54 protein-coding genes and 1 tRNA gene (1 of these 55 running past the window's edge) are annotated in these 57,671 nt (G+C 56.4%); 18 read left to right on the top strand and 37 right to left on the bottom strand.

The features are described from left to right. From ASE07_RS16745 to ASE07_RS16735, 3 genes are all read right to left on the bottom strand, one after another. On the bottom strand, positions 1 to 622 hold the 5' portion of the coding sequence (locus tag ASE07_RS16745; RefSeq protein ID WP_057291975.1) for a TerC family protein. 74 nt of this gene lie to the left of the window's left edge; the window shows 622 of its 696 coding nt (coding positions 1-622); its start codon is at positions 620 to 622; the stop codon falls past the left edge of the window. 176 nt (positions 623 to 798) lie between these two features. Beyond that, positions 799 to 2,184: a sensor histidine kinase gene (locus tag ASE07_RS16740; RefSeq protein ID WP_235548498.1), complete on the bottom strand. Its 1,386-nt coding sequence runs from the start codon at positions 2,182 to 2,184 to the stop codon at positions 799 to 801. Positions 2,185 to 2,191: 7 nt separating this feature from the next. Next, positions 2,192 to 2,869, bottom strand: a complete 678-nt coding sequence (locus tag ASE07_RS16735; RefSeq protein ID WP_057291973.1) for a response regulator transcription factor — start codon at positions 2,867 to 2,869, stop codon at positions 2,192 to 2,194. Positions 2,870 to 3,144: 275 nt separating this feature from the next. Between ASE07_RS16735 and ASE07_RS16730 the strand changes: the two genes are divergently transcribed. Then, the gene (locus tag ASE07_RS16730) at positions 3,145 to 3,513 is read left to right on the top strand and encodes a glutaredoxin domain-containing protein (RefSeq protein WP_057291972.1); all 369 of its coding nucleotides are present in this window, start codon (positions 3,145 to 3,147) and stop codon (positions 3,511 to 3,513) included. A gap of 57 nt (positions 3,514 to 3,570) precedes the next feature. Then, positions 3,571 to 4,458 carry a DMT family transporter gene (locus ASE07_RS16725; protein ID WP_057291971.1) on the top strand — a complete coding sequence of 296 codons (888 nt, stop codon included), beginning with the start codon at positions 3,571 to 3,573 and terminating at the stop codon, positions 4,456 to 4,458. Between the two features lie 24 nt (positions 4,459 to 4,482). Here the strand turns inward: ASE07_RS16725 and ASE07_RS16720 are convergent, their stop codons facing one another. From ASE07_RS16720 to ASE07_RS16690, 7 genes are all read right to left on the bottom strand, one after another. Continuing rightward, the gene (locus ASE07_RS16720) at positions 4,483 to 4,866 is read right to left on the bottom strand and encodes a hypothetical protein (protein WP_057291970.1); all 384 of its coding nucleotides are present in this window, start codon (positions 4,864 to 4,866) and stop codon (positions 4,483 to 4,485) included. Positions 4,867 to 4,975: 109 nt separating this feature from the next. Continuing rightward, positions 4,976 to 5,314: a cytochrome C oxidase subunit IV family protein gene (locus ASE07_RS16715; protein WP_057291969.1), complete on the bottom strand. Its 339-nt coding sequence runs from the start codon at positions 5,312 to 5,314 to the stop codon at positions 4,976 to 4,978. Positions 5,315 to 5,322: 8 nt separating this feature from the next. Next, positions 5,323 to 6,018 (bottom strand): heme-copper oxidase subunit III family protein, encoded by a 696-nt coding sequence (locus ASE07_RS16710; protein ID WP_057291968.1) that lies wholly within the window; start codon positions 6,016 to 6,018, stop codon positions 5,323 to 5,325. A 15-nt stretch (positions 6,019 to 6,033) separates the two neighbouring features. Next, positions 6,034 to 6,696 (bottom strand): bb3-type cytochrome oxidase subunit III, encoded by a 663-nt coding sequence (locus tag ASE07_RS16705; RefSeq protein ID WP_057291967.1) that lies wholly within the window; start codon positions 6,694 to 6,696, stop codon positions 6,034 to 6,036. Next, positions 6,693 to 8,450 (bottom strand): cytochrome c oxidase subunit I, encoded by a 1,758-nt coding sequence (ctaD, locus tag ASE07_RS16700; RefSeq protein WP_057291966.1) that lies wholly within the window; start codon positions 8,448 to 8,450, stop codon positions 6,693 to 6,695. Before ctaD ends, ASE07_RS16705 begins: the two co-directional genes overlap by 4 nt. Before the next feature lie 12 nt (positions 8,451 to 8,462). After that, on the bottom strand, positions 8,463 to 9,608 hold the full coding sequence (locus tag ASE07_RS16695; protein WP_057291965.1) for a c-type cytochrome: 1,146 nt from the start codon (positions 9,606 to 9,608) through the stop codon (positions 8,463 to 8,465). Between the two features lie 92 nt (positions 9,609 to 9,700). Then, on the bottom strand, positions 9,701 to 10,204 hold the full coding sequence (locus tag ASE07_RS16690; protein WP_057291985.1) for a hypothetical protein: 504 nt from the start codon (positions 10,202 to 10,204) through the stop codon (positions 9,701 to 9,703). Positions 10,205 to 10,572: 368 nt separating this feature from the next. On the opposite strand from ASE07_RS16690, the gene ASE07_RS16685 reads away from it, so the two are divergent. The 4 genes from ASE07_RS16685 to ASE07_RS16670 all read left to right on the top strand — a co-directional run bounded on the left by ASE07_RS16685 (position 10,573) and on the right by ASE07_RS16670 (position 13,777). After that, on the top strand, positions 10,573 to 11,064 hold the full coding sequence (locus tag ASE07_RS16685) for a BON domain-containing protein (protein ID WP_057291964.1): 492 nt from the start codon (positions 10,573 to 10,575) through the stop codon (positions 11,062 to 11,064). A gap of 480 nt (positions 11,065 to 11,544) precedes the next feature. After that, positions 11,545 to 12,405, top strand: a complete 861-nt coding sequence (locus ASE07_RS16680) for a hypothetical protein (RefSeq protein WP_057291963.1) — start codon at positions 11,545 to 11,547, stop codon at positions 12,403 to 12,405. Further along, positions 12,402 to 12,806, top strand: a complete 405-nt coding sequence (locus ASE07_RS16675) for a phage holin family protein (RefSeq protein WP_200960956.1) — start codon at positions 12,402 to 12,404, stop codon at positions 12,804 to 12,806. The genes ASE07_RS16680 and ASE07_RS16675 overlap by 4 nt, the downstream gene beginning before the upstream one ends. Further along, positions 12,803 to 13,777 (top strand): DUF3618 domain-containing protein, encoded by a 975-nt coding sequence (locus tag ASE07_RS16670; protein ID WP_057291962.1) that lies wholly within the window; start codon positions 12,803 to 12,805, stop codon positions 13,775 to 13,777. The genes ASE07_RS16675 and ASE07_RS16670 overlap by 4 nt, the downstream gene beginning before the upstream one ends. Positions 13,778 to 13,902: 125 nt before the next feature. On the opposite strand, the gene ASE07_RS16665 is transcribed toward ASE07_RS16670, so the two are convergent. The 3 genes from ASE07_RS16665 to ASE07_RS16655 form a co-directional block, all read right to left on the bottom strand. Continuing rightward, the gene (locus ASE07_RS16665; RefSeq protein ID WP_156396698.1) at positions 13,903 to 15,138 is read right to left on the bottom strand and encodes a sialidase family protein; all 1,236 of its coding nucleotides are present in this window, start codon (positions 15,136 to 15,138) and stop codon (positions 13,903 to 13,905) included. A gap of 57 nt (positions 15,139 to 15,195) precedes the next feature. Then, a complete protein-coding gene (locus ASE07_RS16660) occupies positions 15,196 to 17,544 on the bottom strand; it encodes a TonB-dependent receptor (RefSeq protein ID WP_057291960.1) in 2,349 nt (782 codons plus the stop codon). Between the two features lie 348 nt (positions 17,545 to 17,892). Further along, positions 17,893 to 18,315, bottom strand: a complete 423-nt coding sequence (locus ASE07_RS16655; RefSeq protein ID WP_057291959.1) for a DUF2946 domain-containing protein — start codon at positions 18,313 to 18,315, stop codon at positions 17,893 to 17,895. A gap of 199 nt (positions 18,316 to 18,514) precedes the next feature. On the opposite strand from ASE07_RS16655, the gene ASE07_RS16650 reads away from it, so the two are divergent. Then, positions 18,515 to 18,793, top strand: coding sequence for a hypothetical protein (locus ASE07_RS16650; RefSeq protein ID WP_057291958.1), 279 nt, complete (start codon positions 18,515 to 18,517; stop codon positions 18,791 to 18,793). 69 nt (positions 18,794 to 18,862) lie between these two features. On the opposite strand, the gene ASE07_RS16645 is transcribed toward ASE07_RS16650, so the two are convergent. Both ASE07_RS16645 and ASE07_RS16640 read right to left on the bottom strand, forming a co-directional pair. Then, the gene (locus tag ASE07_RS16645) at positions 18,863 to 19,693 is read right to left on the bottom strand and encodes an acyl-CoA thioesterase (RefSeq protein ID WP_200960955.1); all 831 of its coding nucleotides are present in this window, start codon (positions 19,691 to 19,693) and stop codon (positions 18,863 to 18,865) included. A 97-nt stretch (positions 19,694 to 19,790) separates the two neighbouring features. After that, entirely contained in the window at positions 19,791 to 20,012 is a 222-nt protein-coding gene (locus tag ASE07_RS16640; RefSeq protein WP_057291957.1) for a hypothetical protein, read from the bottom strand. A gap of 94 nt (positions 20,013 to 20,106) precedes the next feature. Between ASE07_RS16640 and ASE07_RS16635 the strand changes: the two genes are divergently transcribed. Beyond that, a complete protein-coding gene (locus ASE07_RS16635) occupies positions 20,107 to 20,844 on the top strand; it encodes an SDR family oxidoreductase (RefSeq protein WP_057291956.1) in 738 nt (245 codons plus the stop codon). A gap of 55 nt (positions 20,845 to 20,899) precedes the next feature. Next, positions 20,900 to 21,487 (top strand): 2-hydroxychromene-2-carboxylate isomerase, encoded by a 588-nt coding sequence (locus ASE07_RS16630; RefSeq protein WP_057291955.1) that lies wholly within the window; start codon positions 20,900 to 20,902, stop codon positions 21,485 to 21,487. A gap of 136 nt (positions 21,488 to 21,623) precedes the next feature. Here ASE07_RS16630 and ASE07_RS16625 read toward each other — a convergent pair whose 3' ends face one another. After that, positions 21,624 to 21,929: a hypothetical protein gene (locus ASE07_RS16625; RefSeq protein ID WP_057291954.1), complete on the bottom strand. Its 306-nt coding sequence runs from the start codon at positions 21,927 to 21,929 to the stop codon at positions 21,624 to 21,626. A 670-nt stretch (positions 21,930 to 22,599) separates the two neighbouring features. Between ASE07_RS16625 and ASE07_RS16620 the strand changes: the two genes are divergently transcribed. The 3 genes from ASE07_RS16620 to ASE07_RS16610 are packed head-to-tail and all read left to right on the top strand — an operon-like array spanning position 22,600 to position 25,914. After that, the gene (locus ASE07_RS16620) at positions 22,600 to 24,108 is read left to right on the top strand and encodes an ATPase domain-containing protein (protein ID WP_057291953.1); all 1,509 of its coding nucleotides are present in this window, start codon (positions 22,600 to 22,602) and stop codon (positions 24,106 to 24,108) included. Next, the gene (locus ASE07_RS16615) at positions 24,101 to 25,660 is read left to right on the top strand and encodes a hybrid sensor histidine kinase/response regulator (protein ID WP_057291952.1); all 1,560 of its coding nucleotides are present in this window, start codon (positions 24,101 to 24,103) and stop codon (positions 25,658 to 25,660) included. The genes ASE07_RS16620 and ASE07_RS16615 overlap by 8 nt, the downstream gene beginning before the upstream one ends. After that, positions 25,657 to 25,914, top strand: coding sequence for a hypothetical protein (locus ASE07_RS16610; protein ID WP_057291951.1), 258 nt, complete (start codon positions 25,657 to 25,659; stop codon positions 25,912 to 25,914). The genes ASE07_RS16615 and ASE07_RS16610 overlap by 4 nt, the downstream gene beginning before the upstream one ends. Before the next feature lie 68 nt (positions 25,915 to 25,982). On the opposite strand, the gene ASE07_RS16605 is transcribed toward ASE07_RS16610, so the two are convergent. Further along, positions 25,983 to 26,780, bottom strand: coding sequence for a hypothetical protein (locus ASE07_RS16605; RefSeq protein WP_057291950.1), 798 nt, complete (start codon positions 26,778 to 26,780; stop codon positions 25,983 to 25,985). A gap of 349 nt (positions 26,781 to 27,129) precedes the next feature. On the opposite strand from ASE07_RS16605, the gene ASE07_RS28115 reads away from it, so the two are divergent. The 3 genes from ASE07_RS28115 (at position 27,130) to ASE07_RS16595 (ending at position 29,387) form a co-directional block, all read left to right on the top strand. Further along, positions 27,130 to 27,447, top strand: coding sequence for a hypothetical protein (locus tag ASE07_RS28115; RefSeq protein ID WP_235548497.1), 318 nt, complete (start codon positions 27,130 to 27,132; stop codon positions 27,445 to 27,447). 249 nt (positions 27,448 to 27,696) lie between these two features. Beyond that, the gene (locus ASE07_RS16600; protein WP_057291949.1) at positions 27,697 to 27,906 is read left to right on the top strand and encodes a cold-shock protein; all 210 of its coding nucleotides are present in this window, start codon (positions 27,697 to 27,699) and stop codon (positions 27,904 to 27,906) included. A 467-nt stretch (positions 27,907 to 28,373) separates the two neighbouring features. Then, positions 28,374 to 29,387: a formylglycine-generating enzyme family protein gene (locus tag ASE07_RS16595; RefSeq protein ID WP_057291948.1), complete on the top strand. Its 1,014-nt coding sequence runs from the start codon at positions 28,374 to 28,376 to the stop codon at positions 29,385 to 29,387. 77 nt (positions 29,388 to 29,464) lie between these two features. Here the strand turns inward: ASE07_RS16595 and ASE07_RS16590 are convergent, their stop codons facing one another. Continuing rightward, on the bottom strand, positions 29,465 to 30,154 hold the full coding sequence (locus ASE07_RS16590; protein WP_057291947.1) for a DUF4197 domain-containing protein: 690 nt from the start codon (positions 30,152 to 30,154) through the stop codon (positions 29,465 to 29,467). A gap of 229 nt (positions 30,155 to 30,383) precedes the next feature. Beyond that, positions 30,384 to 30,459, bottom strand: a tRNA-Thr gene (locus ASE07_RS16585). A gap of 381 nt (positions 30,460 to 30,840) precedes the next feature. Between ASE07_RS16585 and ASE07_RS16580 the strand changes: the two genes are divergently transcribed. Further along, positions 30,841 to 31,560, top strand: a complete 720-nt coding sequence (locus tag ASE07_RS16580; protein WP_057291946.1) for a Crp/Fnr family transcriptional regulator — start codon at positions 30,841 to 30,843, stop codon at positions 31,558 to 31,560. Positions 31,561 to 31,792: 232 nt separating this feature from the next. On the opposite strand, the gene ASE07_RS16575 is transcribed toward ASE07_RS16580, so the two are convergent. The 6 genes from ASE07_RS16575 to ASE07_RS16535 all read right to left on the bottom strand — a co-directional run bounded on the left by ASE07_RS16575 (position 31,793) and on the right by ASE07_RS16535 (position 41,908). Continuing rightward, positions 31,793 to 33,850, bottom strand: a complete 2,058-nt coding sequence (locus tag ASE07_RS16575; protein WP_057291945.1) for a hypothetical protein — start codon at positions 33,848 to 33,850, stop codon at positions 31,793 to 31,795. 59 nt (positions 33,851 to 33,909) lie between these two features. Further along, entirely contained in the window at positions 33,910 to 35,784 is a 1,875-nt protein-coding gene (locus ASE07_RS16570) for a WD40 repeat domain-containing protein (protein ID WP_057291944.1), read from the bottom strand. A 1,186-nt stretch (positions 35,785 to 36,970) separates the two neighbouring features. Further along, positions 36,971 to 37,708, bottom strand: a complete 738-nt coding sequence (locus ASE07_RS16560; RefSeq protein WP_057291982.1) for a sulfite exporter TauE/SafE family protein — start codon at positions 37,706 to 37,708, stop codon at positions 36,971 to 36,973. 713 nt (positions 37,709 to 38,421) lie between these two features. Continuing rightward, positions 38,422 to 38,607: a hypothetical protein gene (locus ASE07_RS16550; RefSeq protein ID WP_057291941.1), complete on the bottom strand. Its 186-nt coding sequence runs from the start codon at positions 38,605 to 38,607 to the stop codon at positions 38,422 to 38,424. A 317-nt stretch (positions 38,608 to 38,924) separates the two neighbouring features. Then, the gene (locus ASE07_RS16545; RefSeq protein WP_057291940.1) at positions 38,925 to 40,553 is read right to left on the bottom strand and encodes a sensor histidine kinase; all 1,629 of its coding nucleotides are present in this window, start codon (positions 40,551 to 40,553) and stop codon (positions 38,925 to 38,927) included. Between the two features lie 470 nt (positions 40,554 to 41,023). Further along, the gene (locus ASE07_RS16535; protein WP_327196058.1) at positions 41,024 to 41,908 is read right to left on the bottom strand and encodes a LysR family transcriptional regulator; all 885 of its coding nucleotides are present in this window, start codon (positions 41,906 to 41,908) and stop codon (positions 41,024 to 41,026) included. A 124-nt stretch (positions 41,909 to 42,032) separates the two neighbouring features. Between ASE07_RS16535 and ASE07_RS16530 the strand changes: the two genes are divergently transcribed. Together ASE07_RS16530 and ASE07_RS16525 are read left to right on the top strand one after the other, a co-directional pair. Further along, on the top strand, positions 42,033 to 43,343 hold the full coding sequence (locus tag ASE07_RS16530; protein WP_057291937.1) for an SGNH/GDSL hydrolase family protein: 1,311 nt from the start codon (positions 42,033 to 42,035) through the stop codon (positions 43,341 to 43,343). Continuing rightward, positions 43,340 to 44,470, top strand: coding sequence for an alkene reductase (locus ASE07_RS16525; protein ID WP_057291936.1), 1,131 nt, complete (start codon positions 43,340 to 43,342; stop codon positions 44,468 to 44,470). The genes ASE07_RS16530 and ASE07_RS16525 overlap by 4 nt, the downstream gene beginning before the upstream one ends. A gap of 384 nt (positions 44,471 to 44,854) precedes the next feature. Here ASE07_RS16525 and ASE07_RS16520 read toward each other — a convergent pair whose 3' ends face one another. From ASE07_RS16520 to ASE07_RS16465, 12 genes are all read right to left on the bottom strand, one after another. Then, positions 44,855 to 45,166: a 2Fe-2S iron-sulfur cluster-binding protein gene (locus ASE07_RS16520; RefSeq protein ID WP_057291935.1), complete on the bottom strand. Its 312-nt coding sequence runs from the start codon at positions 45,164 to 45,166 to the stop codon at positions 44,855 to 44,857. Continuing rightward, a complete protein-coding gene (locus ASE07_RS16515; protein ID WP_057291934.1) occupies positions 45,163 to 46,179 on the bottom strand; it encodes an NAD(P)/FAD-dependent oxidoreductase in 1,017 nt (338 codons plus the stop codon). Before ASE07_RS16515 ends, ASE07_RS16520 begins: the two co-directional genes overlap by 4 nt. Positions 46,180 to 46,260: 81 nt before the next feature. Then, positions 46,261 to 47,310, bottom strand: a complete 1,050-nt coding sequence (locus ASE07_RS16510; protein WP_057291933.1) for a porin — start codon at positions 47,308 to 47,310, stop codon at positions 46,261 to 46,263. A gap of 100 nt (positions 47,311 to 47,410) precedes the next feature. Continuing rightward, positions 47,411 to 47,734, bottom strand: coding sequence for a ferredoxin FdxA (gene fdxA, locus ASE07_RS16505; RefSeq protein WP_057291932.1), 324 nt, complete (start codon positions 47,732 to 47,734; stop codon positions 47,411 to 47,413). A 10-nt stretch (positions 47,735 to 47,744) separates the two neighbouring features. After that, a complete protein-coding gene (locus ASE07_RS16500; RefSeq protein ID WP_057291931.1) occupies positions 47,745 to 49,859 on the bottom strand; it encodes a 4Fe-4S dicluster domain-containing protein in 2,115 nt (704 codons plus the stop codon). 239 nt (positions 49,860 to 50,098) lie between these two features. Further along, positions 50,099 to 50,872, bottom strand: coding sequence for a helix-turn-helix transcriptional regulator (locus tag ASE07_RS16495; protein ID WP_162256895.1), 774 nt, complete (start codon positions 50,870 to 50,872; stop codon positions 50,099 to 50,101). 160 nt (positions 50,873 to 51,032) lie between these two features. After that, the gene (locus ASE07_RS16490; RefSeq protein WP_082584202.1) at positions 51,033 to 52,193 is read right to left on the bottom strand and encodes an ABC transporter substrate-binding protein; all 1,161 of its coding nucleotides are present in this window, start codon (positions 52,191 to 52,193) and stop codon (positions 51,033 to 51,035) included. Positions 52,194 to 52,386: 193 nt separating this feature from the next. Then, entirely contained in the window at positions 52,387 to 53,163 is a 777-nt protein-coding gene (locus tag ASE07_RS16485; RefSeq protein WP_057291929.1) for an ABC transporter ATP-binding protein, read from the bottom strand. An 11-nt stretch (positions 53,164 to 53,174) separates the two neighbouring features. Next, a complete protein-coding gene (locus ASE07_RS16480; protein ID WP_057291928.1) occupies positions 53,175 to 54,959 on the bottom strand; it encodes a branched-chain amino acid ABC transporter ATP-binding protein/permease in 1,785 nt (594 codons plus the stop codon). Positions 54,960 to 54,969: 10 nt separating this feature from the next. Further along, entirely contained in the window at positions 54,970 to 56,022 is a 1,053-nt protein-coding gene (locus ASE07_RS16475) for a branched-chain amino acid ABC transporter permease (protein WP_057291927.1), read from the bottom strand. Positions 56,023 to 56,193: 171 nt separating this feature from the next. After that, complete coding sequence (locus ASE07_RS16470; RefSeq protein ID WP_057291980.1) at positions 56,194 to 57,354, bottom strand: ABC transporter substrate-binding protein; 1,161 nt, start codon at positions 57,352 to 57,354, stop codon at positions 56,194 to 56,196. 93 nt (positions 57,355 to 57,447) lie between these two features. Next, positions 57,448 to 57,671 (bottom strand): fumarate hydratase C-terminal domain-containing protein (locus ASE07_RS16465; RefSeq protein ID WP_200960954.1); only part of this gene is annotated, 224 nt, incomplete at its 5' end.

The raw sequence follows: 57,671 nt of genomic DNA, 5'->3' as shown, positions 1-57,671 counted from the left end.
GGGCACACAGCACAGGCGGTATCAGATGCAGGCTATGGTGGCCTGAGGCCCAGACGTCGATCGCCGGATCGGAGAAGGCCATTTCACCGGCAACCCATCCCAGCAGCGCTGCGCCTGCGGTGATGATGATGGGAAAGCGCGTCATCAATTTCAGGATCAGCGTACTGCCATAGATGATCAACGGGATGCTGACCCCAAGCCCGACCACCAGCAGAACCACATTGCCCTTCGCTGCAGCAGCAACGCCGATGACGTTATCGAGACTCATGACGAGGTCGGCAATGATAATGGTCTTGATTGCGGCGGCAAGATTGGAATGGCCTTCAAGTTCTTCCTCGCCGTCCTCACCTTTCAGCAGATTGATACCGATCCAGAGCAACAAGGCGGCGCCGGCAATCTTCAGATACGGCAGGGAGAGAAGGTAAACCGCGAAGAAGGTGAGGACGATCCGCAGAACGATGGCACCGATACTGCCAAACAGGATCGCCATTTTTTGCTGAGCCGGTGGCAGGGAGCGAGATGCAAGGGCGATAACGACCGCATTGTCACCGCTGAGGACGATATTAATGAGAATGATCTGGGAAAGGGCAAGCCAGAACTCGGGGGATGTAAACATGGACATGGAGTCTCCTTAGTAAGCGTATGCGCACTCCGCAAGCGGACTGCTTTACGCCAAGGATACTGACCAGGTCTGTCGCCTTCCTGTCGCTTTGCTTACACCAGGCTTACAACTGAAGATAAATCCGGCGGACGATTACTTCGAACCATCGGACGGCAGGTTAGAGCGGGTATTAAGCCTCAATGCGCAATGGCACATTCGACCGGCACAGGGAAGAAAACCGTAAAGGTATTGCCAACCCCATCCACATCTTCTTCCAGCGTGATCGTGGCCTTGTGCAGAGCGGCAATCTCGCTGACGATCGCCAGACCGAGTCCGCTACCGTCGGTGTGACTGCCAAGCAGGCGATGGAAGCGTTCGAAGATACGCTTGCGCTCTTCAACGGGGATGCGCGGGCCGTCGTCGCTGATTGATAGCAGTCGCTGCTCGCCGCCGGAAACACGTACCGTCACGCGTCCGCCGTCATGACTGTATCGCACCGCATTATCGATCAGGTTATTGATCAGTTCACGCAAACGATGCGGATCGCCCGCAATAGCCACACGCGTATCCGCGCCCTCGAAGCCAAGATCGACATTGCGTTTGAGCGCTTCCGGCACCCACTCCATCGTGACTTCCAGCGCCAGTGCGTTGAGGTCGACAGTGGTCAATTCGACAGTATGCACAGCGCCGGTCTCATTACGCGCCAACGATAACAACTGTCCGACCAGTCGCGATAGCCGGTCTGAACTGATATAGAGCTGCGCCACGGCACGCTGCAGCCTGGCAGCATCGTTTTCACGCAGGGCCAGTTCGATCTGCGCCTTCATACCTGCCACCGGGGTCTTGAGCTGGTGCGCCGCATCGGCAATGAATCGGTTCTGGAAATTAAGCGTCGCGTTCAGGCGATGCAGCAGATCATTCACTTCTTCGACCACGGGCCTGACTTCACCAGGCACATCCTGCACATCGACCGGACTCAAGTCGAGGTGCGAGCGGTCCGACAATGCCGCTTTTAACCGCTGTAATGGCAGCAGGCCTTGCCGTATCCCATACCATACCGCGACGGTTGCCAACACGATCAGAAGCAATTGCGGAATGAATACGCTCGCACGAATATCCGTTGCCAGGCGATGGCGCTTGTTCAGCGTTTCAGCCACCTGGACCAGCATGGCGGTAGACTGCTTATCGTCGGTAAAGGACATGCGGGCTGCAATGACTCGCACCGGTTCGCCGTGCAGCACCGCATCATAAAATACCGGCTGGTCGCCCCGGGGTGCGCCGATGGAGGGAAGCGGAATCGCTGTTTCTCCACCGATCAATACGCCATCCGGCAAGGAAATCCTGTAAAAGACCCGGTCGTCCTGATCGACGAGCAAAATGCGCTCCGTGCCTGGTGTCATTTCGAAACTGGGATGTCTACCGTCATGCCGGACATGCAGGAAAACTTCTCTTGCGATCTCTTGCAAGGACCGGTCGTAGGCCTTGTTGGAAAAAGCGACCGAGGTCGAATAAGTGACCAGTGTGTCGAGCAGCAGCAAGAAAAACAACGGTCCCAATAGCCAGAACAGAAGTTTGCGCTGCAAGGTAAATTCAGGCCGCCGCATCATTATGCTCAAGCAGATATCCCATACCCCGGATAGTACGGATGCAACAGCCGTAAGCCTCGAGTTTTTTTCTGAGCCGGTACACGTACACTTCCATGGCATTGGGACCGACTTCATCGCCCCAGCCATAGAGATGGTTGACCATATGCTCCTTGCTGACAACGCGGCCTTCGCGCATCAGGAGCAATTCAAACAGGGCCAGTTCACGCGCCGACAGTTCGATGGGTTGCTCGTCATAATAAAGACGCCGCCCCGCCGAATCGAGGCGCAGGCGACCGTGCATAAGGTCGGGCGTCGACTGCCCGCTGCCGCGGCGCAGCAAGGCACGCACGCGCGCTTCCAGCTCAGGCAGGTCGAACGGTTTAGTCAGGTAATCATCGGCGCCCAGGTCCAGCCCGCGTACCCGGTCGGCGAGAGCATCCAGTGCGGTCAGGATCAATACCGGAACACGCGAGCGTCGCGCCCGCAACCGCTTGAGAATGTCGAACCCGCTCAATCCGGGGAGGCCGACATCCAGTACGACCAGGTCATAGCTGTGCGTGGCCAACGCGTGGTCGGCCTGATTGCCCTCCGCGACCAGATCTACGGCGTAGGCAGACTGGATCAGCGCGCGGAATAGCGCATCGGCAAGTATTTCGTCATCCTCGACTAGTAAAATTCGCATGGCTGGTTTGCCTTAAGTGCCACCGTAATGGAGGGATATGCCGAGATTTTAACTGACTGCAATGGGCAGGCAACAAATCGATTCGGAACGGTCCTGCATTTCCCGCGCCTCGAAAGCGTTGAGGCATACTATGGCCTCGACTTTTCCCCAAGTCGAGCGATCATTACAGTCCACACGACGTTTTCCTGCAGCCGGCTTCCGTACAGGAGTGCGACTCTACTCGTCGTTGACATGTTCAAAAAACAAATTGTGCAACCCGGACCAAAGGAAACACCATGAGCCGTAGCATTCTCGACGAAGCGCATATTCATCCGGCGGTCAGGAGCATCGTGGCCAACAATCATGCCAATGTCATCGCCGAAGTCAAGGCGGCCATTGCGTCCAACCCGATAGTCGTCGTCGGTATGGCGCAGAATCCTTTTCCACGGAAGGCGCGTCGCGTGCTCGACGATATCAAGGCAACGTATGTGTATCTGGAATACGGCAGTTACCTGAGCGGCTGGCGTCCGCGCACGGCGCTGAAAATGTGGACCGGATGGCCCACGTTCCCGATGATATTCGTGAATGGTATTTTGATTGGCGGCGCAAACGACCTGCAACGGCTCATTGCAAGCGGCGAACTATCCGGCCTTGTCGCTGCCTAGAGCGGATTTCATCGTGGTGTACGCAGAATCCGAAACAGCGATGCGCGTTATCATGCCATGATGCATTCCCCTCTCTCAAATCCCCGTATTGGCCTGATCCAGATCCATGCCGCCGTGCTGCTTGCCGGCGGCGCTGGTCTCTTCGCCAAATTCGTTCCAGCCAGCCCGATGGTGCTCACTGCCGGCAGAACCGTCTTTGGAAGCCTTGCCCTGCTGCTGGTTGCCCTGGCGGCCCGATCGAGCCTCCGGCTTCGCAGCGGGAAAGACCTGTTTATACTTGCGCTTTCGGGCGCCATCCTTGCCGCGCACTGGTTCACGTTCTTCCTGTCGATCCAGGTATCCACGGTCGCCATTGGTTTGCTGGCTTTTTCAAGCTTTCCACTGTTTGCAACGTTTCTTGAACCACTGGTCTTCGGTGAACCGCTACGCCGCCGCGATGTGGTGACCGCAGCCTTTGTCACTACGGGACTGGTCCTTGTCACGCCGAGCTTTGATATTGGCAACCACCTGACCCAGGGACTGCTTTGGGGCGTAGTTTCAGCACTGGCCTATGCGGTGCTGTCACTACTCAGCCGGGCCTACGCTAACCGGTATCCACCGATTGCCGTATCGTTCTATCAGCAAGGTTTCGCTGCGCTGTGCACGCTGCCTTTGGCATTGCAATGGAACGGTACGCTTGCAGGCCGGGACTTCTTGACGCTGCTTGTACTGGGCGTCGTCTTTACAGCCCTTGGGCAAGGCCTGGTTGTCTCCAGTCTGCGCCACCTTCGCGCGCAAACCACAAGTGTCGTATTTGGTTTGGAACCTGTGTACGGCATTATCCTGGCCGGTGTGCTGCTGGGCGAAGTCCCCACGTTACGGACGCTGCTTGGCGGCCTGCTCATCTGCGGCGCTGTCTTATGGGCGTCGTTTGTGCACAGCCACTCCAGTAAAAAGAGTGCATAGCGATAAACGTAGCGAGCGGTTCAGTCAGAGTTGTGACAGCCCGGCTTTCTTACGCGCAAAGGCGGCGCGGTCGCCGGTCAGCGGCACCGTGACCCGGGCACATTTCTCGATCAGGTCCCTGAGCTTATCCAGTTCACCGTTAGTGACTGACTCCCGGGCAGCCACCATGGAATGGAACAGATCCTCCTGACCTGCCATGTCAGGATGAAACTGCGCGCACATATCCCAATCGGTTTCCACGCCGCGCTGAAATGCAGCCCGCACCTCGTCGACCGGGGCAACATCCTGGCGAACCATCGCGCGTTTGACGTTTTCCTGTATGGCCCATGCGCCTGCCGTAGCTGCAAGTGCAAGTACCAGGAAGGCAAGGCGACGTTTGACGATGAACAGGTAGTATAAAAACCGCATGGCATCGGCCCCTGGTGAGCTGGTTATCCATTTATCCGATGCCTATAGCGTGCACTGATGCCGGAAAAGAATCTTGATCCTGATCACTTTTTCGTCACTGCACTTTTTATTAATGAAAGTACAAGAGGCGCAATGCCAGTGTGTAACCCGCCTCCGTTGCCATCAGGCCGACCAGCACCAGCAGGCAAAGCGGTGGCAATAAAATGGCATAGACCAGTGAAAGACGTTCCCATGCCATATGCATGAACACCGACACGATCAAACCCGCCTTCAAGAACATGAAACTAAGAATCAGCGTCCATCGCAGGTAGCTTTCGACACGAAAATAGTCGACGAGATAGGACAAGGTGCTAAGAAAAAACAGCAAGCCCCAAATCTTGAAGTACAGACTGATGGGATGCTCTTGCCCATGTTCATTTCCTTGCTGTTGTGCACTATGCGCGCTCATGGTTGGCCTTACCACAGATAAAATAACGCGAAGATGAATACCCACACGAGATCGACAAAGTGCCAGTACAGACCGGCGATCTCGACGATCTGGTAATTGCCGCTGTGCTCATACCGTCCGCGCAGAACACGGATTGCAACGACCAGCAGATAAATGACCCCGGCGGATACGTGCAAGCCGTGAAAACCCGTAATCATGAAGAAGGTCGAACCGAATTGCGCTGCCCCCATTGGATTACCCCAGGGACGCACACCCTCTTCCACAATCAGCTTGGTCCATTCAAAAGCCTGCATGCCGACGAACATGATGCCAAACGCTGCCGTGGCAAACATGAGCCAGGCGGTACGCCGCCGGTCGCGGCGATAGGCAAAGTTGACTGCCATCGCCATGGTGCCGCTACTGGTGATCAGGACAAAGGTCATGATGGCGATCAGGATCAGGGGAATGTCCGCGCCGCCTATCTGCAATGCAAAGACTTCGCTCGGATTAGGCCATTGTGCCGGGGTTGCCATCCTGACCGTCATATAGCCGGTCAGAAAGCAGCTGAATACGAAAGTGTCCGATAAAAGAAAAATCCACATCATCGCCTTGGCCCAGGACACGTGAAACGCCTGGCGATCCGATGACCAATCCGCAACCACGCCCCGCCATGCGGTGGCTGGCGGTTCCGGTATCTGCTGCGGTGGCGACAATTGTGCGCTCATGATCTTCTCTCTGTTTCAACGGGTGCCGCAAATGAGGCGAACCGCTTCAGGCGTAAGCCAGCCTAGCGTGCCGAACAGAACCAGCCACACCGCCAGCAGAAAATGCCAGTAGCGTGCGCATAACTTGATGCGCGTTGCGGCGTGAATACCACCCGCCCCCGACCATACGCCGCGCACCGACGCCGCCCAGGCGATCTGGCCGCCCGCGACATGCAGGCCGTGCATTGCGGTCAGCAAATAGAAGAAGCTGGCGGCCGGATTGCCGGCCATGGAGACACGGTCCGTGAGCAACTGCTGCCACGCCCAAAGCTGCACGCAGATGAAAGCAATGGCGCAGACACCGCCTGCAATAAAAAGAACATACGCTCGATGCCAGCTTGCGCTGCCGGCCCTTGTCCCCGCCAGATGCATCAGAATGCTGCCGGTGACCAGAAGCGCTGTACTTAGCCATAACTGCGGTGGCATGGCGATCGGGGACCAATCCGTCGAATCCATCCGCATCACATAGGCGGTAAGAAACAAGGCGAACAAGGCGGTCGCCACGCCCATGAATACCCAGAGCGCGATGCCGGCCGCCGATCTGCGTTCCCCGCGATACGGGCCGGTGGTGTCACGCAAGTAATCGTCATTGCCATTGTCATTGCCGGTCGTGGCTTTCAGCAAAATAGCGCTATTCATGCCAACGCCTCCTTGCCGCCGTATGGCGCCGGTTCCGTGCCGCCGTCGTCGGCTGGCGCGTTCTGCGCGATGAAATCCTGTGGCGCACCCGGCACGCTATAGGCGTAGGCCCAGCGATGCGCAACCGGTAAGCTGGGCCCCCAGTTGCCGTGGCCAGGCGGTGTCATCGGCGTCTGCCACTCCAGCGACGCCGCGCGCCACGGGTTACCCTCGGCACGCCTGCCACGGAACACGGACCAGACCAGGTTGAAGACAAAAATCAGTTGTGCTACCGCGACGATCAGTGCGACTACGCTGATAAAGGTATTGAGACTGTGCGCAGACGGCGGGATAAATTCATAGTTCTCGAACGCATAGTACCGGCGTGGCATGCCCAGCACGCCGAGATAATGCATGGGAAAGAAAATCGCATACGTACCGAGAAAGGTCACCCAGAAATGCAAGCGGCCAAGGCGATCGTCGAGCATGCGTCCCGTCACCTTCGGATACCAGTGATAGATGCCGCCGAAGACGACCAGGATGGGCGCTACGCCCATCACCATATGGAAATGCGCCACCACAAAATAGGTGTTTGATAAAGGAATATCGGCACTCACGTTGCCGAGAAATAATCCGGTCAACCCACCGATCACAAAGGTACTGATAAAGGCCAGCGCAAAGAGCATCGGCACCGATAGATGGATGTCGCCGCGCCATAAGGTCAGGAGCCAGTTGTACACCTTGATCGCGGTCGGCACGGCGATAATCAGTGTGGTTGTCGCAAAGAAGAATCCGAAATAGGGATTCATTCCGCTGACGAACATGTGATGCGCCCACACCACGACCGACAGTACGCCAATCGCAACGATGGCCCACACCATGTTGCGATAACCGAAGATGCTTTTACGCGAATGTACGCTGATCAGATCGGACACGATGCCGAACGCTGGCAGTGCCACGATGTAGACTTCCGGATGCCCGAAGAACCAGAACAGGTGCTGAAACAGAAGAGGACTGCCGCCCTTGTAATCAGTCACCTGCCCCATGGATACCAGCGAAGGCATGAAGAAGCTGGTGCCGAGCGTTTTATCGAGCAGCATCATGACGCCGCTCACGAACAGCGCAGGGAAAGCCAGCAGCGCGAGGATGGTGGCGACAAAGATGCCCCATACCGTCAGGGGCATGCGCATCAGTGTCATTCCTTCGGTGCGCGCCTGCAGCACCGTCGTCACATAGTTGAGCCCGCCCATCGTGGCGGCGACGATAAAGATGAGCAGGGACACCAGCATCAGGATAATTCCCCAGTCGTAGCCCGGCGTCCCGGCCAGGATGGCTTGCGGTGGATACAGCGTCCAGCCAGCGCCGGTTGGCCCTCCCGGCACGAAGAAACTGGCCATCAGTACCAACACCGATAGAAGGTAGACCCAGAAGCTCAGCATGTTCAGAAAGGGAAAAACCATGTCGCGCGCGCCGATCATCAAGGGGATCAGGTAGTTACCGAAGCCACCGAGGAACAGCGCGGTGAGCAGGTAGATCACCATGATCATGCCGTGCATGGTCATGTACTGGTAATAGTGCTCGGCGGTGATGAAAGCAAAGCGGCCGGGAAAGCCGAGTTGCAATCGCATCAGATTGGACAAGGCGACGCCGACCAGGCCAACGGCAATGGCGACACACGCGTACTGGATCGCAATGATTTTGTGATCCTGGCTCCAGACGTATTTTGTCCAGAAGCCCTGCGGCTCGTGGTGCGCATCATGATCGGCGTAACTCATCGCATCCTCCCGCTATTTTTGTGCCTTCGCCGGCGGCGGCGCGCTACCCAGGGACTGGATATAGGCAACGATGGCCGCCAGTTCATCATCACTGAGGGGAATCTTCGGCATGATGGGCGAGAAACCTTTCACCACCCGCGCTTGCGGATTGAGGATGAAATCCTTGAGATAGGCTTCATCCACCAGTGCGGTGGAGCCGTCGGCCATGGTTTCGGTTTTGCCGTACAAGCCCTTCCATGTCGGCCCGACACCCGGTGCACCGTCAACGGTATGGCAGGCGACGCAGCCCTTGGACTGGGCCAGAGACTTCCCTTGCGCAAGGCGCGCTTCGGGTCCGCTGCCGGCAGCCGGCGCGCTACCGCCGCCCGGCTTTGCCATCAGGGACGCGAAAGTGGGTTGCCCACCCAGCCATTTCTGAAAGGCGGCGTCATCCTCGACCACGACATAGCCGCGCATGTTGTAGTGGCCGACACCGCACAGTTGCGCGCACAGAATTTCGTAGCGACCGGCCCTGGTAGGCGTGAACCAGAACGACGTGACCATGCCTGGCACCATGTTCATGCGCGCCCGGAATTGCGGCACATAAAAGTCGTGCAGCACATCATGCGATCGCAATAAGACTTTCACCGGTTTGTTCAGCGGCAAATGCAGCTCGCCACTGACGAGGATGTTGTCATGGCCGGGCGGATCGTCGGGGTCCAGGCCGAATGGATTCCCGGCGTTGACATGCCGGACATCCGTGAGCCCGAGTTTGCCATCGCGGCCGGGAAACCGGAAGTGCCATTGCCATTGCTGGCCCAGCACTTCAACGACCAATGCCTCTTTCGGCGGCTGCACATATTCCGCATACACGAACAGGCCGGGTGCCAGCAATGTCATGATCGCCACGGTCGTGGCGATCAGCAGTCGGCGTTCCAGCTTGTTGTTATGCGGCTCATAGGCGGCGCGCGAGCCATCGCGGTGACGATAGCGCCATACCGCATAAGCGACAAAGAGATTGATGCCGATAAAGAACACACCCGTGACCACCAGCGTAATGCCGAGTGTGTCATCCATCTGGTTCCAGTTGGAGGCGAGGGGCGTAATCCACCAGGGACTTGCAAAGTGAAATAACAAGGCGGCAAGGACGATGCCAATGAGCGAGGCAGCCATTACCATGTCTATCCCCCTTTGCGACGGTCTCGCCGCCGTACCGAATCAAGACGGTCAATATCCCGCAAGCATCGCTGCGTGCGGGAGCGTAGCCGGCATTACGGAAACACGGGAACGTGCGGATCCTCGCCACGGAAATTCAGCTCGGGATGGCGTTCCGCAAGCAGTTCCTCGACCGCCTTGACCCGCTGGTGCGGCACGTCGGCGATCATCAACACCCTGCCTTTTTCAATTTCCGGAAAGAAGGCTTGAAGCCGTGAATTGGGAATGGCTGCCGCCACCATGCTCGCTGCCCAGCCTCCAAACAGGATGCCAATGACAGTCGCCGCCGTCGTCACCAGGGCGGGTGAGGTGAGGTCAAAATAATAAACCACCACGAAGCCGAGCAAAATGCCGAGAAGCGCACCGGCGATCATGCCGTTCTGCGCACCATGAACCACATCCGTCTTGTGCATGAAGTTTGCTTCGGGCAAGTCGTCCGGCAAGTCCATCTTCGCAAGAAAGTGAACATGCCGTTGTTCAATACGATGCAATAGCAAATCATCGAGCGTACGCCGGGCGCTGTGGATATCCGGCAATAAATAGTAAAGCCTGTGTCGCATGACCGCCTCCATGGTGTCTTGCCGAGGACAATTCCAGTATATGCAGTGTTAAGAAACATTCAATCCATGGATTGGCCTGTCAAGCCTTGCGTTCATGTCCCTCACATAAACATAGCCACAGCCATGATCGAAGTGGAAAAGCAGCACATCCTCAATGGAAAGGGACTAAATAATTAATGTCGCCGTCAGACGTTCAGTGCTCCACTGAATTTTCATTATCTTCGGCAGTCCGATACGCATTTATATTCAACATTTATTGAACGCGATTCCAGGTGAGCCACCCGCTATGCCGCTTGTCCTCAACGATCGCATTTGCGCCTTGTCTGCCTTGGCATTCTTGCACTCGCATCCATCGAACGGACGTTGATATGAAGGTGATGAAGACGCTTATTGTGTTTTTCACGATCGTCTCGCCCTGTTACGGCCAAGATGCTGACGGACTGCGCAACTGGTTCAACGATCCTTTCTTTCAAGTTTCCTGGCACATCCCTGATTGCCCACTGCCGGCAGGTCCTTTCGTTGACGAGCGTGCCATGCGGAATCAGTCCCACCGAAGAGCCGAGAAAGGGACCACCTGCTGGCTGGCCGGTGACTGCGACCGCCAGAATTCATATATGTACGATGTTGATATCGCAAAAGAATTCATGGCGGCAATTGGCGATCGTGGTCCATTCGCAAATACGACCTTATGGATAACCGTACAAGGGCGAGTGGCCTATCTTCAGGGATGTGGAATAAGCGAGTCACAAATCCCGGAACTCGAGGCATTTGCGAGATCCGTGCGCTACGTGCAGCAAGCGTTCGTCGATCTGCGCGTAGACCGCTCTCGGCGCGCTCCGTATCGGTTGCGCGAACGGTGAAATCGCAGGAGTGAGGAGGCGGGGCAGCCACTCAAACAGAGCGCTCTAATCTAATGATCTCGTGTATATCGGCGCAACGCATTGTGTCGCTGCGCGGCGTCAGATGATTGCGCTTCCGGTGATGGAGCATCGCGAGACCTGCTTGTCGTTAATCGACCCTCAATGTTCTTTATCCCGCTGCAATGGAATGCCCGAAAACAAGTTTGGAGCACTGTCACTTTGCGGCAGTGATCAATCGGTAATCAATATTACGTAGACGCAATCAACGGTGTCGTCTGTCATCGCCATATCGCTTTATGTAATCAGCAAATTGCTGATGATACGCATACTTGTCTTCGAACTAATCGAGCACTTGCATTTCTAACATGTTGTGACTCGGCTTATCTCTGCCTATATCGTCGGACGCTTAAGCAGAGGTATGTCGGATTCAGACTCTCATCTAATAGAGGTCTCAACATTCATTAACCAGGAGTGAACGCGATGGCAGACCAGAATAAGGACGGGACCACCCCGATTGCGAGCGGGCTGCAGCCCGGACCCGGCGAGCACTTGCAGCCGACCCCGACAGCAGGTGCAGCGGGTACATCAACGAGTACATCAACCAGTGCATTAACTAGTCCATCAGCTACCGCAGGCAGCAACAGCGGACCGGCAACCACAGCAACGGGCAGCGGCAGCGCCTCGGATGCGCAGAGTTCCGGCAGCACCGCCGGCATGAGCTCGGACAAGACTTTTTCGAAGCAGGCTATTAAGGAAAGCGGTACACGGATTGCGAGCGAGGCCAAGCAGTATGCCGGCGACGTCGCTAACCGCGCAAAGGAAAAAGGCCGCACGGTATTCGAGGAGCAGAAGGAGACGGCGGTCAGTCAGGTCGATAATGTCGCGACTGCCATCCGCAGTACCGCCAGCCATCTGGAAGGGGAGGGTCAGGGCCAGGTCGCACGCTACGTCGGTATGGTTGCCGACCAGCTTGAATCCTTTAGCGGACGGCTACGCGAGAAAGATCTCGATTCGCTGATTAATGATACGCAGAATCTCGCACGCCGCGCTCCCGGGACTTTCCTGGTTGGCTCCGTCGTGGCCGGCTTCCTGCTGGCGCGCTTTCTGAAAAGCTCTTCCGAGCATCGCCAGTATCAGTCGACCATGTCCACCTCGGCGACACGCCAGCGGTTTGCAGCGACCGACGACACGGATTCCATGTCGACCATGGCGGGTGGGCGGCAGCCGATCGGCGCAGATGGCACACCCGATCGCAGCTCTGATGCGCCGCTGGGCGCTGGCAGCGTCAGCACAGGAACAGTACCTCTGAACGGTTCCAGGTCCGGAGGGGGCTCGCTATGATGATCGACAAAAGTGACAAGTCGCTTGCAGCCTTGCTCTCCGATCTTACGCGCGACATGGTGGACCTGGTGCGCCAGGAAATCGCCCTCGCCCGCGCGGAGATGTCAACCAAGATCGGAAGCGCCCAAGCTGCGTTGACATCCGTCGCCATCGGTGCCGCGATTCTGTTAGCCGGCCTGTTCATCATTTTGCTTGCCGTGGTGAAAGGCGTGGAAATGATATTGCCACCTTCAGTGGCTCCATGGCTCGCGCCGCTTATTGTTGGTGCCGTAGTCGTCGTCATCGGATACGTGATGCTCAAAGGCGGCAGCTCCAAGCTGACTGCCGAGAACCTCATGCCAAACAAAACAATGGACTCGCTCAAGCGGGACAAGATCGTCGCACAGGAGAAGATGCAATGAAAGATACTGATAACCGCAGTCCGGAAGAAATCGAGAGCGACATCGAACGCACACGCGCTGATTTCAGCTCTACCGTCGATGCCATACAGCGCAAACTTTCCCCAAGCGAAATGATGGATCAGGCCGTCGACTATGCACTATCCACCACGCCCGGTGCCTTTGGCGCCAATCTGGTCAATTCGGTGCGGGATAATCCGATCCCGGTTGCCCTGATCGGTGTCGGCATTGCCTGGCTGATGGCAGCAGGACGCCAGCAGCCCAGCTATTCGCAACCGCGATCCCGTCGTGCCATGCGTCGATCCGCCTACTCTCCCGATGCCCGTGAAATCTATCGCGGCGCGTCTTACGAGAACTATGACGCTACCGGATATTCCGGCGATACCGAGGGCGGCATGCTGCAGCGCGCGGCGTCGAAGGCAAGCGATACCGCCAGCGGTCTCAAGGAAAAGGTCAGCGACGTGGGCCAGAAGCTCGGCAGCTCTGCTTCTTCGATGACGGATCGCGTGTCTCATGTCGGGCAGACCGCACGCACAAGGCTCCATGAAACCGCTGAGGAAGCACAGGCACGGATGAGCGATATGAGCAGGCGCTCGCAGCAGCAATATTACCGTGCGCGAGATCAGTTCGGTCAGTTGCTCGACGAGCAGCCGCTCGTCATCGCCGCGCTGGGCGTTGCTCTTGGTGCCGCGCTCGGTGCTGCGGTGCCAGCGACACGCCGTGAAAACGAGTTGATGGGTAGCGTGCGCGACGATCTGCTGGACAAGGCCAAGGAAACAGCGCTGAGCCAGGCAGAGACAGTCAAACAGTCGGCACAGCGTGTCGCGGAGGCCGCAAAGCAGGAAGCCGAACGCGTCAAGGGCGGCCTGTCGAACGTGGGGGCTGACGACGGAGACCGACCAGGTTCGATGTCCGCAACCGAATCCGACGCTGCCCGATTCGGCAGCGTGCCCGGACAGTCGAGCATCCACTAGCCCGGCTTGGTGTAGTCTTGCAGTAAATTACAAGCCAACAGCGCCCGCAAGCCATCCGGCTGCGGCGCTGCGCGTTTTTAAACGTTACGACGTACCAGCTGCTGCGCTCAAAACGCAATGTGACCTCAAGCCTTTCCCTGCATAACCGGAAAAATCCGTATCCCCTCGTTCTGGGTCCGCCAGACAAGCACAATCCTTGATTGCGACGTAATGAGATGTGGCTTGTCCGAATTGGCAGTCGTGCGCGCGATCTCCTGTTCGCGCCAGTTGTTGCCGCCATCGTCGGACACGCGCGCCATGATCGCGGTGGATTTTCCGTCAAACTGCTTCCACACCACGGCCATCTGCTTGCCCTGCACTGCGACATCGGGATGCGAAACCTGGGCCGCGCCGAGGGACTCCGGCTTCGCTAATACGCCGGACGCGCTCGTCATTGCGTAAAAGGCCCCACCGCCCTCTTCCTTTCCATTGAACCAGACCTGATGACGTCTTCCGTCGGCGCCGAATGCAATCGAAGGTCCGTGATGCGGACACGCGTCGATGTGCCAGTCGTCATAGGTTACCCGCTGCACTGGGCCTGGCTTGCCATCCACACTTAATCTGGCCATGGCATGGTCGCGGATATTCGGCTCGAATATATGACGCCACATCACGACCGGCGCACCATCCGCATCCAGACTCATGCCGACACGGCAACATTCGCACGAGTGATCGGCCACCTTGTAGTCTCCTTTGAAGCTTGCGCCGCCATCGCGGGATACGGCGTAATACAAGGCGGAGCCGGCGTAGCGTTCGTTCCTTGATTTTGCAAGGAACGCATCGCGACCGTCAATCCAGGCGACGAAGATGCGCCCCTCAGGGTCGACCAGCAGGGTTTCAAAGCTGTGCGTGATGACGTCACGGTTAGCGTGCACAGTGACCGGCTCGGAAAAGGTTTCACCGCCGTCAATCGAGCGCACGAAACGGATATCGCCGATATGGGGACGGGCGACCGGCTTGGTGTAGGTAATGTAGATTTCACCTTTACTGCTAAGCGCGATATGCGGTCTTGCTTCACCGCTTGCGGCGACCGGTTCGGGCTGCTTCTGTATCCGTTTTGCCGATGACCAGGTTTGCCCCATATCGGTCGATGACTGGAGTACGACGTACTGCCCGTCAACGGCCGTCTGCTTGGTAACAGCCCAGATGCGCCCTTCCTTGTCGATCACTGCGGAAGTGCCGAGATCGGACGCTGCTGCCTTGCCATGGCTTTTTCCGCCATGATCGTGTGCGGCGGCCCCTGCCGCCATGCTTCCTGGTGGCACAGTCGACAATAAAGCCGTACACAAAAGCGTCGACACTGCGCGAACTAGAGATTTCATGCTTTCCATGATGGTTCGGTTTCCTTTTGCCACTTCAGTTGGATTAGTTTAGTTACGCTAAAAGTCGTACTTCAGCTCCGCATACAAAGTGCGTTGCGGGAATGGATGGAACAGGATGTACTTGCGATTGTTCAGATTATCGATCCCGGTCGCGGCACTCCAGTGTCGGTCAAGCTGATACCGAATGCGGAGATCTGCGACAAAGTAGCCTTCGAAACCTTGATAGGTTGCCGGATTGATGTCCGTGTTGTCGACCGTCGCATACAGTCGGCTGCTATACCTGCCGGCAAGTGTGTATGACCATTTTTCGTCCGGCTTATACGTTGCGACGGCGGTTGCCCGCCATTCAGGCACATAGGGCGTGCGCTTGCCAACCGATGCAGCACCGGGTGTTGTCGCGACATAGCCGGCGTTAGCCGTGATCCTTGCGTCTACATAGGTCAGGCTGCCGTTGAGCTCCAGGCCCTTGATGAGCACATCTTTCTTTTGCCCCACGAGTTCAATACCGCGTTGCCGCGTTTTGTCGACGTTCTGCACGAACGACACGGGAACTGCGACGCCCGGGATCGAAGACGTTTGCGAAATCAGTGCGTCAGAGACATGCTCTTCAAACAGCGAGATGCGCAGCTTGCTGTCCGATGTCCTGCGCTCCAGCGCCAGCTCGCCGGCCAGCACTTTTTCCGGCTTCAGGAAAGGGTTCGCCTGCGTGAAGCTTTGTCCTGTCTGCACATTCTGATAAAGCTCGCCAACGGTCGGGAAGCGCAACGCCTTGCCGAACGAGCCGGTCATGCTCCAGTCGTTGCTGGCTTGCCAGGTCAGCGAGAGTTTCGGTGAAAAACCGCTGTCGGCCACTTCCGGCTGAGTCACGGGAAAACCCGTGCCGCTGCCTGAGGTCGCAAAGTTGAAACCATCGTAGGCGCGCCAGCGCTCATATCGGCCACCGATCGTCGCCATGAGATCCGGCGCAATCCGCCAGGCGTCCTGCGCCCATATAGCTTCGGTACGGGTCTTGCCGCGGGAATCGCTAAAGAGTGCACCTTTGTCGCCGTTGATCCAGTCGCTGGTGTTGTAGGTCGGATTGGCAAGCTTGTACTGGTCGGCATGCGCGCCGAAACTGACTGAGTGCCGTGCTCCTCGTCCCTTTTGACGCCACGTTCCTTTCACATCCAGAGTGGTCCAGCCGGTATCGCTTGCATCGGCAATACGTCCCGGGCCGGCGTTCTGTGCAAGCGGATAGGGACCGGTCGACGTCCGTGCAAGCTCGTTCCCGTAATTGAAATGCGTCGCAATGACTTCCCAGTTCAGGGACCCGCTGTTCTTTGTTTTCAGCGATAAGGCTTGCATCCAGTGCGCCTGATCAGTTGAGTTGCTGGAGAACAGGCCGCCGATACTGCTTGCGCTATACGCATTTCCGGCAATATTGACGCTTCCCGTGCCCCCGAAATACGGCGCACCTGTGGCTGTCGTCAAATAGGATTGTGAGAAGGCGTCCGCGTTGTTTTGCCAGTATCCCAGTGTGTAGGCAGCGGTGAGTGCGGGTGAAAAATCATAGGCCAGCTTAAGCTTTGCCGTGTCCTGTACGGTATGGGTCAGGTTGCCGGCGCCAAGCACCTGGATCGGTGCGCCGGTGCGATTGCGATCGGCAATGGCGCCTGCAAGCAAAGGAGCGCTGCCGGTGGCGGCGGTGGCTGACTGATTGATGGTGAGAGACGTGACAGGCTGGCTGAAACTGTTCAGATGGTTGACGCTGAACCACCACGACAGGTCGCCGGCGCGGTCGCCGAGATTAACGCTGGCTTGCGTGGAAGGATAATGGTCCCTGGTGCCGTACTGACTGAAATGCTGGTTGGCGACGGTGACTTTTGCACTGGCCTCGAATTGCCTGGGCATGCGAGTGATGATTTCGGTCACGGCACCGTAGGAATTGCCCGGATATGCCGCGGCAAACGGTCCGTACAAAACATCGATCCGGTCGATTTCGTCCGGCGCCACCATGAACCATTGGGGTGAACCGTTCTGGTTATTGTTATTAACCAGCGTAGAAAGCAGGATGCCATCGGCAAAAATCAGGCTGCGCGCGCTTGCATTGATCCCTGTCGTTCTTGTGGCCATTGGAGCCTGCGTATCGCCAATGAAGCGCCTGCGAACCAGGACGTTTGGCAGATATTTCAGGGCGTCTTCGACGGTCACGGCATTGACGGTGTCGGCGACCTGGCCGGCAGTCACGCTTTCCGTCGTCACAGGGTATTGATTCGTGTCGGAAACCGAGCGTGCCCCTTCGACGGTAACTGCCGGAAGTATTTGTTCACTGGATTGGGCTAGTACCTGCAGCGGCGCAGCAAGCCAGGCAAGGATGGCAGCCGCCATCGGGCGCAATTTACCGTGGTTGTTTAAAACCTTTTTCATGCTATTTGAATTTTCCTGTCCACTGTTCGACCGACGGCCGCGGAGCAAAGGCTTTACGTATTGGCGACGCTTAATACCAATCCCAAGCTATAACGTGACAAATGAGATCGATGGATTTTTTTGACTGGCAAGGCGCAGGAGGAGTCAATAGCGAGCTATTGACGACGAATGCAACGCAGGCAGGCAGCTCGGCGCCCCCAGAAAAAGACGCGATCTCATGGTGCGTTATGGGTTGGGATTGGTATAAGTCCCGCCACCGCTGCATTGACGCGCCACCGGTTTGAACAAATGTTGATAAAGAATTGCTAACGGTTTTTCATTCGTTAGCTTTATCTGCGTTGGAGACGCTCAGGACAGGAGTGGCGGTGCGCGGGGCTGGCCGGCTGACCATGCAAAAAGCGGGGTGGGCGAATGGAAGAACAGTGCGGGCCGGACCGTTGCGCCCGGTTGAATCGGAAAGATGATGCGCTCTGCGGGAGGAAGGCCGACAGCGCCTGTCTGGGTCAGGCAAATGGGACAGTGCTCAGAGCCCGTTCCATCTGTATGCGCACCGGAAGTCTTTTCAGCAAGCGCGGTGGATGCGGTGGATGCGTCGACAGTATGAAGTCTGGTGCCATTGACCGAACATATTTCAGTAATGAAACTGAACGTGTTCTGCTTCGCGTGTTTCGACAGGGACAGGGCATGCGACATTGCAGGCATCAGCGATGCGAGCAAGATAGCAAGACTTGCTATCCATGCGGTGATGTGTCGCTGCTGTCGGTTGGTCATGTCAAAATTTTATCACGCTGGAGGTATAGCATCGTATTCCCCTGACTTTGCGCCGGCTTACTGGATGTGAGCTCCTGCATGATGACAATAATGATATATCCAAACTGAATGGAGTGTATCAATGCAGAGCAATACTTTTATACCATCGACGTTCTTACAATGACGTTCGTAGTAATTCATTTTCGTTAGGAGGAATACCATGACTACCATAACGATCGGTTCGTCGAGTTCATACACCGAGAACGTCGTCCGTACCGCACGAGATCTTTTTGTCGCTCTTTTTGCATTGAACAAGCCCAAGGCAGCAACGAAAAAACGCAGTGCTCCGATCAATCTATCGCTGTCCGACGCTTATGCGGACGTATTTAACTTGCCGCGGAAATCCTTAATTGCCGCATCCGAAGCACGCTCCAGGCGCGGCTCGGCACTCGTTCCCTATGCCCACTGGTCAGCCGCCTGGCACCACGACAAAAACTGAATGCAGGGGAAATTAGGCCGGCAACATGGGGTACTGGTCAGGCACCAGCCCGCCATGTGTCAAGTAAGTCTACTCTTTGAAGTACACCACCTGATGGCTTGCCGCCAAGAGGGCTCCTTCAGGGCTCCATACTTCAGCACTCTGATCGAAAAATCCCTTTCCGAAGTGAAGCGCGCGTGCCACGCCTAACAGCGGCGCGGTACCTTGCGCACGCAACTGCTCGGCGTCTGCATGGAAGTACGTTGTAAGTGCCACGGTACCAATTGGCACCCATTGTGGTCGCCGTACGAAAATGCGTGGAAAGAAGGCATCGCAGATTGCCGACAGCGACAGGAAGTCGAGCGGTCGCGGCGGCTGGTCACGGATCCATAGTCGTGACTGCGACGCGTGGTTGCCCGCATCGGCTGCGCCCGGCGCACCATCGATAAAGCGCATGTCATAACACGCTGTCCATGCGGCTCGCGGGACGGCAGGTGCCGGTGCGAGCGTATCAGGCGGAGGTACTTGCGGAAATACGGCATCGGTCGCGCCCCAGGTATCGCGCCGGATTGCAGTGACCGCAGTGGCAAACGCGGCGACCTGGTCCGATTGAATCAATTCGACGAACCAGTGCTGCGAAGAGCGATTGGTACGCATCACCCTTGCATGGATTGTAAAGCGACCGTCCGCTATCGGCGCGGCATAATGCACGGTCAGGGATACGGGGTCGCCCAAAAGAGCCGGATGGCAAAGAATCGCATTGAGCAGTGTCGCCCCAATGGTGCCGCCAAATGGTCCAACCATATTGCCGTAAGCGGGATGCGTGTGGCCGGTGTACTGGTCGTCGCCTTCCGGTGCGAGCGCAACCGCGGCATCGAGCACATGCATCGGCATCGGCGTTTGGTGAGTCTGTACAGTCATCTGTTCCCTTTTCAATTATCTGTCTATTACCTGCAAATACGGACAGTCTCCTGAGGATCTCAGGAAGATTTCTTGACGTAGCGTTGCGACACCGTATCTAGCAGGAAGTGCTTGCTCCGATGACGGTGCGCTGCATCGCCTCATCCGGTATTGCGCTTGCCCGCAGTGTCATGTGTAAAACGTGCCGCTGGTCACGCCGGCCGCCTGCATCAACGCACCCACCTCCTGTCGCAGCAAGGCTGCCCTTCTCGATCAGTCCAACGCTGATCTTCAGCAATTCCCTGCGTTCTGGCTCTTTATGACCGGGCTTGTATCGCATTTACATTGTCCTTCAAGTCACTTGACACACTGAGAATGCTAGCATAACGTTCGTTATCATAGCGATCGTAATTCAAAAACCGATGAGGGGACACATGGAAAGCAGACCAACTAAAGCGGCAGCGCTAATCATCGGCGCCGGCGAATCGACCGGCGGTGCCATCGCCAGAAAGTTCGCGAAAGAAGGATTGATCACCTGTGTGACGCGGCGCTCCGCAGACAAGCTGCAACCACTTATTGACGAAATTAAGGCAGCCGGCGGACAAGCTTATGGTTTCGGCTCCGATGCACGCAAGGAAGAGGAAGTCGTCAAACTGGTCGATGACATCGAACGCGATATCGCCCCCATTGAAGTCATGGTATTCAACATCGGCGCCAACGTACCTTGCAGCATTCTGGAAGAGACCGCACGCAAATACTTCAAGATCTGGGAAATGGCCTGCTTCAGCGGTTTCCTTGTCGGGCGCGAAGTCGCGAAGCGAATGGTGACACGCGGGCGCGGGACCATCATCTTCACCGGCGCCACTGCCGGCTTGCGTGGATCAGCCAACTTCGCCGCGTTTGCCGGCGCCAAGCACGCGTTGCGTGCATTGGCACAAAGTATGGCGCGCGAGTTGGGGCCGAAGAACATCCACGTCGCGCACGTCGTCGTCGACGGTGCCATTGACACCGCATTTATCCGTGATAATTTTCCTGAACGTTACGACTTAAAGGATCAGGACGGAATCCTCAACCCAGACCATATTGCCGAGAACTACTGGCACCTGCATACTCAACCACGCGATGCGTGGACTCACGAACTGGACTTGCGTCCCTGGATGGAGCGCTGGTAAGAATCTCGGTAATGCTAACGTCAGCTCATGAGATAGGATAAAGACAGGATAAGAAATGAAAAAAATAGAATTTTTCTTTGATGTCGGCAGCCCTTACAGCTACCTCGCCTACCATCAATTGCCGAAAATAGCGCACGCCAGGAATGCGAGTATCCTATGGCGTCCCATGCTTCTGGGTGGTGTGTTCCAGGCGACCGGCAATGCCAGCCCGGCTAACGTGCCGCTAAAAGCGGTGTACTCGAAAGTCGATCTTGAGCGATGGGCAAGGCGCTTTAATGTAACGTTCAATCACAATCCTCATTTCCCGATCAATACATTGCAACTGATGCGTGGCGCAGTCGCCATGCAAATGCGTAGCGATGCCGAATTTCATCGTTATCTGTCCGCGATATTCAGCGCGATGTTTGAACATCCGCGCAACCTCGGCAATCCGGAGGAAGTAGCGGCAGTACTGGAAGGTGCCGGAATCAGCCCTCTTCTTTTTCTTGAACTGATCAAGGACGACAAGGTGAAAGCAAAGCTCAAAAGTGACACGGAGGAAGCTGTTGCGCGCGGGGTGTTCGGCGCACCAACCTTCTTTGTCGGCTCGGACATGTACTGGGGACAAGACCGCCTGGATTTTGTCGACATGGCCCTGTCCTGAAAACTATGCTTTATCCATGATTAGCTTCATAAGCTTCGTATGCAGACGCGCAGAGGCGCAGCGTCGACAGACGCAATGAAGATGAGATAGAAAATCACAATTTCAGATCGCGCTTGGTTCGAAGCAAACCTTATCGTCAGCTTTCCATTTGCATCTGGAAGCGAAGCCGGCGTTCAGCTTCAATTGCATCCGGCGTAGTCGCGCCGATTTTTAACAGCACGTTGTTTATGTATTCATTGCGTTGCCCAGGGGTGTGCTGCAGTGCCATCACATAACCATCCGTCATGCCTTTCAGGTGCTGCACTTTTCCGGACTGCGTTTCTCCTTTATCAAGGCCTTGACGATAGCCATGCAGCCGTCCGCTGTAATAACCGGCAACGTAAACCAGAATTGCGCTAATGATAATGACGAAGACTGTCGTAAGAAGTTGATCGCTGCTCATAAAATATTTTCGGTTAGCAATACGACGATGCTACCGCTTCCGGCACTATGAGTCATTGCCCTTCTTGACAACTCGGCTAACTAAAAGATGCGCCAAGGAACTCCGCGATGGCAAACAACCAATGCTTCCTTAATTAGTTACTGTCCAGGCATTGCGTCGCAGATTGTAATGAACGGCTAGATTTAATGCATAAGCGCTTTGACTGTTTCTGCCGGTACGTAATGCGGCCCATCGAAAAGGTACACCGGGTATCCCTTATAAACGTCGAGCTGTTCACGAATTTCTCCCGCGGTGGAAGCGCGAAACTGCCCGCCGGCGGTGCGTGCGCTGCGGCGCCTTCCCATGTCGGGTCGATCTCCACGGGGAAATACCAACCGGCTACGTTGAGCGGAATCGAAAGATGCATGGTGGACGCTGCCAATCTTTTCTAAAGTAAAATAATTTGCTGGACGCAGCAGACATGTTCCCCTCGTCACGGTCGCTTAACGTGGCGCTGACTTGCCGCGTGCGCCTGCCAGCGTGTATCTACCCAGCAGAGGTTACCCAGCAGAGGTCACGGCGATTCCAAGCTGGAACGCATTCCCATGTATCATGGGATCTCATATCGCGCAGGAATCCCTATGTAGTTCAATAGAGAATCTTCCTGAAGCGCTTCGGAGAGGGAATACGCATGACTTCACAACAAAACAGCAACACCGACGCGTTTTTGTCCAGCGGAATTGCAGGCCTCGACGAGGTATTGCATGGCGGTTTTACACGTGACCGGCTTTACCTGGTGGAAGGCTCTCCTGGGTCGGGGAAGACGACACTCGCATTACAGTTTCTGATAGAGGGCGCAAGTCAAGGCGAGTCGGTCCTCTACATTACCCTTTCAGAAACGATCATAGAACTACGCGCGGTCGCTGCGGCACACGGCTGGCCACTGGACGGAATTCACATCGAAGAGGTTATCCCGTCTGAAAACATTCTCGATCCCGACCAGCAATACAGCATCTTTCATCCGAGCGACGTGGAGACCGGCGCCACGACAAGGGATATCCTGTCTGTTGTCGAAAGGCTGCAACCGAGTCGCGTGGTCCTGGATTCTCTGTCCGAACTACAGCTACTCGCTTCGAACCCGCTTGTCTATCGGCGCCAAGTGCTCGCGTTCAAGCAGTTTTTTGCCAGCCGCTCATGCACGACGATCTTCCTTGATGATCTCACGGCAAGCGACGGGGATCTGCAAGTTCGCAGTATTGCCCACGGCGTTATTTCACTTGAACGCATGCAAACCGACTACGGCGGGATACGACGCCGGCTGGAAATCCTGAAGTATCGCGGTGTCGCGTTTCGCGAAGGCTTGCATGATTACAAGATCCGGCAGGGCGGGATCGTGGTGTATCCGCGCCTGATCGCAGCCGAATCGCGAGAGAACCTCAATCCGCAGCAGTTCTCGAGCGGTTTGCCGGAACTGGACAATTTATTGGGCGGTGGTATTGAACAAGGCAGCAGTACCCTGATTTCAGGCCCGCCAGGCACAGGCAAATCGACACTTGCGGCGCAATTCGTCTTCTCCTGCCTGCAACAGCAACATCAGGCGGCCATGTTTGTCTTTGAAGAGTCCGCGTCCAATTTTCTGAACCGTGCGGACAATGTGGGGATCGGTCTGCGCGCCTATCTGCCATCTAGGCAACTGACGTTAAAACAAGTGGATCCGGCGCAACTGACTCCCGGTGAGTTTGTGCATCTCGTATGTCGCGCGGCGGACCAGGGCGCCCGGGTTATCGTCATCGATAGCCTGAATGGTTTTCTGCAAGCGATGCCGAATGAAAAAATGCTTGCCACCCATATGCACGAGCTCCTGACCTACCTCGGTCAGCGCGGCGTGGTGACGCTTCTCATCGGCGTACAACAGGGAATGTTCGGCGGGAACATGAGCACCAATGTCGACGCCAGCTATCTCGCGGACAATGTGCTTCTGTTGCGATATTTCGAAGCGTTCGGTGAAGTTCAGCAAGCAATATCTGTGTTCAAGAAACGCGGGAGCCAGCATGAGCGCACCATACGCCGCATGAGCATCACTTCAGACGGCATCCACATCGGTCCGGCCCTCAAGCAATTTCATGGCGTGCTGACCGGTGTACCCAAACTGGTCGGCGATCCCGATACGGAAGAAAAGGACCTGCAGTCGAATGTCTGACCTCGTCGAACGGCGTATTCTCCTTTGCATGCCCTTTGGCAGGGACGCCGAACTCGCGTCCAATGTCCTGGAAAATGCGGGACTAGACTGTTTTGTCTGTACCAGTCTCACCGAACTTGTCAGGGAAGTCTATAAGGGTGCCGCCGCGATTCTGACTGTCGAAGAAGCCCTGCCCGAAGGTCCCTCAAAACCGTTGAGCGCGTATTTTTTTACGCAACCGACCTGGTCTGATCTACCCATACTGGTACTGACTAAACCAGGCGGAGAATCGCCATGGATTAAGGGCGCATACGAACGTCTGGGTAATCTGACGCTGCTGGAGCGCCCGGTGCGCACGTCAACCCTGATCAGTGCCGCGCGGTCGGCGCTGCGTGCACGACTGCGTCAATATGAGGTGCGTATCGCAGATCAGCGAAAGGATGAATTTTTGGCGATGCTGGCGCATGAATTGCGCAATCCGCTTGCTCCAATCAGTGCCGCGGCAAACCTGCTCGAGCTGGTATCTTCCCAACCGGAGCGGGTATTGCAGACAAGCGAGATCATCGCCCGTCAGGTAGGACATATGACGACCCTGATCGATGACCTTCTGGACATGGCACGCGTGACACGCGGACTTATCACGCTGCAAAAGGAAATGCTTGATGTGCGGGATATTCTGGCGGAAGCCGTTGAACAGGTCAGCCCGCTGATCACCCATCGCAAACATCATCTGGCGCTTCACCTTTCGCCTGATCCGGCTCCCGTAGTAGGCGACCGGAAGCGACTGGTGCAGGTCATCGCTAACGTGCTGGGCAACGCATCGAAGTACACGCAGGAAGGCGGCAACATCGTTGTACGCCTACAGATTCACCCGGAGGAAATTACACTCGATGTGTCCGACGATGGTATCGGCATGGCGCCGGAAATGGTGTCACGTGTTTTCGAGCTGTTTGCACAGGCCGAACGGACACCGGACCGGTCACAGGGAGGACTGGGACTGGGCCTTGCACTTGTCAAAAACCTCGTCACTTCCCATGGCGGCAAGGTCGGGGCCTATAGCGAGGGACCAGGTAAAGGAAGCACCTTTACCGTTCGCCTGCCGCGTATGCCGATACAATGGGAAGTCGCAAATGCACGCGACGCGACACGGCAACTTGTCCGACATTCGACCCAGCCGTTACGGATCCTGGTGGTGGATGACAATAAAGACGCCGCCAACACGCTGGAGATGTTTCTGGGCGCGACCGGACATACTGTATCCGTTGAGTACATTGCCGCCGATGCGATAGAGCGTGCCAGGGCAACATTGCCGCATGTTTGCCTGCTTGATCTTGGCCTGCCGGATATAGATGGCCACGAGCTTGCGCGTCGCTTACGCGCCATGCCGGAAACATGCACTGCGGTATTAATTGCCGTAACCGGTTATAGCCACGAGCGTGACAAGGAAAAGTCCATTGCCGCTGGATTTGATCATCATTTAGTTAAACCTCTGGACACTGCAAAACTCGCACGCCTGTTGAGCAGTATTGTTAGTTCGTCGCCACATTCAATACAATCAACGGAGGCAACATGACTCAGGACGAAATACTGGACATCTTCCGCCAGGAGGCGGACAAGATACCCTCCGAAACTGCACCGCTCAACGACGTTATCCTGGCGCTCGCGCAACTACTGGCGGACTCCCGCGGCAAGCTATCAAAAGAAAATTTTGAAGTGCTCTCGAAAATCGGTGGCGTGTTGTACAAGGAAGGCAAGATACAGTTCAACGCCAAATCCGATGTGGACACGATCATGAAATTATCGTCTGATCAACATCGCGCGGAGTGATGCATGGGTTCGTCGTTATTGAAAAGCCTCCCGACAATGCAGCACTCGAAAGCATTTCTAATGCGGCTCTAATTGCCGGCTCCTGCACCCCTGCGTTGCACCCATTGAAATCCTTCATGCTTGCTGATTGATGCAATCTCGATCGGACCACCGACGGTTTTAGGGCGGGATACTGAATACTTTACAAAACCGATGGTGGTGTCGACAAGATAACGGGCCAGATCAATCGCATCCTGCATCGGCATGGCCTCGATGAACAATAGTTCATAGAGATCCGGCACAAGCTTTTCCCTGAGCGTCGCTGCATCTTCCGTAGAAAGGCCGTGGCGGACGGCCGACTCATTGAATCGGGTTCCCAATCCGAACACCAGTCTGTCCAGCGCCTCATATTCACCGTCCCAGCGCAACCCGAATTCCTGTTCGTGCTGGATACACGATGGCGACGGGCAATTTTCACCCATCAGGTTAACTTCCCACACCTCAGCCAGAGACCGCCCCGCCGAGTAGCCGCACAGGCGAAATTTAGTCCAGGTCGTCGCACCATGCGTCAGAGATTTTTCCTCGAACAGGAACCGACGTAGCTTCGCCGCAATGTTTTCGAGGCTGTAATCGTCCGGATCGATGATCCAGTCCTTGTGCGCCGGATCCTGTCCGGTAAATCGCTGACGTAAATCCTTTAGCAACGTATCGATGGATTCGTTGCCGATTCCGCCCGCCCCCGTCACCATTGCAGCAATGGGAAGTCCTTCGCGCAGATTCACAATCTTTCGTGAGTTATGATAGATCATGCCGCTGGCAAACGAACTGGCGCTATCGGTCGCCATTACAATACCATCATTGATTTTGACGGAAACGAGAACTGTCACGGAGGGCGCTCCTTACGGAAATGTGATGCCAAAGTATATAAGGAGATTAAGGAGATAAAATCGGGGATTACCTTGCATAGCAGTATCGCTTCTGCTTCAGGAAGTCAACCTGCTAAACGAGCTTATTGCCTGACATCGCAAGGTTCTTGCGGCGCCTCATCAAATAGCGAGATCGTTACCTTGCAAACAGGCGTCACTGGCACAATATGCAAAAGAGTGGACTTGCCCGCGAACATATTCTCGCCTGACGATGCGAACCTGAAATACGTGTTCACCGCCTTGTTAAACATCGTCAGTCAATTTAATCCAACAGCGCAGCCGTCACGCGTCAACATTGGAGTCAGTAGTCATGCAACAAAACCATCATGCCACCATCAACCGCCAGGCCGGGGCCGAAGCCCTCTCCGCAAAAGCAATCGCGATCGGCCAGGAAAAAGGCTTGTCCATTGTTAAGTGTGAATGGGATCTGGGACAGGATTTCGGTCTTCAACATGCTCACCGTCTCGATCTCTTTACTGAAACAAAAACAGTGCGTGTTTATTTCCCGGATCTGGAACTTAGCACAACGGCCAGTGAGTCGAGGCTCAAACGAAGCGAAGAGAGATTACGAAGTGCTGTTGCCCAATTGCTTTCCGTACCGCCGGCCCCAACCTACTCCTTTCGCTAAGCGTAAGGAATAGTTCAGATCGGCAAGAAGGCATTTAAAATAAACGCAGAATTGTGTAGGTCAATCCTGCGTTAGTCTGTATAGTAGGCTCTGCACTTGCATCAAGTCGTCGTTATTGTTGGTCTCTTTCCCGTGTTGCTCTTCTCCAGAGCGATCCCTGTTTGACTCCCTTCGGTTACATATCTTGGTTTCCAGTGTGCTGCGGGCACATGCCCCTGTCTATTCAAACTATTCAAACAAGGAAATAACATGAGTACTCAAACTGGTACGGTAAAGTGGTTCAACGATTCCAAAGGTTTTGGCTTCATCACTCCTGATGGCGGCGGCGCTGATCTCTTCGCGCACTTCCAGGACATTCAGAGCAATGGCTTCAAAAGCCTGTCCGAAAACCAGCGTGTGTCTTTCGACCGCGGCACTGGTCCCAAAGGCGAAAAGGCAAGCAATATTCGCGTGATTTAAATTTCCTCGCGCAAGTTTATGCGCAGGGAAAACCCGAATTCAACAGCCGTTGAAGGTCGCACTTGCGAATTCAACGGCAAATGATGCAGCCTGAACAGATAAAGATGACACCACGCAGATAGCGTGGGTTGTCGGATAATGATGCCAGGGGCACCATGCAGATAGCATGGGTCTTTGGCAGGTGGATGCATCAGTATGAATGGAAGCTCGCTTAGGCGAGCTTTTTTGCGTTTACGGCACCGGCATTTCCTTGCGCGTTGCAATCGATAGTGCGCTCATTATCGGTGCGGGCGCGCGTTTCATTGTGCCGTCAGTAGCGCATCACCTGCCTCAAGCTCTTCTGCGTCGGGATGGACGCATCGGGCAAAACGTCTTATCTCCCCGATCTTCAAGGATATTGCGTCGGAAACTTTCTTGTGCCAGCATAGATCACGATCTATCGCAGCTTTCCACTTGAATGCATGCCTATGTTTCTACGAACAGTCTCCTCGCTAGTCTGGGCGTTAGCCACTTCGTCCGTAGCCTCCTCGTCGATTGCGGAACCGGTGCGTTCGCCACCAGCGAAGATCGAAAATTCACTGGGCATGACATTTGTGCTGATCCCGGCTGGCGAATTCATGATGGGTAGCGATGAGTCACCGGAATCACTTGCCAGGTCCTACCCCCAATACGATCAAAAGCGTTTCAAGGACCTTAGCGACGAGGCGCCTGTGCACAAAGTTCGGATCACGCAGGGGTTTTACCTTGGCCAATACGAAGTAACGGTCCGGCAATTTCGTCGCTTCGTCGAACAGTCAGGCTATGTCCCGGAGTCCGAGGCTGACGGTACCGGCGGGTATGGTTACAACGCCGACTATGATCCGGGCAGAACAGTACGCGGCGATGCATTTGAGGGGCGTGATCCTAAATACTCGTGGCGCAACCCCGGATTCGCGCAGAGTGACGATCATCCTGTCGTCAACGTAAGCTGGAACGATGCAGTCGCCATGAGCAAATGGCTTAGCGAAAAGGAAGGAGTCCCCTATCGCCTGCCAACCGAAGCCGAATGGGAATACGCCGCCCGCGCCGGTACGACCACGCGCTATCACAGTGGCGACGCACCGCAGTCTTTGCCAAAGGCAGCAAACATCTTCGATGCCGATGCGGTGCAATTCTGGAATAAATGGAAAAGCTATGCACTCGCAGAACCGGATGGCTATCCATTTACCGCACCGGCCGGCAGCTTTATGCCAAACGCATTCGGCATTTACGACATGCATGGTAACGCATGGGAGTGGACGGCCGACTGGTACGATGAGAGCTATTATGCGATCTCGCCAGTCGATGACCCCAAAGGCCCGCCTACCGGATCGGTACGCGTACGACGCGGCGGTTCCTGGCATACGTGGCCGTTGTATGCGCGCAGCTCATACCGCAACTGGAATTCGCAGAGCACCAGATACACCCTTGTTGGCATGCGACTGGTACGCGAACTCAGATAAGGTCCGCGACAGCATCCGAGGTTGTAGTCTCCAACTCCTCTACGACGATGCCAGCAGCTTGTGACAACATCATCAAATCACTTCAACGCACCGAATACCTTACCGATGATCTTGCTGCCGGATCCTAACGGGTCGCGGCGAATTGCCTTTTCTTCGTCGGCAATCACTGTAAACAGACCATCCAGCGCACGTTGGGTCACGTAATCCTCAACCGTTGCCTGCTGCGGTGCCAGTCCGGCCCTGGCAACCTGGGACATCGTCGCATTGTATTGAGCCGACAGGCCGGAACGGTCGGTTACCTTTTTTACGATCGGCAAAAACGTTACTGCAAGTTGAGACGATGTCTTGTCACGAAAAAAACTGGTGACCGATGTGTCTCCTCCAGTAAGAATCTGCTTGGCATCGGCTACCGACATCGATTTCACGGCGTTGAGCAACAGTGGCTTGGCCAGCGGCACTGCCTCTTCCGCCGCGCGATTCATTGACACTACCAGTTCGTCAAGCTGCTGGCCGCGCCCCGTCATTTTTAGCAGAGGGCGCGCCTGCTCCAGTATGGGAGGCAATTGAATTTTCACTTTATCGTTGTTGAGAAAGCCGTTTGTGACACCAAGTTTGCTTACGGCGGCACTTGCCCCTTTTTCCAGTGCTGCTTTCAGCCCGGTGGTGGCGTCCTGATTCGACAGATCAGCAATGGAAACCGCCATTGCGCTTGAGGCAACGATACACAGCGACAGCAACAATGATTTTTGTACGGATGGAATAAACATTTCAGAACCCGGCGCGGAAGTTGAGTGAGAGCATGTCAGTCTACTCCGGTAAGCGCTTCCCGCCAAAATACCGTGAGTTCAGATGTTTTGACATGATGTCGCGGTGCGCATGCATTTCAGCAAGGAGATTTGCCAAGGTGCGTCTGGCCGAATGATTTGCGCCGGGAATGTTGAGCGTTTGATGCGAGCAGCGGAAAATCTGTGGAAGAGAGGGCGAAGCAAGAAAAGCTGGTGCCAGCTGAAGGACTCGAACCCCCTCCCTGCTCATTACATTTGAGCTGCTCTACCTGTTGAGCTAAGCCGGCAATGTACAAAGAATACGGCAAGGGTACGGAGGCATTCTTGCGTTGTCACAAATTCGGGTGGCGTTCGAGTGACGTTAAGGCAGCTTCCTTCTTATGCCACTCTACATGTTCGAACCCTGCGTGACGCCACCTCTGGCGACAACCTCTGTATCGCACAATACATTGCGAGCTTGCCGAAGATGCCGCGACGTTGGCTGCAAACTGGCAACCCTCCCGTATCGCCAAAGTGTTGCGATGGAGGTCGTTGTATTGCTGCCCATACGGGCGTATAAGTATTAAATTGATCTTGATGCTACGAGCCGAAATCCTCCCTCTATTGCCAAACCGGATCCTGGGCTGTTTCTCCTCGGTGTTCCATGCACCACTTCAGGAAGGCCCATCATGTACTCTTCATCCGCATCCGAACCGCGATGCCGCAATCTGCTGCTGGCGACGCTGACCGACGAACAATACGGTGCGATCGCACCTCGCTTGCATACCGTCCCATTGAAAATCAAACAGGTGCTTTTCGAGAGAAACCAACCGCCGCAGTATGTTTATTTCCCCTGTACCTGCGTACTCTCTATATTGGCTTACATGCTCAACGGCTCAGCCGTAGAAGTTGGCACCGTAGGCAACGAAGGCTTTATCGGTATTGAAGTGCTGGCTGGCGGCGAACTCTCTACGGAGACAGCCGTATGCCAGGTCGATGGCAATACCTTGAGGATGACCGTCAACGATTTCAAGGAGGCCACGGCTGGCGATACGCCTTTGCGCCGTGTTGCACAACGCTACATGCTGGTGTATCTCAGTCTGGTGTCTCAATCAGTCGCATGCAATCGTCTTCATACGATTGAAGAACGCTTTGCGCGATGGATACTCATGACGCACGACCGGGTGGAAGGAGATCACTTCTATCTGACGCAGGAATTCATTGCTGACATGTTGGGTGTGCATCGTCCCAGCGTCAGCCTGGTTGCCAGCGCCTTCCAGCAGGCAGGGCTTATCCGTTACAGCCGTGGACGGATGTCTATTCTGAACCGCCAAGGCCTGGAAGAGCTGGCTTGCGAATGCTATGGCATCGTTCGCGAACAAGTCGACCACTTGCTTGGCACAGCGTAAATTGTCGACCACAGTGCCGGCGAAACGATCGCTGCTCTCCGCTAGGCGGAGGAAATACGGAAACATTTAATGTGCCGACTGTGACGGTTAGGTACGATAGTCGTTTTGCGCCGTAAAGACCCAGAGCGGCGCAGATTTTGACGCCTGATCGCCGACTCCCTCCTCTCATAGTGGAAGGAGCCGTGCAGATACATGCTTGCAGGTGGCGCTGCCTGTGCCACGCCCAGCGAACTCATGCAGGCGTAGCCATGCGATTCTCTGGAGGAGTTTGCGCAACAGCACTTGCGGACTCCATTTCACGATCTTGGGCAAGGGTTTCATCCGAACCGGGGACAACGGCGGCAATCGTTGGCCCGCTCGCAGATGGCGATGCCGGAGCAGGCAATGGAGTCGATCCTGGCTCGATGGCTGCTGTAGTTGTTGTAGGTGTAGCTACTGGTTCTGTTGGTTCTGTTGCTGCTGTTGTAGGTGTAGCTGCAGGCTCCGTCGTTGCGGTGGCAGGCGTAGCTACGGGTTCCGTCGTCGCTGTGGCAGGTGTACCGGCAGGTTCTGCCGTCGCTGTAGCGGGTGTAGTTCCCGGGGTACTTGCCGGCGGTGTCGCTACAGGCGGTGTAGTCACGGGTGGCGTTGCACCTGGCGGTGTAACCGGGCTAGGTGCGGCGGGTACGGGTACATCCGTCGACCCCGGTGTAACAGGGTCCACGGTTCTCGTGCCTGCCCAGACGCCGCGATTACCACGGTTACCTCTCCATGTTCCGATGAAGGTTCCATTCGACTGAATCGCGCCTGTCATCGTCAGTCCGGCCGCCGGCGAACTCAATGCAATCGTCCCATCGTCTCTGGCCGTACCACTTACCGTCGCCGGACCGCCCGTTGTGGCCGCGCCACTCAGGGAACCAGTCACCGTGCCGGTTGCATCCACCGTCATAACCAGGCTGCCTACTGCGGCATCAGGAGCATTCAGATTATCGCCGGTAACAACCGTTGCGGACCACTGTCCGACGAAGTCGGATTCGTTCACAGTGGTAACCGGTGCAGTTATTGTATTCGTCGTACCCTTGCCGAACCGGTCCGACATTGCCGAGGCACCCTTCCTGAGCGAATTCGGCAAGGTCTTGGCATCGTAGTAAGCCGCCTCCACCGGCGCGGCTTCCGTCTTGTCGAGCGCGGCGCCATCCACCTTGCCATCCGTCAGGTCCCGTGCAAGCTGCTCGGTGATACCGAGTGCAGGGGGTGTCGCGGCGGGTGTCGCGGCCGGCCGTCGTTTGGCTGCTGCCTTGGCCAGCCCGCCGAGCACCGTCGCCGCGACCCCGTAACGATTGGCCGGCAGCGCATTGTCGGCACTGCTGTTGTCAACCGGCGTAGGCAGGCTTTTTACCGAGACCAGTTGCAGCTTTGGCTCGAGCGTCGCATTGACCGCCGTGCGCACTGCTTCATTGGCCGCCCGCACCTGCTCTGCGGTCAGACCCGTCAGGTCTCCGCGCGGCAACAGCGCAGTCCCGCCCGATGCGACCGACCCGGTGGACGACTTGAAATTGTTCAGCGCGTAGCGATATGCCGACTCGGTCAGAGGCGACACACCGATATTTTCGTCAAACCGGTCCACCAGTGCGTGCAACACCTGCCCAGGTCCAAAATCAAGCATCCGGGCGGCGCCTTCATCATAATATTGCGCGCCCGCACGTCCAGTCAGCGTCAGCAGCACCGGTCCGTCCGATGCACGCGGACGAATGGTAACCAAGCCCCGAGCCCCGTCGGTCAATGCGGAGCCCAACACTGCACCGTCGGACAGGCGGGTTACCGTCAGAAGTGCGTTGATGACCTTGCCTTCGCCACCACCCGCGCCCGCGCCACCTTCGCCGCCTCCGGAACCGCCGTCACCCCCGCCTGAGCCACCTGAACCACCTGAACCACCATCGCCGCCGCTTCCAGCGCCGCCAACGCCTCCACCCACGCCGCCGCCGCCCTGAGTGCCATTACAGAAATTAAATTCACTCTGCGGAACACCGCCCCAACCATCGGGATATACCGCATTGATATCGCCCACGAAGCCGGTAGTGATGTAACCAAAGCAGGGCAAGGTTTGCGTCGTCCCCGGCGCTGCCGGTGCCCCCTGTGCAGTCGTTCCCGTCCCGTTGGTCGGCGCGGGATTTGCGCCAGTGGTTGCCGCCGGCACATTTGCCGATGTCGCGGAATCGTCGCCCCCTCCACCGCCGCACGCCGTTAAGGCAACAATCAACACGTAGGCAGCAGGCTTGATACAGCGGGAAATTTCGGTTTTCATGTTCATGATCGCAGTTCCTTTGTTGCTTGTTGCGGGGTTTGGCTTTGTTGCTCAGTCTTCAGGACTCAATGCGGTATTGTTCGCGACGCCTTTTCCGGCGATTCCATCGGTACGTTCGACCACGCTGTGGTTGACGGAAAACGGACTGCGACGATCGGGACTTGCTGGCTAGGGCTTTCGCGTTGTCGCAGTGCCAGTACGCGCCCGAGCAGTGCCGGTCGATAATATTTTTCGCGGTAGCGGGACATCGGGTAATAATCGGCTTGCTCGCCTCCGGCCCGATTAATGGTCAGTCCAATCAGTTCATCAGCGCCTTTGGCTGCATCAAAGTAGCCGTCTTCATTCCACAAAACCCAGCGTCCGTCACGGATGACGAATAGCGACATCAGTATCGTCCCATCTTGTGTCCGGCGCCAACGCAGCGTACCGTCCGCCATCGCGACAACCAGTACACGGCCATCAGCACTCACGTTGACTGCCCGTGCTTCAGTCGCAAGCGGGATCCGCCAACGCTCCCGGCCGTCAGGCTCGATGCGCCGCAATGTACGGCTCGTTGCCAACAGCACCGCAGATTCGTCTGGCAGCACGGCGATGGCACGAGAAATTTCTGTGGGTGCCATCGGGACCGGACGGCCCGCGATCGTTACGTCGTAACTGTTTTCCCACGTGCTGACGGGAATACGTTTGCTAACAGTCTTTGCCTGCCTTGTAGCCTCACGTTCTCCGCGGCGTATATCGCGACTATTGACCGAAAAAGAATAGCGCTGCTCACCCGGTGCAAAACGCCAGGCAACGGTCTTTGCATCGTCGCTCACCGTCAGCAGACCTGCCTCATAGAACTGTGCATTTTTTGGCGCTACCATGGTCTTTGCCTCTGGTCCGCGCAGAACTCCCCACGCCGGTTCCACTGTTGAAAACAGCACACGGTTATCCGATAACGGCAGCAAGTCCGTAATTGAGTTGGTCGCGGCGCGGGTCTCGCTAACCTCGCCTTGTGGCCAGCTGATGCGTTTGACGATGAAATCGTTGGTGCCGCGATAACCTGATCCCGCGGCGTACAAGGCGCCACCATCGCGCTGCCACGCGACGTTGCGTAAATTGCCGTGGGTGATGTCGTCGAATACAAATGATTTCGCCAACTCTTGCGTCGCCACATCGAACACATCGACCTGCACTTCGCGCGCCGACTTTCGCGATAGATAGCCAACCGCAAGCAGGTCGCCTTCCGGCGAAAACTGCACGCCACGCGGGTCCGGCAGCGCGCCGCGCAGCGTGGCCAGCAAGTGAACTTCGCCGGCAATGCCGTACACCCGCACCGTGCCATCCGATACCGGGAGCGCCAGCAACCCGTTGCGTGACAGGGTGATACTCCATGCATCCGCAGGTAATCGCTCCTCATGCACGAGTTCGCCTTCGTCATCGAACACACGGAAGGCAGAAGCACCCGCATAAGCGGCTGCCAGCAGCATGCCGTCAGGCGACCATTGCAGGGATTTGATATCGCCACCACGTGCGTTCACTGATTTAAGGAACGACATGCTGGTCAGATCATAAAGGTATATCCGATGGGTGCCGTTCTGGCTCGCGGTGGTGCCCGCCAGCGCGAGCCGGCCCTGTGGCGAAATTGCCGCCGCGTAAAGTCTGCCTATGTTTTCGGGACCGACTGGGAGGTGCAGTGTGTGCAATAGTCGACCGCTGGCAATATTCCACACGCGCGCCGTCTTGTCATCGGACGCGGTGACCAGTATTTGTTCGGCCGAGTCCACGGCAATCTGGCGTATCGCCGCGGTGTGTGTACCAGGATCGAGCGTTAGCACGGGTGCTTCGCTCAGATCCCGTGCCGCAACGCTGGTGCCTGTCGTTGTTATCAGGCATAGAAGGCTGAACACAACGCGCAGTGTGGTCCAAATTACTGTCAGGAGCCTATCTACAAGCATCATTCGCAATATTTTGTTCCTACAATTGGTTCACTCGCCAAGCTGCACAGACGCATTACCGGGTAAGTACCGGGTAGCATGCGGTCATGAAGAGGAAGGTGACAGTCGCTTGCACGCTGTCTCGTCCTAGCCGCAGTTTCAAGTTTGATGACGCGGTAAGCATCGCATCCTCTTCCATGGCAATCGAGTTACACATTGCTCCGGCACATAGATGGATGAGGGCAGCAGTAATAGACTGTTGCCACAGACCACGTCAAACCACTTTGAACCATTGCCGCACGCCATACTGTCAAAACAGACAACAACAGAGAGTGGACTACAGAAAACAAAGTGAAGTTCATGAGTCTTACAAAATTGGCATCCTCTACTGCCTAGACATACTAATGATTAATGCAGTGGGTTTACACTGTGCCCATCCACCGGTAACAGCCACAAGGACGAGTAATACCAATCCCTGAGATCGATGGATTTTTTTGACTGGCAAGGCGCAGGAGGAGTCAATAGCGGGCTATTGACGACGAGTGCAACGCCGGCAGGCAGAAAAAGACGCGATGTCATGGTGCGTTATGGGTTGGGATTGGTATAACTTGTGTCCCAAGCTTGAAGCTATTAACGTATTCATAGTGGCGCAGTGGAAATTCTTGAAAGCTTCACTAAGAATTTCTTTGCGTTAAAGGCAGATTGGGAAACCGCTTATGTGTATCAACATTCGAAAAAATTCTCGGACATACTTGTAACGATCTGCTCGTAAAAGCCTGTGAACTATGTATCCTCGTTTTGCTGGTAACAAGTTTGAAAAGCTATACCACAGCGCAGCAGAAAATCAGGCAAGTGGCAGCATTACTTCATTTTATCCAGACCATAAATAGTGATATGAGGCACATGTCTATCCATCCGGTCCTGGTACCTCGATTTATTTCCTCGATGCGACGAGAGATGTCGAAGCAGAACACAAATTGCACGACAACGAGCTTTACTTTCGCCTAATGCCCGACTCCGCCTCAGGCGTGTCGGTGGTTTTTGTTACGCGACGACCCTATCATGCCTCCCATACCGGAAATATCGTGCGATGGTTTGGCACATCGACGGACGTGCATGATCACAAGACGGCGGAGCCACCATTGCGGCGCAACGAAAAGCGTTGCCGGTCGCCGTTTGAATCGATTGACGAAGGTTTTTGTGTGATCGATTAGAAGGGCCGGATAAACAGCCCGATAGTCAGCGCTATACCGATGCATACAATGGCGATGCGAAGGGCTTTTTCATTCACTCGATGCAATGCCCACGATCCAATCAGACCACCGGCCATCGCACCCGCGCCAAGAATAATTGCCTCACGCCAGTGAAGCTCTGGCGACGTCAGAAACAGCACGACCGCGGACGCGTTCATCACGGCGGCCAGCACATTTTTGGTCGCGCCTGCATTGCGCGTCGGCAGGCCGGCCATGGTCAACGCCGCCAGCATCAGAAAACCGATCCCGCCGCCGAAATAACCGCCATAGATCGCGATCATGAATTGCGCAAAAGCGGTGCTGATCGGGCCAATATGCATACCTGCATCGCCAGTCTTTCGAAAGAATGAACCCCAAGCGAATACCGTCGTGGCAAACAGCACCAGCCACGGCACAAGACGGGCAAATACGGAAGACGGCGTGTTCAGCAGTAACACCCCGCCTACTATGCCACCTAAAATACTGACGACGAATAATGCCCGGAATGGAAGCTGACCGGCACCCGTGACAAGCTTGCGTCCCGCCAGACCGGAGGTGATCTGCCCCGGAAACAGGGCCACGGTCGACGTGATATTGGCCGCCAGCGGCGACATGCCCGACATAATCAGCGCCGGCAAAGTGATGAACGAACCGCCGCCGGCGAGCGCATTTTGCAGACCGGCCCATAAACCGGCAACGAAAATAAGTGCGAGCAGCATGAATGCCTTAACGGGAATGTGCGGCTTTCAATGATAGCGAAAGTCGTTCCATCTTGCGTGGACAGTGCTCGCTGGAATCAGGGTCTTGCTTGCAAAGATATCCAATGTATTTAACAAGGCTGAGCTGAGCAGCTCCCCACGGGAGCGCCTGGGCTGCGCATCAACGTCGCCGAACTCAACTTTGATTACCCTGATGCCGACAAGCTGCTGGTCACCGCTGATCAGGCGATGTACGAGGCAACGCGCGGCGGCAAGCGATGTTATCGTGCCGCACCGCATTTGGCTAATGCGGTATTGGCCAAACTGCAGGAATCATAAACAGTGATAAACAGTGGCGCCTGGCTCACTTGTACCTTTGCGCCAAATATTCAACATTCCTCACCAAACACCCTACTTGCGTTCGCTAGTAGCGATAATGATGTCGTCTCCTGCCTTAAAAGGGTGGCTTAGCCCGGAATCGCCAAATGTTGCGTTTCCGGGCTTCTTTTTAACTTCAACGATATGTCCGGGACATGCGTAATCGCATACCTGGCATTTAACCAGCGTGGTGTCGCCTAAACAACTTTAGCACAGCACTTTGGCTTGATGCTGCCGAGCGTGGGTCATTGGAGACCGCGCTATCTCGGACAAGGTATTGCAGAACGCCATGTCCCAGATTCACGCAATCGAACGCAGTCAGCCTGCTATCCCGGTTGGCATTCCGTCCGTCATTACACTGGCAAGTCCAGCCCGAACGCAGCGATTGGATTGATCTTCATGATCAATCCAAAAAATGGTAGAAAGGCGTCGCAGCCAATATCCAGCATGCCAGTATCGGTACGCAAGCCGACGCGCTGCAACACGCCATCCTCGCCATGCAACGACAAGTTGTTCGCCGGGTTTACTGGGGAAAGCATGAAGCCTGGCCCACGACGGAAAGGTTTCCCGCACTTCTCCGTGAAACTTTAGAGGACAATCCCGACTTACGATCGTACCGAACTCAGGGCCACCTCTGACCGGCATGCGCCTCATTGCCAATTAAGGACAATGGCGGCTTTGAATTACATTGCCGCCATGAATCCTTGCCACTCCGAACTGCAGAGAACTTCCCTAAGCGGTCCTTCGGAATGCGGAGCCAGGTTTGATAAAAACAAGAGAGTTCGAGAACGGTTATGGCAACCACTCTTCCGTTTTTGTCTACTATTCCTAAACTTGACCACGGATGACCTTTTTATCAGCCATCCAGCTCCAAATTTCTGTGACGTGAGCCCTTCGCCTGCGACGAGTCGACCATTTTAGGCAAAACTACAGTAAATACACTTCCTTTTCCGAGCCCATCGCTATGCGCTGCTACTTTGCCACCATGCAGCTCGACCAGACTTTTCACCAACGCCAACCCTAAGCCTAATCCACCTTGGGAACGGTCCGACTTTCGCTCCGCTTGCCTAAAAAGATCGAACACGTTGGGCAATAGATCAGGAGCAATTCCGATACCATCGTCTTGCACGTTAATTACTAACTCGCTGCCGGTTACCACCATTTGAAGGAACAGATTACCTCCGTCAGGCGTGTACTTGGCGGAGTTGCTTAGCAAATTGGCGAACACTTGAAGCAACCTGTTGTGGTCTCCTTCCACTTGCACCTCTTTAGTTGAAAGCTCAGTACGCAGCCGGTGACCTTTCGACTCCAGCAGCGGATGGACTTGCTCGAGCGCTTCGGCGATCAACCGCTTCATATCCAGCTTCTGCTTGTTGAGGACGATGATGCCGGCTACCACTCGCGATATGTCCATCAAATCATCCACTAGGTGAGCCATATGGTTCACTTGGCGCGAAATCAACTGGCCGGTGCGTCGCACTTGATCCGGACTGGATGCTTGCGCCATCGCCAGGAGATCTGCACCAGTACCGATCGCCGCGAGCGGGTTCTTCAACTCGTGCGCAAGCGTGGCCAAAAACACAGTTTTGCGTTCATCGGTGGCCCGTAACGCTTCCATTGCTTCGTTCCTCTCCTTTTCGGCAAGGCTTCGTCTGAATTCTTCCTCCCGAAGTCTGTAGGCAAACCGCCATACCACGATGACAAGCACCGTGATCAAGCCCCAAACGATGAGCCAGATCAGCGCAGTGTCTTCAAAATTGAAATCAGTTACACGGATGGCGGTACTCAGTAGTACGCCTAACAGAATTGGCGCTACTACGGCTGGCAGCAGCAGCTCACGCACTGTGGGCCGTCCAGTAGCCGAATGTGTAAGTGCTGCCACAAGCCCGTCATTCGGTCGGAGGGAAAGTATTCCCGCAGCTAGCATGAGGAAGGCAAGCGCTGTACGCGCGGCGATACCACCTCTACCCGGCAGGAACTCGTGCAGGAAGGATCCTCGTGAAAGATAAGCCGCAATAACGAGCATTGAAAACATCAGTGTTGCGACCGCAACGATCTGGGCCAAACTGATGGTCCGGCGCGCGTGCATCAAGCCTAGGCTTGTTCCCAGGGTGATGAACATGACCGAGGTTACGGATCCCGGTACGCTCGCATATGTAGTTTCCCTGAATACGGCAAGCGTTAATGGTCCAGGTGCCCAATCTAATGCTCTTAGCAAACTACTGACTAACCCGATGCCGATAACTGTCAGGGCTAGAAGAATGCTTGCTCCTGAATACCTGCTCTGCTCCCGGATCTGCAAGAGAAGAGACGTGCTGCCCAAAAGGAAGGCCACAGCAGTGGCGGGAAACATGGGCGGGCTGTCTGGAAGGCGAAATAACCAAGGAATACCGAAACCCCAGCCTACGAGCGCACTCATGGCAATCAGAATGGACACTACCCCGCAAGCTACCGCGCCCAGTTGATATCCTGTTAATTCTTTCAACCCTATGCCCTCCTCGTATCAAGCAATGCGTCGTGTTCCTCCTTCTGACCTCGGATTGACGGCTGCATTCCGTCGAGAAGATGCCTATACGCAAGCGAGAAGAGTCTCTATTTGTTGGTTGTTACAATGGAAAAGTGGGTTTGGCCTGAAGCCGCCCAAGCGGCTCACCGGCCGCCGGTCTCCTACTTTGGGTAATCCTCACGAGAAGAGCTTTAGTTTCCCTAGGTATGCAACGGTGGAAGGTCCGTTCTTGGCCGAACCCGGTTTCGGACACGTCCAGATGTACGTAAATTCGCCTGCCACTCACTGCTGCCTGCCGGTCGGCTATTTCGACTGTCTGTTGTACAACGAAAATGATCATTGCTGCTTTTGCTAAAACCATCCCGGATTTTAGAAACATGAGTGCTTTTTCATTCGACGACGAGTGCAACGCAGCCAGGCGGCTCGGCGCCCCGGAAAAAGACGCGATGTCATGGAAGGTAAAACCCAGGAAGTCCAATAAACTGGTTGGCGATAAATTCGATAAATAGCGTTGAGCGCAGTGGCTGGTAACGGCGAGAGGGGTAAAGCAGGTGCAGGTCCTGCGAACTGGCGGACCATTCAGGAAGTACACGCACCAGCTCACCGTTGGCGAGCGAATCATGAACCAGCCATTCCGGACACAGGCCAATACCGCTGCCTAGCACGAGCGCTTCACGAATCCCAAGCGCGTTGTTGACCCGATAGCGGCTGTTCGTCCGGGCACACAGCTCTGCGCCGGCCCTGTGCAGGTCAATTGTATTTCCTGGCGACCAGGCGAAGCGCACAAAGTCATGCGACACCAGGTCATCAGGATGAAGCGGAGCACCCCGCCGTTCCAGGTATGACTGGGAAGCCACCAGGAAACGCGGCACGACGGCGAGATGGCGGCCAATCACATTGGGCGGCAGTTCCGCGCCAAGTCGCAGCGAGACATCGACTCCTTCTTCGACGAGATCGATGAAGCGGTCATTCAGGATCAGTTCCACGGAAATGCCGGGATAGAAGCGCAGAAACTCCTGCACCCAGGCATTGACGCGAAACTGGCCAAAGCCAACTGGGGCATTAATGCGCAATAACCCGGCGGGCTGCTCAGTAAGCCCTTGCACGCTGCTTACAGCCCGCTCGTATTGTTCGAGAATGTTTTTCGCCTGATCGTAGAAGCGCAGGCCCTGCTCGGTCGGGACCGGCCCTTTCGTGCTGCGTTCAAGCAAGCGGACTTTCATTTGCGCCTCAAGCAAAGCCAATACTTTGCTTACGGTGGGCTGGGTCGTTTCAAGGTCACGCGCGACAGCCGATAGACTCCCCAGCTCCATTGTCCGCACGAAGAACCGCATAGCTCGCAGTGTATCCATTGACTTCACTCATTCCAAAATAGAATAGGCCATAGTCAAGTTTGCCAGCTTCCCGCTCGTTTCGGAATACATTACTGTGAAGTTCTTTCTTTCAGAGGAGCTTCCAATGAATAAATCGTTGACCAGGGAGGTCGCCCCTGCCCTTGCTCTTGCCCTTTCCCTGGCGGTAAGTGTCGACGCGCTGGCACACCAGACTACGCAGGCATCCGGGCATTGGGCCACATCCTGGTATGCCAGTCCCCAGCCAGTCTGGGGCAAGGACTTCGTACTTCCTGTCGATGTACCGTCCTTCATCGAAAACCAGACACTGCGTGAGACCGTAAGGCTCAGCGCAGGGGGGAGCCGACTGCGGCTCGTATTTTCCAACCGGTACGGGAGTGAGCCAATCACCATTGGCGGCGTTCGTCTAGCCCGGCTGAAGCCGCCCACCGCAGCGATGACCGAGCGCACTGTGACCTTTGCCGGACAGCCCGGCGCCACGGTAGCACCCGGGGCGCAAGTCATCAGCGATGTGGTTGATTTGCCAGTCGCGCCGTTGACGCAACTTGCGGTCAGGAGTTATTTCCCCAAGCGCACGCCAATCACAAGCTTCCATTGGGGCGGGCAGCAGACTATAGATGTCGGCAGCGGAGACTGGACCAGGCAGGCCGGATTCACAATTGATGGCAGTGTCAAAGGCCGGCTGTTCCTCAGCGGGGTTCTGGTCGAGTCCTCGGGCGTAGCACGCACAGTCGTTACCCTCGGTGATTCAATTACTGATGGCAATGGCTCAACACCGGACCATGACCGTCGCTGGCCGGACTTCCTCGCCCGGCGGCTTGCCCCGCATGGCGTCGCCGTTGCCAACGCGGGTATTTCCGGTGCGCGCCTGCTGCAGGACAGGATGGGCGTCAACGCCCTTGCCCGCATGGAGCAGGACGTGCTCAGCCAGCCCGGCGTCACCGACCTCATTGTGCTGATCGGTATTAATGATATTGGCTGGCCCGGCAGTCCGTTTGCACCAGCCGAACGTCCGGTCACGCTCAGCGAGTTAGTGTTTGCTTATTCCCAGCTCATCGCCAGCGCACATGCGCGGGGCCTGCGTATTGTCGGCGGAACGTTGCCCCCGTTCGAGGGTGCGCTTGAAGGGACTCCCTATGCCGGCCATTACAGCGTTGCTAAGGAGCAGTTAAGGCAGCAGGTAAATAGCTGGATCCGCGACACCGCCGATTTCGACGCCGTGGTCGACTTCGACGCGCTACTGCGGGATCCTGACAATCCCCGCCGCCTGCTGGCCACGTATGACTCCGGGAACCATCTTCATCCGGGCGACGCCGGTTATCAAGCCATGGCGGACGCGGTCGATATCGCAATGCTGATTCGCCCGGATGTAAGTGCGACACGTCCGACACCGTGCACCTCGGGTGAGCGGCCATGAGCGACCATCTGTTTGCCCCCCTCCGGCTTGGCGAATTAACGCTGCCGAACCGTATCGTCATGCCACCCATGACCCGCGCTCGCGCGGCGGACGGTGAGGTCCCGACGGACATGATGGCGCAGTATTACCAGCAGCGCGCCTCGGCCGGACTCATCATTTCAGAAGGAACTCAGATCAACCGTCAAGGCCAGGGATATGCGTGGACACCGGGAATCTATACGGCAGAACAGATAGAGGGATGGCGCAAGGTGACGGCGGCGGTGCACCGCGCGGGCGGGCGCATTTTTGCGCAACTGTGGCATGTCGGAAGGCTATCGCACTTTTCCTTGCAACCGTCGGGACAAGCACCCGTTGCGCCCTCAGCCCTTGTTGCCGACGGGGTGCAGGTGTTCATCGATCCGCAGAGCTTGGGGGCGACACACGGGACACACGGTGATGGCCAGAAAGTGCAGCATTCGCCGCCAAGGGCCCTTGCTACCGCAGAGGTAGGCATACTAGTGCGAGATTTTGCCGCAGCAGCAGAAAGCGCGCTCACGGCAGGCTTCGATGGTGTCGAACTGCACGGCGCCAACGGCTACCTGATCAATCAGTTCCTTGATTCCGGCTCCAACCACCGTACCGACATATACGGCGGCTCGCTGCGCAACCGACTCCGGTTTCTTGAAGAAGTGGCTCATGCAGTCGCCACAGTGGTGGGTCCCGAGCGGGTGGGCGTCCGTTTGTCGCCACTGATTACCGCACAGGGCACGACCGATGCGACACCGGAATCCACTTATCTCGCAGCGGCCAGGTTGCTTGATAAGCTTGGTATTGGTTACCTCCATATCGCGGAAGCGGACTGGGACGATGCACCTCTAATGCCAGCTACGTTTAAGGAAGCATTGCGGCAAATATACTCGGGCGTGATGATCTATTCCGGTCATTACGACCGATCCAGAGCGGACGAAGCGCTGGCGCTGGGTTGGACCGATTTAGTTGGATTTGGACGCCCGTTTATTGCGAACCCCGACTTGCCACGTCGCTTGCAACTCGGCGCGTCCCTGAACACGGGTAATCCGGCATTGTATTTTGGTGGCAGCGCTCAAGGATATATCGATTATCCGTACCTCGATGATGTGCTCGGTTGAGCGATCTTTGGAGACCCTGCTGTTTGGTGTTTTATATTGCCCATGATGGCTCTTAGCTGGTCAGAGGAATGCTGCAATGTCTGGGCGGTATACGCCTCAGAACGTGTTTACGATCTTCTCCTCACCAAACACCCTACTTGCGTTCGCCAGTAGCGATAATGAAGTCGTCTCCTGCCTTAAAAGGGCGGCTTAGCCCGGGATCGCCAAATGTCGCGTTCCCGGGCTTCTTTTTAACTTCAACGATATGTCCGGGACATCGGTAATCGCCTGCTTGGCATTTAAGCAGCGTGCTGTTGCCCAAACAACGTTAGGACAGTACTTTGGCCTGATGCTGCCGAGCGTGTGTCATTGGAGAACACGCTATCCCGGTTGGCACGCCGGCCGTTAATACACTGGCGCTAGAGCGACCCGCAAGCCGTCCATCTGCGCCGTCAGGCGTATCTGGCATGCCAGACGTGACCGCGCATTAATCTCCGGCGCTTCGTCGAGCTGTGCCTGTTCTTCAGCGTTCATCTCCGGCATCCGTGCCGCCCATACGGGGTCTACATAGACATGGCAAGTCGCACAGAGACAGCAGCCGCCGCACTCCGCCTTGATCGGCAAGGACGCCGCCTTGATGGCTTCCATTAATGGCCAGCCTTCCACCAAATCGATGGTGTGCTCTTTACCTTCATAATCGGTGACATGGATATTCATGTGGCTCCTAGTTTTTCACGCAGTTTGGTAGAGGTTGTGGTGTACTGAAACAGTAATTTCTGGGTCGGACGTGCAAGGCGGAATGCCTGCTGCGCCATCAGCGCAGCCTCATGGAAGCCGGACAGGATCAGCTTCAGCTTGCCTGGATAGACGTTGATATCGCCGATCGCGAAAATACCCTTGCGGTTCGTTTCGAATTTTTCGGTATCGACGACGATGCGTCCCGCTTGCAAGTCCAACCCGAACGAGGCGATCGGACCGATCTTCATTGTCAATCCAAAAAATGGCAGAAAGGCATCGCAGCCGATATCGAGCGTGCCTGTATCGGTACGCAAGCCGACGCGCTGCAACACCCCTTCCTCGCCATGCAACGACACTATTTCGCCCAGCATGAAATCGATCTTGCCGGCATCGGCCAATGCCAGCATCCTGACCACGGAGTCGGGCACCGCACGGAACTCGGCACGGCGGTGTACCAGCGTTACCCGCTGTGCAACCGGCTGCAATGCCAATGTCCAATCCAGCGCCGAGTCTCCGCCACCGGAAATCACCAGCCGCTTTCCACGAAACGCGTCTATCCTGCGCACCGCGTAATGCACCGACTTGCCGTCGTAATCTTCAATTCCCGGGATGGCGGGTTTCTTGGGCATGAAGCTGCCGCCGCCCGCCGCGATGACGATGACCGGGGCTTCAAATACTTCACCGGCATCGGTAGTCAGCCGCCAGTTGCCGTCGCCCAGTTGCTCGACACGCTGGGCGCTGGTATTAAAATGAAACACGGGTTCGAAAGGACGGATCTGCGCGAGCAGGCCGTCAGTCAGCTGCTGGCCGGTGCAGGCGGGAATACCCGGTATATCGTAGATAGGCTTCTCGGGATAAAACTCGGCGCACTGCCCGCCCGGCTTGTCGAGCACATCAATGACATGCGCTTCCAGACCGAGCAAGCCCAGTTCGAAGACGGCAAACAAGCCAACCGGCCCGGCGCCGATAATGACGACATCGGTTTTGATCAAGACATTCTCCGCGTTAGGTTACTGGATGAGTTCGATCGCGAAGAAGAGCGCATTGTCTTGCACGCTCTTTCGCGCACCTTTTTAAAAGAAGTGACGGATGCCTGCTTCAATGCTGCGCACCTCTTGGCCATTGGCCGGCAGGCCGTGCGTCTTCGAGCTGGGCCACAATCCCATGTTCGAGGCGGCGCCATTGTCCAGCAGCGCGTAAGAGGTATATAGCGTGGTGCGCTTGGACAAATCGTAGGTGTATCCCAGCGCCATTACGCTGGCCTTGCTGCCGGCGGTTGCATCGATCTTGCGTGTCGAATAGGAAGCGCGTACGGTACCGGCCCCGAGCGGGTATGTCAGTCCGACCATGTAGGCATCCGCATCGCGGCTATTGGTCAGCGTATTCTTGAGCAGGTAGCCGTACAATTTCACGGTGCGCAAGTCATAGGTCGCACCCAGCGTATAGGTTTTGTTGGACCATGCGGCGCCGAGTGGCGTGCTGGCGATCTTCAGGTCCTCGACGCTAAAGGCGCCATAGAATGCTCCCTGGCTATATTCGACACTGGCCGACCTGAACTCGCCCACGTCCCTGGGCTCTGCGGTGCGTTCACTCAATCCAGACATCGCGCGCGCAGCAAAGCCATTGATATTTGGCGATACATATTGCAGCGCATTGTTTTGCAACAGCAAATAACCGCGCTGCCGGTTGCCGCCATTCTGCTGCATCAGATTGAGGATCGCGCCGTTGGCGGAACGCTGGAATGGATCGACCTTTGCGGTGATCCATAGAGCCGGCGTATACTGGCTGCCGAGCTGGATACTGCCGAAGTTCCCGCCCATGCCTACGTAAGCTTCGCGGTTGAAGAATTGTGTTGCGCTCCCCTGCGCGCCGGTATCGACGCTGAAGCCGGATTCCAGCTTGAAAAACGCTTTCAGGCCCGCGCCGAGATCTTCGATGCCGCGCACACCCCAGTACGATGTGTCAGTGGACAGATCAACGACCGACGCAGAGTTCGGCGTACCCTTGAAGCGCACCGAATCAACGACAACATCCAGCCTTCCGTAAAGCTGTAAATTGCTTTGCGCAATTGCCGGGATGGATGCCGCCGTTGAAAGGGCGAGCGCCATGACGATTTTTTTCAATTGAAGTCTCCTCTGCTTGCTGTTGTATGGCAAAAACATCTGCCTTAGAACGACGGCATGCAGGTCATGCCGCCGATGGAATTTGCGCACTGACAGCCTGTCAGCGCTTGAGCAAGGCCAGCTTGCCGAGTTGTCCCTGATAGCGTTCGGCATCCGGCAGCGCATCGACCTTGGCAGTGATTGCCGGCCACAGTGTGGACAGCTCCGCGTTGATGCGGACAAACTGTCGCTGATCGGGGGGCAAATCTTCCGCGAGCGCGATCGCATCGACCGGACACTCCGGAATGCATACGCCGCAGTCGATGCATTCGTCGGGATCGATGACGAGAAAGTTTTCGCCGGCACGGAAGCAATCGACCGGGCACACTTCCACACAGTCGGTATGGCGGCAATTGATGCAGGATTCGGTAACGACATGGGTCATGGCGACGCTCCTAGCGCTCAATGTCGTTAAGGTTCATCGCAAGACGCCGACGCGCGGCAGCCGGCGTTTCGGCCTCTGCATAGCGCGCCAGGCCGGCTTCGCGATCCACCGGAACGGTTTCGTTCAGCGTGGTGCCGCCGCGCGGCTGCAAATCGGGCGGGAAGAACGCCAGCTTCTGCGCCTTCGCCAGTTTGTCGCCCCGGTCCGGGCTGAGATCACGTTCATTAACGCCTGCCACCGGGCGCATCGCGACGCCATTCACCATTTCCAGGTCGAACCACCATTTCTTGATTGGATTGCGCGCGCCGTTTCCCTGGTAGTCATCAAGGTCCGCGATTGCCTTCGCCAGTTCCGGGTGCTCTATCGACAGCCAGGTCAGGCGCTCGGCTTCCACCGTGTCTTCGCGATTCCACGGACACATTTTCATGCATCGGCCGCACGCCGAACCCTTTTGCTGCGTCACCCGGTACTTCGTGCATTTCTCAACGTCGGCTTTCCAGATTTCATAACCGTTGAACATCACCTTCGGGCCATAGGTAATCGCATTGCACGGGCATTCGCGCGCGCACTTCAGGCAGTTGTCGCAAAAGTTTTGCAGGTTGAAGTCGATCGGTCGGTCCGGCACCATCGGCAGATCAGTGGTAAATACCACCGACTTGGAACGTGGACCGATGAACGGATTCAGGATGGTTTCGCCGATACGGCTTACCTCGCCCAGCCCGGACATTAGGATGGTCGGATTGTGTATGACCTCTGAGTGCGCATTCGAATGCGAACGCGCGGAATATCCCATGCGCCGGCAATGCGCAGCCATCACGCCGGCGATTTCGGCGCCGCGCAGGTAAGCGCGCATCGACTGCGACGCCGATATCCAGTCATCGCCAGATGCGCCTTCCATCGTTTCAAAACCCTGATCAATCAGCATGCATACCGCGTACTTGTGATAGGCAGGAATTTCCTTTCCCTCGACCTCATCATGCGAGTAATACATCCAGGGCTCGGCAACGCAGATGCCGACGAAATCGGCACCTAAAAAGTGTCCGAGCGCCTTGATCGCATCGGCGTTGCGTTGCGGGTCGGACAGGTCGCCGCCGATGCCGGTAGGCTGCAATGGCTCGCGTATGCCTTGCAGCGGCACCATGTTTTGAATCAAAGGCGCCATCCCAAGCGCATACGGATGCTTCATCGCGAAGCGCGATTTTTCTTGCTGTGCTTTTGCGCCGATGTCGCCTGCCTGCGCGCGCTTGAAAAAATCGCCGCGCTTCGGCACCCGCCGGATTTCGTCGCGCAGCACCAACGTCGTCGGTTCATCGGCCCGCTTGATCTTTTCCATTGGATAGCGTCCGAGATGCAACGGGCGCTTAGCAAGTTCATCGCTCCACCATTGCGGCCGGATACCGCCGACGCCCATCCTGATGCCTGGATCGACCGGTTCCAGCTCGCCATCCGGATCGTGCGGCGCATCGCATGTCATTGCATAATCGGTGGTGACCACGCCGAGCCTAAATCCGGTCTTCAGATAAGGCCCTTGCAGCACGCCGCGTTGCGCACGGACTATGCCGGCACGTACCGCGAGTTTTTCAATATCGATCAGCGCCGCGTTCGCTGCATGTCCACGTGCTTCAAATCCCATGGCGCGCAAGTAGCCGGACAGGATCACCGCAAGTTCGGTGGCGCGCAAATCGCCTCGTGCGACGTTGCTGCCTCTTATCCATGTGTCGCCCGGTTCACTTACCTCGGGTTCGCGCTCGAATTCAATCAGATAGACGAAGGCATGCGTATGCCGCGGCCGCTCGGCAACCAACCAGTCGCTGTCCTGCAGCGCACATACACCGCTGATGCTCGCATCAAGGAAATATGCGGACGCCTTCAGATTATTTGCGCGCGCCTCCATGTCGTCCGGGACCGGCGCGCGCGATGGCACTGGAGAACCATCCAGGTACTTGCGGAATAATTCCAGATATTCCGGGATCGCATGCGATATCGCACTCTCGTCTGCCGCATGGCAGTCTTCCGGCTGATGCGCGCTGTCTTCACGTAATGCGGCAATATCGATACGGGGTAATGCTTCCAGCGCAAATTTGCTGAGATGAAACGGTCGATTTTTGTGGCTATACAAACGCATCGCTGTCTCCTGAATCCGGCGTCGCTGCTCGCTGTTCACCGGCGTTGTTGTTGAGACGAGTATGCGACTCGGAAATTAAAGCAGTGTCCCTATGAGATAGGGACATGCATCCGCAGAGCGCCACAAAGGAATCGATGAAAAGTGGCGCGGCTGCCAACGACATGCCGGGTGCCGTCGGTAATCGATACCTACTCAATGAGAAATTCCCGCCTTCGAACGTTGGCCTTTCTGATTACAATTCAGCCTGCTTCAAACAGGTTTTTGACTTCACGCAGCGTACGCACGCCGAGGCGATTGTATGCGCGGCTGCTGTAGGTCACCGCGCTGGAATAAGCAATCCCGCAGGCCTGCGCCGCATCGCGCAATGTCATGCCCGATAGCATGCATGACAACACGTCCGCTTCCCGTTTGGTCAAGGATGCACAGCGCATCTTTAACAACTCATGCCAGCTTTCAGCATCGCGCACGACGCAACGAATAAGATCGACGTGGCGCACACAGGCCGCCAGCAGGACCGGGGCGACATTAGTCAATGCATCAATTTCTGCCATGCTGAATTCGCCAGTGACATCACGCCGGTAGACGTTCAGCGCCACCAGCGAGCCGTCTTCGATAGCGGTGCTGAATGACAGGCGCTCCACCAGCTCGCTGCGTTCGTAGCAGGCTTCGCGGTAGGCACGGTCGCCCATGTCGGCACGCCGTTGGCGATGCACCAGCAATGCGCCGCGCATCGATTTCGCATCGCGTAAAAGCACGCGATTCGGGTCGAACTTGTGAAAATGGTCAATATAGGCAACCGTCGCAGCGGCCAGCAGCGACGGCGACGACTTGCTGTCGGCACCGAATACTTCGATCTCGCCGTCGACAGGGATACGCATCAGCGCACAATGGTCGACTTGCGCAAACCGGTTGACCGTGCGCAGCATTGCACCATAGAAGCCGCGGCGCCCGACGCTTTCGATAAGTTCCAGCGTGGCAGACAGCGGCATTGAACCGTCATGGCGTGCATTCACATCGGTTCTCCCTGGCATGGCATCGCGAACGTACAAGCCGATCTACTTGCAGCCGGAGGCATGCTTACTCATACCGACCCGGAATGCACATCGCAAAAGTGCCTGATCCATCGGGGATGGATCAGGCTCGAGCAACGTTACAACCGTTACCAATGACGCGCTATGGAAGCAGCTTCCATTGTCCGTTCTCGACTTTCATGATGACGCGGGCCCGCTCGTCCAGGCCGTTGTGATCGCTCGGCGACAGGTTATAGACGCCGTTGACGCCGCGCACATCCTTCAGCGATTCAATCGCATCGCGCAAGGCCTTCCTGAATTCCGGCGTGCCCGGCTTTGCACCGGAACGCAATGCGGCGGGAATCGCATTCTGCAGCCACAAGCCGACATCCCAAACATGGGCCGCAAAGGTGCTGGTAGTACCGGCGCCATACGCGGATTCGTAGGCTTTCAAAAATTCCAGTCCGCTCTGGCGCGCCGGATGACCGGCCGGCAATTGTTGCGCCACGACCGATGGGCCGACCGGCACGAGAGCTCCATCGACATCCTTGCCGCCGATGCGCAGGAAATCGTTATTCGCGATGCCGGGCGTCTGATAAATCTTTCCTTGATAGCCGCGCTGCTTCAATGCGAGCTGCGGCATTGCCGCCGGTGTACCGGAACCTGCGATCAACACTGCATCGGGACGTGCCGCGATGACTTTCAATACCTGGCCGATCACATTGTTGTCGTTACGGTTGAAGCGTTCGACCGCGACGATAGCGACCTTGTTGGTTTCTGCCGCCTTTTGCGTCTCATGCCACCAGCCTTCGCCGTACGCATCATTGAAACCGATGAAGGCGACCGACTTGATATTATTTTTCGCCATGTGCTCGAAGACGGCGCGCGCCATCAGGCTGTCGTTTTGCGGTGGTTTGAACACCCAGTAACGCTTTGCATCCATCGGTGCCACGATCGCCGATGAAGCGGCGACCGCAATCATCGGCGTCGTCGTTTCCGCCGCGACCTCGATCATCGCCAGCGCATTCGGACTGGTACTCGAACCGACCAGCACATCGACACGATGTTCTGTCGTCAGCTTGCGCGCATTCTTAACCGCGTTGGTGGGGTCTGAACCATCGTCGAGCACAATGTAATTGATTTTCTGCCCACCCATTTCCCTGGGCAACAGTGCAATCGTATTGCGTTCGGGGATACCAAGCGACGCCGCCAATCCGGTGGTGGACAGCGTTACGCCGACATTGATTTGCGCGTGCGCGACTAGCGTAATGAGCGATGCCGCTGCAACAATGAAGCATTTGAAATGTATTCGATGGAACCTCATGGATGTCTCCTTTATTATGGTTGGAATGTCTACCGATCATGCGACTGGCATGGATGTGGTGTCATTCCTCCTGAAAGAGGAAGAATGCGGCGCGGCTCCTTCGTTTCGTGGGATGACGGGGAATCGATATTCATGACGGCCTTGATTGGGTGAATTGCTTTTTCCCTATCTTCTCCTGATTCGATGAACGCGCTTATGCAAATGCATGCGAACTGTTGCCTGGCGTAGCCGCTTCCTTTTTTGCCAATCCGAGATAGGACTCGATTACTCGCGGATTGGCAGCCAGTTCCGATGCCGCGCCTTCCAGTACGATTTCACCGGTCTCGATGACGTAGCCATAGTTGGCAACCTGCAGCGCGGCGCGCGCGTTCTGTTCGACCAGCAGGATGGCGACGCCGGTCTTGCGCAAGTCGCTGATGATATGAAATATTTCCTTGACGATCAGCGGCGCCAGTCCAAGGCTCGGCTCATCCAGCATCAACAGTTGCGGCTTACCCATCAACGCTCTCCCGACCGCGAGCATTTGCCGCTCGCCGCCGGAAAGCGTTCCTGCTTCCTGCCGGCGGCGCTCTTTCAGGCGCGGGAACAGGCCGAATACGACATCGGTCTGATCCAGGTAATTCTTGTCACCCGCTTGCCTGCGTCGATATGCACCCAGCATCAGATTGTCTTCCACCGTCATCGATGAAAACAGTTCGCGGTTTTCCGGCACTAAGCACATGCCTTGCGCGACGCGCCGTTCGATCGGCATGGCGCTGACGTCGCGGCCCAGATAACAGACCGCACCGCGCGCAACGCCTCCCGCCGGCAATGCACCCATCACGGCGTTGAGCATGGTCGACTTGCCGGCGCCGTTTGGACCGATCACCGTGACGATCTCGCCGGCATTGACCTTTAGCCTGACGCCGCTCAAGGCTTCGACCTTGCCGTACGATGCATGAAAATCGTTTACTTCCAGTATCAGCGACATGATCTGCTCCTTTAATCGACGCTGCCGAGGTAAGCTTCCAGCACGGCCGGATCGCTCTGAATTTTTTCCGGCGCTCCTTCCGCGATGCGCGTGCCGAATTCCATCACGACCAGGCGGTCTGTCAGATTCATGACGAAATCCATGTCATGCTCGACGATCAGCACGCTCATGCCTTCCGCCCTGAGTTTGCGCAACAGCTCGGCAAGCGCCTGTTTTTCCTTGTAACGCAAGCCGGCCGCAGGCTCGTCCAGCAACAGCAACGCCGGGTCGCCGCACAATGCCCGCGCAATTTCCAGAATCCGTTGCTGCCCTAGTGCGAGGCTTCCGGCTTCATCGTGCATATGCCGTTCCAGGCCGACACGCTTAAGCTGCACTGCGGCTTCGCGCAACAACTTCTTTTCTTCGTCGCGGTTCAAGCGCAGCACGCTTGCGATTACACCGCCCTGCGGCAAGAAGTCACCGCGCAGGTGCGCGCCCAGCGCAACGTTTTCAAGCACGCTCATGGTCGGAAGCAATTGCACGTGCTGGAAGGTGCGTCCGATACCGCGCTTTGCGATTTCGCGCGATGTCAGGTTGGACACGGTTTCATCGCGGTAGCGGATCTCGCCACGGGTCAGCGGCAGCAGGCCGGTAACGAGGTTGAAAGTAGTGGACTTGCCCGCGCCGTTCGGGCCGATCAAGCCGACGATTTCACCGGCGCGCATCTGGAAGCTTACGTCGTTGACGGCTACCAAGCCGCCGAACTCCTTGCGTGCCGCTTTCACATCGAGCAGCAAGCTGCCGCTTGCAGGTTTCTTGCGCACTGCGAGTGGCACCGCATTCGCAGGCGCGGCGACCGGCGTACGGCGCGGAAACCACGCGCGCAGGTACGGCCAGATGCCATCTTTCGCATAGTGCAGCAACAACACCAGCAGGATGCCGAGTACGATGCCGTCATAGTTGCCGTTATCGCCGAACAACTGCGGCAGCACTCCTTGCAGCAAGTCTTTCAGAATCGTCAGCAGCGATGCACCGAGAATTGCGCCGCCAACATGACCGACGCCGCCGACGACCGCCATGAACAAATATTCAATCCCGTAATTGAGACCGAACGGAGTCGGATTGACCGCACGTTGCAGATGCGCATACAGCCACCCGGAGATGCAGGCGAGCACCGCCGCAAAGACGAACACCACGACTTTCATCCAGGCGGTATGCACCCCCATTGCCTCGGCCATCGTGACACCACCCTTCAATGCGCGGATCGCGCGCCCCGGCCGCGAGTTCAACAGGTTTGTCACCGCGATTGCGGCCAGCAGTACGATCAGCCAGATCAGGTAGTACATGTCGCGTCCGGCATTGAGCGGGTTCCCGACAATGGTGAGCGGCGGGATTCCATTAAGACCGTCGTGCTTTCCGAGAAATTCCAGATTGCCGAACAGGTAATACAGCGATAAGCCCCAGGCAATCGTTGCCAGCGGCAGATAATGACCGGACATGCGCATGGTGAGCAATCCGATCAGATAGGCGGCGGCAACCGTGATCAACAGACCTGCCGGCAGCGTAAGCCAGGGCGATACGCCGTAGCGGGTGCTCAGATAGCCGGTGACATAAGCACCGACACCGACAAATGCGGCTTGTCCGAACGAGGTGAGCCCACCCACGCCGGTCAACAGAACGAGTCCGATCGCAACCAGACTGTACAAGCCGATATAGTTCAACAGCGTAATCCAGTATTCGGGAATGGGCAACGCGGGCAGCAGTGCTGCCAGTGCCAGCATAACAAGCGGCAATAGCCGATGGCGTTGAATTTGCATGTTCTCTTCCTTATGCTTCATGCTCGACGTGGCGGGACGTTAGCGAGCGCCACAGCAGCACCGGCAGGATCAGGGTGAACACGATGACTTCCTTGAAGGCGCTTGCCCAGAACGACGACTGCGATTCCAGCAAGCCGACAAAGAATGCGCCGGCCGCAGCCGCCGGATAACTCGCCAATCCTCCGAAAATGGAACCGACAAAGCCCTTGAGACCGATCAGAAAGCCCGACTCGTAATAGATGGTGGTCATCGGCGCGATCAGGATGCCGCAAATCGCACCCATTGCGGCGGCCAGCGTAAAGGTCAGCTTGCCCGCGCGAGCCGGACTGATGCCCAGCAACTGCGCACCCAGACCGTTGACGGCGGTCGCGCGCAACGCCTTGCCGGACAGCGTGAATTCGAAATACAGGTAGAGCAGGACAATCAGTGCGGCAGAGATGCCGATCACCCATAAGCTTTGGCCGGAGATCTGCAATGCGCCCACCGAATGGATGGCATTGGAAAACGGCTGGGTACGTACCCCTTCGGCACCGAACATCACAAGCCCGAGGCCGGTCAATGCAAGATGCACGCTGACCGAAACGATCAGCAGCATCAGTACGCTGGCCTTGGCCAGCGGCTGATACGCCAGGCGGTACAGCATGGGACCCATCGGTATCACGATCAGCAAGGCAAGCATCACTTGCAACGGCAGCGGCATGGTGGTGCCGGCATACAGCCTGGTCAAAACGAATACGGCAGACGGGAATGCCAGATACTTGCCTGCTACCGCAGGCAAGTCTTTTTTCCAGTCACGGCGCCTTTCGACATTGCGCAACAATGCGGTCGTTTCGGCAATGAAGGTGAGGACACCCATCGCCACGAGCAGTGCGCAAGTCAGCGGCAGACGTTGTGCCTGCAGTGCCGCCAGGGTCAGCGCGCCATACGCAACAAATTCCCCCTGCGGGATGAAGATCACACGCGTGACCGAAAATACAAGCACGATCGCCAGCGCCAGCAGTGCATAGATCGCGCCGGATGTGATGCCGTCTTGTACAAGAATGGCAGCGATTGAAAAATCCATGATGGGTAAATCAGCTCCGGAAGTCGGGACGAACGTCCTCCCCCGCAATCGCGCTATGCCGATGGCGGTGGCGGTGCAGGACGAAAGTCGGGGTATCAAGCCTTGCGCTTGCTGTGCAGGCGCAGGCGGTTCAAGATGTCGCCCGAATAGGCGATTCGACCTGGCGTGCTGTTAGGGCACGTACTTCCATTGTCCGCCCTCGATTTTTACAATCACGCGGGCACGTTCGTCCAGGCCATTGTGATCATTAGAGGACAGGTTGTAGACACCGTGCGCGCCACGCACTTCCTTCAGCAGCTCAAGCGCATCGCGCAAGGCTTTCCTGAATTCCGGCGTGCCCGGTTTGGCGCCGGACTTGAGTGCGACCGGAATCGACTGCTGCAGCCACAAGCCGATATCCCATACATGCGCGGCAAAGGTATTGGCCGTGCCGGGACCATAGGCGGATTCATAGGCATTGATAAACTCGACGCCGCGCTGCCTGGATGAATGGTTGGAAGGCAACTGTTGCGCCACCAGCAACGGGCCGGCAGGCAGGTAGGCGCCTTCGACATCTTTTCCACCGACCCGCAGGAAGTCGTTATTGGCCACGCCATGCGTCTGATAGATGCGCCCCTGATAGCCGCGCTGCTTCAATGCGATCTGCGGCATAGCCGCCGGCGTGCCGGAGCCCGCAATCATCACCGCCTCAGGATTGCCGGCCATGAGCTTGAGTACCTGACCGACCACATTGTTGTCGGTGCGGCTGAAGCGCTCCGATGCGACGATCTTGACCTTGTAGATGTCGGCCGCCTTTTGTACCTCTTTCCACCAGCTTTCACCGTAAGCATCGTTGAAGCCGATAAATCCGAGCGATTTGATGTTGCTCTTCGACATATGCTCGAGGACGGCGCGCGCCATCAGACTGTCATGTTGCGGCGGCTTGAAAACCCAGTTGCGCTTGGCATCCATCGGTTGCACGATCGCTGCAGATGCCGCTACCGCGATCATCGGCGTCATCGACTCCGACGCGACATCGATCATGGCCAGCGCATTCGGGCTGGTGCTGGAACCGACCAGCAGGTCGACACGACTTTCGGCGGTCAGCTTACGCGCATTCTTGACCGCATTGGTGGAATCCGATGCATCGTCAAGAACAAGGTAATTGATCTTTTGACCACCGATTTCCTTCGGTAGCAATGCGACCGCATTCCGCTCCGGAATGCCGAGCGAAGCGGCCGGGCCGGTGGTGGACAGCGTGACACCGATGTTGACTTCCGCATGCGCGGCAGCGGAAAAGATGGTCGAAGCGGCAACGAACAGCGAGATGAAAAACGGATAGCGACCTTGCACGGTGTCTCCTTTGATTTTGTGTAACGATGGATGCATCATGCGACAAAGAAAACGCTGCCGCATTCCTCCTGTAGGAGGAATCGACATGCCTCATCATGCGACATGCAGCGGTATCGCACGCCGCTGAATCTCCTGCCGCCAGTGCCGTGGGCCAGTGTCATGTACCGAGATGCCGTTGGAGTCAACGGCCACTGTAACCGGCATATCTTTAACTTCAAACTCGTAGATCGCTTCCATGCCGAGGTCGGCGAAGCCCACGACCTTGGCGCCCCTGATTGCTTTCGAAACGAGGTAAGCAGCGCCGCCGACCGCCATCA

It is taken from the genome of Noviherbaspirillum sp. Root189, assembly GCF_001428545.1.
Taxonomy (GTDB): domain Bacteria; phylum Pseudomonadota; class Gammaproteobacteria; order Burkholderiales; family Burkholderiaceae_D; genus Noviherbaspirillum.
The sequence above is the reverse complement of the archived record's forward strand: the minus strand, read 5'-3'. Positions and strand labels throughout refer to the sequence as shown.

Coding starts and splice junctions, on each gene's coding strand:
- ASE07_RS16705 (WP_057291967.1), bottom strand. CDS start 6,696: ATGAATAGCGCTATTTTGCTGAAAGCCACGACCGGCAATGACAATGGC.
- ASE07_RS16680 (WP_057291963.1), top strand. CDS start 11,545: ATGGCAGACCAGAATAAGGACGGGACCACCCCGATTGCGAGCGGGCTG.
- ASE07_RS16520 (WP_057291935.1), bottom strand. CDS start 45,166: ATGAATATCCATGTCACCGATTATGAAGGTAAAGAGCACACCATCGAT.
- ASE07_RS16695 (WP_057291965.1), bottom strand. CDS start 9,608: ATGGTAATGGCTGCCTCGCTCATTGGCATCGTCCTTGCCGCCTTGTTA.
- ASE07_RS16610 (WP_057291951.1), top strand. CDS start 25,657: ATGACTCAGGACGAAATACTGGACATCTTCCGCCAGGAGGCGGACAAG.
- ASE07_RS28115 (WP_235548497.1), top strand. CDS start 27,130: ATGCAACAAAACCATCATGCCACCATCAACCGCCAGGCCGGGGCCGAA.
- ASE07_RS16710 (WP_057291968.1), bottom strand. CDS start 6,018: ATGAGCGCACAATTGTCGCCACCGCAGCAGATACCGGAACCGCCAGCC.
- ASE07_RS16735 (WP_057291973.1), bottom strand. CDS start 2,869: ATGCGAATTTTACTAGTCGAGGATGACGAAATACTTGCCGATGCGCTA.
- ASE07_RS16685 (WP_057291964.1), top strand. CDS start 10,573: ATGAAGGTGATGAAGACGCTTATTGTGTTTTTCACGATCGTCTCGCCC.
- ASE07_RS16550 (WP_057291941.1), bottom strand. CDS start 38,607: ATGCTTTCCCCAGTAAACCCGGCGAACAACTTGTCGTTGCATGGCGAG.
- ASE07_RS16530 (WP_057291937.1), top strand. CDS start 42,033: ATGAATAAATCGTTGACCAGGGAGGTCGCCCCTGCCCTTGCTCTTGCC.
- ASE07_RS16665 (WP_156396698.1), bottom strand. CDS start 15,138: ATGAAATCTCTAGTTCGCGCAGTGTCGACGCTTTTGTGTACGGCTTTA.
- ASE07_RS16630 (WP_057291955.1), top strand. CDS start 20,900: ATGAAAAAAATAGAATTTTTCTTTGATGTCGGCAGCCCTTACAGCTAC.
- ASE07_RS16500 (WP_057291931.1), bottom strand. CDS start 49,859: ATGCGTTTGTATAGCCACAAAAATCGACCGTTTCATCTCAGCAAATTT.
- ASE07_RS16475 (WP_057291927.1), bottom strand. CDS start 56,022: ATGGATTTTTCAATCGCTGCCATTCTTGTACAAGACGGCATCACATCC.
- ASE07_RS16730 (WP_057291972.1), top strand. CDS start 3,145: ATGAGCCGTAGCATTCTCGACGAAGCGCATATTCATCCGGCGGTCAGG.
- ASE07_RS16690 (WP_057291985.1), bottom strand. CDS start 10,204: ATGCGACACAGGCTTTACTATTTATTGCCGGATATCCACAGCGCCCGG.
- ASE07_RS16660 (WP_057291960.1), bottom strand. CDS start 17,544: ATGAAAAAGGTTTTAAACAACCACGGTAAATTGCGCCCGATGGCGGCT.
- ASE07_RS16600 (WP_057291949.1), top strand. CDS start 27,697: ATGAGTACTCAAACTGGTACGGTAAAGTGGTTCAACGATTCCAAAGGT.
- ASE07_RS16580 (WP_057291946.1), top strand. CDS start 30,841: ATGTACTCTTCATCCGCATCCGAACCGCGATGCCGCAATCTGCTGCTG.
- ASE07_RS16675 (WP_200960956.1), top strand. CDS start 12,402: ATGATGATCGACAAAAGTGACAAGTCGCTTGCAGCCTTGCTCTCCGAT.
- ASE07_RS16640 (WP_057291957.1), bottom strand. CDS start 20,012: ATGCGATACAAGCCCGGTCATAAAGAGCCAGAACGCAGGGAATTGCTG.
- ASE07_RS16590 (WP_057291947.1), bottom strand. CDS start 30,154: ATGTTTATTCCATCCGTACAAAAATCATTGTTGCTGTCGCTGTGTATC.
- ASE07_RS16650 (WP_057291958.1), top strand. CDS start 18,515: ATGACTACCATAACGATCGGTTCGTCGAGTTCATACACCGAGAACGTC.
- ASE07_RS16525 (WP_057291936.1), top strand. CDS start 43,340: ATGAGCGACCATCTGTTTGCCCCCCTCCGGCTTGGCGAATTAACGCTG.
- ASE07_RS16570 (WP_057291944.1), bottom strand. CDS start 35,784: ATGATGCTTGTAGATAGGCTCCTGACAGTAATTTGGACCACACTGCGC.
- ASE07_RS16645 (WP_200960955.1), bottom strand. CDS start 19,693: ATGACTGTACAGACTCACCAAACGCCGATGCCGATGCATGTGCTCGAT.
- ASE07_RS16535 (WP_327196058.1), bottom strand. CDS start 41,908: ATGCGGTTCTTCGTGCGGACAATGGAGCTGGGGAGTCTATCGGCTGTC.
- ASE07_RS16480 (WP_057291928.1), bottom strand. CDS start 54,959: ATGCAAATTCAACGCCATCGGCTATTGCCGCTTGTTATGCTGGCACTG.
- ASE07_RS16595 (WP_057291948.1), top strand. CDS start 28,374: ATGTTTCTACGAACAGTCTCCTCGCTAGTCTGGGCGTTAGCCACTTCG.
- ASE07_RS16625 (WP_057291954.1), bottom strand. CDS start 21,929: ATGAGCAGCGATCAACTTCTTACGACAGTCTTCGTCATTATCATTAGC.
- ASE07_RS16635 (WP_057291956.1), top strand. CDS start 20,107: ATGGAAAGCAGACCAACTAAAGCGGCAGCGCTAATCATCGGCGCCGGC.
- ctaD (WP_057291966.1), bottom strand. CDS start 8,450: ATGAGTTACGCCGATCATGATGCGCACCACGAGCCGCAGGGCTTCTGG.
- ASE07_RS16620 (WP_057291953.1), top strand. CDS start 22,600: ATGACTTCACAACAAAACAGCAACACCGACGCGTTTTTGTCCAGCGGA.
- ASE07_RS16715 (WP_057291969.1), bottom strand. CDS start 5,314: ATGAGCGCGCATAGTGCACAACAGCAAGGAAATGAACATGGGCAAGAG.
- ASE07_RS16720 (WP_057291970.1), bottom strand. CDS start 4,866: ATGCGGTTTTTATACTACCTGTTCATCGTCAAACGTCGCCTTGCCTTC.
- fdxA (WP_057291932.1), bottom strand. CDS start 47,734: ATGACCCATGTCGTTACCGAATCCTGCATCAATTGCCGCCATACCGAC.
- ASE07_RS16615 (WP_057291952.1), top strand. CDS start 24,101: ATGTCTGACCTCGTCGAACGGCGTATTCTCCTTTGCATGCCCTTTGGC.
- ASE07_RS16655 (WP_057291959.1), bottom strand. CDS start 18,315: ATGACCAACCGACAGCAGCGACACATCACCGCATGGATAGCAAGTCTT.
- ASE07_RS16485 (WP_057291929.1), bottom strand. CDS start 53,163: ATGTCGCTGATACTGGAAGTAAACGATTTTCATGCATCGTACGGCAAG.
- ASE07_RS16490 (WP_082584202.1), bottom strand. CDS start 52,193: ATGAGGTTCCATCGAATACATTTCAAATGCTTCATTGTTGCAGCGGCA.
- ASE07_RS16670 (WP_057291962.1), top strand. CDS start 12,803: ATGAAAGATACTGATAACCGCAGTCCGGAAGAAATCGAGAGCGACATC.
- ASE07_RS16725 (WP_057291971.1), top strand. CDS start 3,571: ATGATGCATTCCCCTCTCTCAAATCCCCGTATTGGCCTGATCCAGATC.
- ASE07_RS16575 (WP_057291945.1), bottom strand. CDS start 33,850: ATGAACATGAAAACCGAAATTTCCCGCTGTATCAAGCCTGCTGCCTAC.